Raw genomic sequence first — 57,671 nt, forward strand, 5'->3', positions numbered from 1 at the left:
CGATGTGTAAACCATGTCCCCGAACGGGTGTAAACCATGTCTCCGGTCTGCACACCCCGTGGGAGAGGGGGCCGAACTCCCGGCCGCGCGCGTAAGCATCGGGCGCCGTGCAGGTTGGCCCGCCACCTGATCGGCCAAAGTCCCACGCCCCGCCTGCCAGCGGGGCATAATGTCGGCCCCGGGGCCCATAGCTCAGTTGGAAGAGCGCCTCAATGGCATTGAGGAGGTCGTCGGTTCGAGTCCGACTGGGTCCACCACACTGGACGAAATCAAGAACCTTTCCCTTGAGACGCAAGCTGGCGGTGTTGCCTGGAGGGGTGCGCCGCGAGGTTCAGTCCGCCGCCTCGGCCTCCGAACGGGCCTGATGAGACTCTTGTGAGACTGACGACGATCCGGTTGCTGCTGGTGCTTGCGACGGCGGCTGCGCTCATGGTCGCGGTGGCTTGTGACGGCGCTGATGAAACGAAGGCACCGGAGCCGGTCGCATCGCCCGTCGCGCCGGACGCAACTGCTCCCTCGCCTGATTCGCGCACGCCGACTGCCAGCGAGACCGCAACTGGCGAAGCACCGAGCGAGATCGAGGCCGCGGCGCGGCGGCTCTTGGAGCAAGAGGTGGGCGTGGGAAGCTACACGCTCATCAGTTCCGAGGCCATGGACTGGTCGGACACCAGCCTCGGTTGCCCGCAGGAGGGCTATGCCTACGCCCAGGTCATCACGCCGGGCTACAAGTTGCTCTTCGACCTCGCGGGCGCGCCCCACGCGGTGCATACCAACGCCGACGGCTCCCACATGGTGATCTGCCCGGACACGCCCGCTCGCTAGTGGACGCGCACCGCGCTGGCCGTCTACGAGGCCGCGAACAGGACACACAGATCGATGTCGTGGCCGCGCCGTTGCGGCGGACGCAGGAGTCAGGACTGGGTGGGAGCCGGGATCCAACCGCGCTGGTGGCGCCAGTTGGGGGTGACGTTGGCGAAGCGTCCCAGGCCTAGGCCGCCGATGTCGATGTTGGTCTCGCCGTAGAGGACCAGGTCGCTGACGACCTTGCCCGTGGCTGGGGAGATGCCGAAGCCGTGGGCGGAGGCTGTGACGACGACGTAGTTGCTGGGGGAGTCCAGGATGTCGATGATCGGCATGTAGTCCGGCGCCTGTTCCACCACCCCGGCCCAGCTGCGAATGACCGGCACGTCCACCACTTCCGGCAGCAGCTCCGCGAGCCGCCTGGCGATGCTCCTGATGAGCGGCGTGTTGGGCTTGCCGGGCGTGGTGGTGAGGTCCACGTCGGCCCATTCGTGGGCGCCTCCACCAAAGATCAGGTTTCCCCTCACGGCCTGGTGTCCGTAGAGTCCGTTCCTAACATGGCGAAGGCAAAGTGCGGCTCCAGGGGAGCGGCCGCCAGGATTTCCACCTGCACCGGATCGCCCTTTCCTTGGAGTTCACTCCGCACACTAGAATCCGCGCGATAGCCACGTTGGCAAGGACCTTGTAGACGCTGAGTTTGCCCCAGAACATGTCTCAGGTATCAGCGATGCCCTCGACGCTCAAGCGTGGGCGTCCTCTACCATTCCGCTTCCGGCCTCGCACATTTCGAAAGTGCGCCTGACGATCGGTGCTGCCGTCACCTCATCGACTTATGGTTCTGGATCACTTCTCGACCCCGCCCTCGATCAGGACTCTACCGTAGCCCTCGAGTGCCTTGGTGGCAACCCATAATCAACGGCAGCTCGCCGAATCTAATCACAGCGCTCATCGACTCTCTCTCTCAATCGACTGATTGTATCGTGCACGTCTTTGGATACTTCATCGAGTTCCCGAGCCACCGATGGGCCTTGGCCAAGCTCTCTTTGCAATGCCACTACTATCGGCCTAAGGGGATTAACCGCACCGGCGCTCTCGATCAGGGCCAATGCCTCCTCAGGTTCAATCGTTGCAAAGTGCTGAAGCAAGACATGAACAGTGTGAGTGGGAAGCACCATAAGGCCTCGCGCCCCGATGTCCCCGAGCAACTTCTCAGCATTGGTCTTCTCGATAGTGCGACCCTGTGTAGCCACTAATAGGCCCTTCATCACGATAGCTATTCCACGCAATTGGCGGTCACTATCTTCAGTGCCATTTCCAAGAAGATCCAAGGCGGAATCGATCTCGCAGATTGCCGCCTCAACGTTTCCGTGAATCAGCAAGGCCAAGGCTCGATAAGCGACTCCTACGGGATGCGCCGAGACATCACCAATACCCAGATCCATTCTGACTATTGCGTCCGCCGTATCGAGGTCGATGCGTTGGTCACAATCGAGAAAACTGATTGCAACTGTTTTGACGGCTTCGTCGTTCCGTTCCAGTTTCCTTAGCAAGCTGATTTTACTCAATGTCGCCACGCCTCTAGCGACAGTGAGGCTGTCGCCGCCAACATCGCTCGCCACACGGATAGCATCTTCCCAACAGCCGAGCGACTCCTCAAGACGTTGGTCCGCTTCCAATGCTTTTGCCTTAACGATTAACGCGTATACTATAGGCTCAACAATATCAGGTGATTCCGAGGATCCAAATGCGTTGATGACTGCATCCTGTGTCAATAGGTCCACGATAAGATCGTCTAACTCCGGTAACGCAAGCAAATATCGAAATGCCGTGGACTGGATCTGCATTAGTCGCGGATCATCTCGGTCCAATCCCTTGGCCATACCGACGCCAATTCGTATCATTTCGTCTGGCGAATAGTAGCTCCCCATGAAGCGCACTAGTGCGTCTACCATATGACTCTCGGCTCCGGGACGCCTCAGCAGATAGTAAATGTTGTACATTCTTTCCACGACGCAGTAAATTCGCCGTCGTTTCGCTCTGTCCTCCATCGACACAGCGCCGCGATCGACTAACCGTTTTAGTTGCGCACTGCACTTGTTGACATTCACGCGAGCCTGGGACGCGACCTCCTTGGCCGTCGCTGGTTTCCACAATCTGGCCAACGCCAAGTAGATTCGTCTCTCTTGCGGCGGAAGAGCTTCAATATGACTCTTGAAGTATTCGGTATGCTCATCAACTAGGTTCAGTAGATTGGACATGAGCTCCTTGAACGAGTACGTTTTCTCGAATCCAGCTACCACTGAGATTAGGCGCGGATTCCCTCCAGTAAGGATCTGGAGTGGCCTGATTTGCTGACTTCCTCTGGGTTGTCCTGACAGTGATGACCAGAGCGTGTCACAGTCGTCAGAGTTGAGTGCCGGCAACGCAATCACCCTGAAGAGGTCATAGAGCGCGTGGTCCGGGTGGTCAATCTCGTCAAATCGGCTGGTGGCGCTCCCAATCAATACTATTCGAGGTTCAGTCTGTAGCACGTGGCGCAACTGCCATCCAGCGTCGGGGTCTGCTATGTCGGCGAAGAGCATATTCAGGTTTTCCACCAACAGCAGCAGGCGCTTCGCATGGCGGTCCGCGTAGTCAAGAATGGTTCCCAAACAACGCCCCGCGAGATCCCGATCATCTCCTATAGTGCTCAGGTCCCTGTGGGACAGCCTTAGATTCGCACGCTCACTTTCCGGAGCCTGCTCGGCCAGATGATTCAGGCACTCGAGCCAGAATTCCCCGACCGTCGCAATTTCGTAGCTCTCCTCGGCAAATGTGATCGGGTAGAAATCTGACAGTAGGACATTGCGGCGTGTCTCTGCGGCCACTCGCAACAGAAGGTGAGTCTTCCCGCTGCCCCGGGGACCAATTACAAGAGAATGCACATTGGAATTACCATCGCTGGCGTGCAACGATTCCAGGAGAGACTGGAATTCGGCGTTCCTTACGCAGAACGACGCCACGATCTCACCGTCACTGAGAAAACCGGGATTGTACTTCTTTATGCCGACGACCATAGCGGGCCTCCCGATCTGACCTACCGGTCAACTATCGAAGTGAAACTCTGGCCATGCCTGGCGCGCCACCAGTCCTCAAGCAGACCGGACACGAAAGCGTAGCCGCCTTCGCACTCCTCAAGATACCCGTCATGCTGCAGAACATACAGCACGTTGACCACGTTGTTCTCCTCGGCCGTCTCGGCTGCCTCACTGCGATAGAGTTCGATCACCCTGTGGGTCAACTGTCCGCCGTTTACGACGGCCTCGGACAGAAGGCTCAAAGCCTCGGTATAACCCCCATCTCCTAGCACCATCCGCAGGCGCTCTTCGTAGTGAACTAAACCGGCCTGACCTCGCACGCTCAGTAGATCCCGCTTATATACAAGTTCCACATCGTCCAGTGTGGCCTTGTACCGCTGGTTCCTACTCAGGTGCTCATAGAGGTGGTGGAAGAACAACTGCACATGATGCGGCACGCAACAGCGGAGCCGACGGCACATTTCCCACCGTATTTCATCGGCAAGGCACACTTTGTATCCCCGAGCTAACGCCGCCAGGCATTCCGCTGCAACTTCTTGGGACCAGGGCCTGAGGTCAAGGGTTGTATAGACATTAGCATGGGCGCTTAGTCTGGCTTGACTGAGGACCGGTTCGAGCCCTACGCTGCCCGAGATGATCAAACAGATTTTGCCCTCGTAAGTCTGGCAACATTTCCTCAACCAGCCCATGAAACCGTCCGTAACCGCCAAGCGTTCAGGGGTGATCTCGTACTCGTGTCCCATTAGTAGACGGTTGACCAATATAGGCAACTCGTCGATAGCCAGCACAATTAGTCTGTCGTCGGCCGCCAATGCCTCGAAAACCTGATCCCCGATTTGGTGCCAGTTTCCGGCGTTCAGACCCGCGCGTAACTTCACGTGAAGTTCGGATATACCCAGCTCTTCAATGTTGTCGCGGACGTCGCGAACACTATTCCTCAACCACGACGTTATCCGTCTGCGTACACTCTGAAGCGGGCGTGCCTGGGTGGCTATTTCGGCGACTGCGTCCTCGGCGTCCATGGCCCCTTCCAAGTCCACGAACACTGTCACGATCTCTTGATCGTCATCCAATTGACGTAGCAGCTCTCGCACTAGGCTCGTCTTGCCCATCCGGCGCTGCGCGGTCAGCAGCGTATGTGTACCGTCCTTCACCCGCTCCCGCAGCAACTGTAGTTCCACCTCACGGTCGAAGAACCGATCTCCATCAACCCAGTTGCTGCTCATCCGTAGTGTCGTCATCTCGATTCTAGCTCCTGCAGTTTCCAGCTTGGCTATAGCGTAGCATGCCAACGCATTTGTTGGCAACAAATCTGTTGGCTCGCGTTAGGGGCGGCGAGGGGGTCTGGTTCAAGTTCGGAGGCATGGAGTGTTTGATGCCGCGGACCATAGTCTGCAGGCCACCCAGCCACATTCAAAGGACGGTGCCATCTAACGTTCACGCTGGTCCACCAATTCTGACGACCGTTAACTGCGCCGTCGTGGCGGACGCCGCGGTCAGGATCGGTTGGGAGCCGGAATCCAGCCGCGTTGGTGGCGCCAGTTGGGGGTGACGTTGGCGAAGCGTCCTAGCCCCAGGCCGCCGATGTCGATGTTCGTTTCGCCGTAGAGCACCAGGTCGCTGACGACCTTGCCTGTGGCCGGGGAGATGCCGAAGCCGTGCGCCGAGGCGGTGACGACCACGTAGTTGCTGGGGGAGTCCAGGATGTCGATGATCGGCATGTAGTCCGGGGCCTGTTCCACGACACCGGCCCAACTGCGAATCACCGGCACGTCGGCTACGTCGGGCAGCAGCTCCGCGAGCCGCCTGGCGATGCTCCTGATGAGCGGTGTGTTGGGCTTGCCGGGCGTGGTGGTGAGGTCCACGTCGGCCCATTCGTGGGCGCCGCCGCCAAAGATCAGGTTTCCCCGCACGGCCTGGTGTCCGTAGAGCCCGTTCCCCACCAGGGCGATGCTTGTGAGTGGCTCAATGGGGGCGGTCGCCAGGATCTCCACCCGTGCCGGGGCCACGGGAATGTGCACGCCCACCAGCCCCGCCATCAGCCCAGTCTGCGGCCCGGCGGCGGCGACGACCATGTCGGCGGCGATTGGGCCGGCGGTCGTCTCCACCGCCGTGACCCTGTCGCCAACGACCTGGAAGCCCGTGACGGCGGTGTTCTGGTAGAGCCTGCCGCCCAGGTCTTGAAACGCCCAGGCGAACGCCTGGACTGCCAACTGGGTGTTGGCGTGTCCGCCCTTGGCGAAGAAGAGCCCACCGAGCGTCCGCTCGGTGATGCCGGGAATCATGTCCCGAATCTCCTGGGGATCGACCATTTCCGCGTGCAGGCCGTGGCGCAGCGCGATGTCCCGTTCGCCGTGGAGGGCGCCCATCTCCTCCTCCGTCACGGCGACCTGGAGCCGACCTTCCTGGACGAACTCGGTGGGATAGCCCAGCTCATCGGCCAGCGTCTCCCATAGTCTTGTGGCTTCCACGGCCAGCGGAATCAGCGTCGGCTCGTCGACCCGCTCGCTGACCATGCCGCCGTTGCGCCCGGACGCCTCGCCCCCGACGATCCCCTTGTCGACGACGACGACATCCCGGCCCGCCTTGGCCAGGCGATAGGCCGAGCTCAGGCCCGAAACGCCGGCCCCGATGATGACGACGTCTGCGCTGTCCATGCGCCGCCGCCTATCCCAGCACCCGACTCGTCGGGCTGAACCACTTGGGCCACTCGCTGCGCACCTGCTCCGGCTCATCGTGGGGCCACATGACCCGCAGCGGGAGCGGACGCACCGGCGGCCGGTAGGACATGTAGGGGATGTCGGCGATGTCGGCGCCGGATTCCTCGGCCAGCAGCAGCGACACCTGCTCCCGGCACAGCCGGCCCTGGCAGTGGCCCATGCCGGCCCGTGTCAGGCGCTTGACCTGGTCGGCGTTGACCGGGTTGGCCCTCACCTGGGTCCGCAGGCCGCGGCGACTCGACTTCTCCGACCCTCGCCCCAGATAGCGCGGCGCCTGCAAGCCGATGATCTCGGCGCGCGTGACCTCCTCGCACTGGCACACGAAGACTTCCAGCCCACCGGTATTGACGAGGGATCGATGCCATCGCTGCCAGCCGGATTGCGCGTCGGCGGGCGTTGCGTCGAGCGCCGCCGGCCGGAGGTCATTTCGCTGGGCGAGCGCATCGTCCTTGTCAATCGCGCCGAGCGACTCGGCGGCGGCAAGTCCGGCCAGGCGGCCCTGGGCTTGTGCGATTTCGGTGTCCACAACCATTCCGTCATGGCAGCCGGCGACATCCCCCGCGACGAACACCGAGTCGACGCTGGTCCGCATTCGATCGTCATGGACCGGCGCCCACCCGCCGCGCTCGGACGTAAAGCTGAGGTCGCACCCCAGGAGACCGAGGAGCTCCACGTTGGGAACCAGGCCGATGGCAAGGCAAACGATGTCGGCGGAGACGACCTTCTCGGTGCCGGCAACCGGCTTGCAGTTTTCGTCGATCCCGACCAGCACGACGGACTCGATCTCGTCGGCCCCGCCGACGGCTTTCTTGACGGTGTGGGAGGTGTATAGCTCGACGCCCGTGCCCCGCAACCGCGCCATGAGGGCCTCGTCGCCGCGCACGGAGGCGGAGACGTCCACGACGGCGGCCACCTCAACATCGTGTTCCTGCGCCATCCGGGCGGTGTTGAGGCCCAGGTCGCCGGAGCCCAGGACCACCATGCGCCGCGAGGTCAACGCCCGGTAGCGGCTCATCAGCGCGTGGGCGCCGTTGGCGCCCATGACGCCGGCCAACCCCGACCCGGGAAAGGACAGCGCCAGGTCCCGGGCGCCGGCCGCCACGATGAGCCGGTCGTGCTTGATCATCCACGACCGTTCGTGGTCGGCGAGCCCGAGCTGGGGGCCGTCGAGCACCCGGCTGGTTGCGGAATTGCCAAACGCGCCCCAGACGCAGGTTCCAAGCTGAACCTCGACGCCGGCTTCCTCGGCTTCAGCCAGCGCGTGATTGGCCGAAACTGCCCTCTCCAGCAACACGTCCCTGGCGGGGAGCGGGTCCATGGCCCGTTGGCCGAAGAACTGGGGCACGTCCAGCGCCATCATGGAAGCGCCAATGGGGTTCTCGTCGACGAGCGTGACCCGCACGCCGGCTCGGGCCGCCTCGATGGCGGCGGCCGTGCCCGCCACCCCCGCCCCGACAACCACCAGCGGTTTCGATTCCACCTGAAGTCCCTCCCGTCGATCCGGAGGTCTGCTCTACCTCAGAGGTGCTTGGAAATCTTTGGCCTAGGCGCCGTTTCGCGGCGATGCGATCCGGTCCGGCAGGGCGCCCCGCAACGCCTTGGTGTAATCGGCGCCGAAACCGCAGCAGGTGCCAATGATCTGGGCGCCCATTTCGACCCAGGTGAGCGCTTCCCGCGTCAACTCCGCCACCGTCTGTTCGTTGGCAACGCTGCTGTCCTGCCAGGTCTCGAGATAGTCTTCTCGGCCGGCGTCGGGATAGACGATGACGGGCCCGGACCAATGGTCGAGCATGACCTGAAGGGCCGCCGCGGTTTCGCCAATCCGGCTGTGAAACACGCCAAGCACGTCGGGACCGAGCGCTGCGATCTCTTTGACGCCGTCGGCCAGGCTTTTGTTGTCGTCGACCGTTCGCCACGTCGACGTCCACATGGGCATGCCTAGGCCGGTGCTGTAGGCACGGTCGTCCGCGAAACTCATCCTGACCGCCTGGCCGTCGGCAGCGACCGAGGCCGTAAAGGCCACCCACACGGGCAGGCCCGTGGCCTTTGCCGCTTCCACGGCAATCGCCCTGGACTCATTGTCGGCCCACAGATTCTCGATCAGAAAAAAGTCCACGCCGGACTCTGCGAGGATGTTCGCCTGCTCTCCGGCGTGAGCCCTCAATTCCTCCGCCGAAAGGCTGGCGCCATAGCCGTAGCCCGTGCCGCCCAGAAGGGTTCCGGTCCTTCGGTCCCGGATGGGGATGCGGCACGAGATGGAGCCGGCGATGTAGACAGGCTTGTCGCCGGCGGCCCGGTCGATTGCTTCAAGGGCCGCGTCCACGGCCCGCACGTTGACTTCCCGCACCAACTCGCTGTAGCCGGAAGCCTCCAGCGCGGGGCGCAGGTTGTTGAAGGTATTGGTGGTGATGATGTCGGCCCCCGCCCGGATGTAGCGTTCGTGCATCTGTCGCACGGTCGCCGCGTGCGTGTAGTTGCCCGGGCCGCACCACGCGGCGGGGTCCATGGGCACGCCCATGGCCTGGAGCTCGGTTCCGATGGCGCCGTCCAGGACGATCACTTCACCCTGGTCGATACGGCTCTTCAGGTTCTGGTAGTCGGCCATGACGTCACGCTCCGTTGCGGATCGGCACTCAAATCGTCAAGTCCCATAGTATCCGGCCTGGAGCGGACAAATGCAGAGCACACGGGGCTTTTCGCAGCCTTCTTCCGCCGGAAAAGACTCGACTACAGACCCGCGCGGAGATCGGGATGTTGGCGTCAATGACGGACGCCGGGATCATGGGCCGCCTCCAGATCGCGCGAGAGGGTTGTCGGGTCCGGCGGGTCCTCGACCTCCAGCTTGATCAATCGCTCGACAGCTTGCCGCCGACGCTCCCGCAGGAAGTCTTCGTAGGCGTCGTCGATTAGCCGGCGCACTACGTCGGAGATTCGCGCCTCCCTAGTTTCCGCCAGCTCCTCTAGCCGCCGTCATTGCTTGGCGTCTAGCCGTACATTCAGCTGGGCCATCGCCACACGCCTTTACGGACGTTCGCGTACGGCGACAAGTATCAGGCGCTCCGGGTGCGGTGCCGGCCTAGATCGTCACGGGCGTCAAGTGAGCGTGGCCGATCGAGATCCACGCCGTGACGAGGTCGACTGCCGCGAACGGTCACGAGTTAAAACGGCGGCGCGGGGGTTGGTTCGCGGCGCTTGAGCGCATCGTCCAGGGTCCGCGCGATGAAGGCGCTCACGCTCAAGCCCCGCGCGGCGGCTTCCCGGCCGACGCGTCGGGCCAGCTGGTCGTCGAGCGAAATGGTGGTTCGCATTATGCAGAGCATGCCATTACGGCATTAGTGCATACCCACACGGCTCCGATGTGTAAACCATGTCTCCGGTCTGCACACCCTCCAGGGGAGAGGGGGCCGGACCTGCGCTCCAGGCTCCACGGGGGGATTACGCAAGAATCTCTTGAGGAGGGAGCAGATTTGATCGGATGTTTCCTAGCTCAACCACCGCTCGAAGAGGGCCGCGCCGCCGAGGGCGAGGAAGGCGATGAGGACGTTCTTGATGAGCCGTCCGGCCCAGGAGGCGACGAAGAATCGCTTCCAGCCGAGGCCGGCGGCGCCGGCCACCGCGCCCGCGATGTCGAACACCGGGTTCGGGGTGGCAGCGATGACGAACACCACCAGCAGTCCCCAGCGCTTGATCCAATTCTCAACTCGACGGTAGGCCTGTTGACGCCTGATCCAGGGCGATCCGGTGGCTCCGAGGAGATACGACACCATTTCGCCGATGACCTGTCCCGTGGTGCCCACCAGCGCCGGCAGCCACGGGTCGCCGAACACGATGGTGAAGGCGCCGATGCTGGCGAATCCGAATCCGGGAAGCATGAACAGCGCGCCGGACTGCACCGACAGGATGAACAGCAGCAGGAATCCGGCCACCCCGACCGCGCGGATTTCGCCCGCGAACGGGATGGCGGCGATGCTGCCGCCCATGGCGACGACGAGCAGCGCAATCTGCAGCCACAGCAACCGCCGGCTGGGCGGGCGGGGCGTGTCGTCGGCGGGCGCTTGGGCTTCGGACGGCGCCTCAGAATCCGACGGCGGCGAGGCGCGGTGCGTATCCTCAGCGGTCATTGGGATCGGTTGGGCCCGCCATGCCCGAGTTGCCCGAAGTCGAGACGATTCGACGTGATCTTGCTGCCGCCATCGTGGGTCGCCGCGTGCTGCGGGCCGAGGTTCGCGACGCAAGCCTAGTCCACGCGCCGTCGGTCGAGGGGTTCGGCCGCGGCCTTCGCGGGAAAGCCGTGCAACGCGTCGACCGCCGCGGGAAGTACCTGCTGCTGCGCCTGGACGACGGCGCGTTGGTGCTGCATCTGATGATGAGCGGCCGCATCTTCCTGCGGGCGGCGGACGATCCCGTGGGGCATACACGCCTGGTGGTGGTCTTCGACGAAGGTCCGGCGCTGCACTTCGTGGACATGCGGCGCTTCGGCAGGGCCTGGCTGCTGCCGCCGCCCGGCGTTGACGAGTTGTTGGCGGACCTCGGACCGGAGCCGCTGGAGCCTGGGTTCGACGGTCGCACGCTGCAGGCCGCGGTGGGCAAACGTCGCCGGGCCATCAAGCCCACGTTGCTGGATCAGCAGATCGTGGCCGGCGTGGGGAACATATACGCGGACGAGGCGCTGTGGCTGGCGCGCATCCACCCGGAGACGCCTGCGGGGTCGCTGAGCCGCCGCCGCCTGAACAATCTGGCGCAGGCGATCGTGACCACGCTCCGGGCCGGCATCGAGCACGGCGGCACGAGCTTTCGCACGCACGTTGGGAGCCGCGGCGAGCGCGGCCGGTACCAGGAGCGGCTCAACGTCTTTCAACGCACCGGGGAGCCGTGTCCGCGGTGCGGCCGGGCCATCGAGCGTCTGGTGATCGGGCAGCGGGGCACGCACATTTGCCCCCGGTGCCAGCGGCGGCGCGCTTAGGGCGGTTGCGTCATCCGGGAAAATGGAGGCTTGTCTGTCATTCCGGCTCGTCGCCTGTGGGGACAGGCTCCGGGCGTGACTTCGGCGGCCGGAGTTGGTCGGGGGCCGGAGGTGACGGTCGGGTGGATTCCCGCCTCCGCGGGAATGACGGAGGGGGCGTCAGTCCGCGCGGTCGAGCGGGGCGACGCGGAGCGTCCGGTGGTGGCGGTAGGTGACCTGACCCGGTCCGGCCCCGCGAATGGCGCGCACATGGCGGCGGCGGGTGACGTCGACGTCGACAGCCGTCGCGGCGTGGCCGGCGCTCAAGTGCGCGGCCAGTCGGGCCACGGCGTGAATCAACTCCGGCGCAGGGTCGTCGCCCGAATCGCGCAGCAGCACGTGCGCTCCCGGCATGTTGCGGGCGTGAAACCACAAATCGTCGGGGGCGGACTCCTTGAACGTGAGGCGGTGGTTCTCGGCCGCGGTGCGGCCGGCGAGCACACGATGTCCGCCAATGCGGCGTTCAATTGGCGTCGCCGGTTCGGCTCTTCGCTTGCGACGCGGGCGGCGCAAGTGGCCCGATTCGGCCAGGAGGGCTTCAATCTGGCGCGAGACAGCCGGTGAATCCGACCGTCGCAGGTCGTCCGCGGCTTGCCGCAGGTAGGCCAGCTCCAGCTCCGCGCGTCGCAGCCGCCGCGGAACCAGACGCGCGGCGCGCTTCAAATCCCGATATCGCGCGAAGTAGGTCTGGGCGTTGGCGCCGACGGATTTGGCGGGGTCGAGGTCGAGCCGCTGCCCGTTCACCTCGACCTGCGCGGCGCCGGGCGGAATCACGTGGGCGTGCTCCAGCAAGTCCGTGCCGGCGGCTCGCGCGGCGCTGATCTGGGCGCCGGTCGGGGCTGCCGTGCGCAGCGAAGCGATGCGACGCTCGACCCGTGCAATGGCCGCGTCAAGCGGCTCCAGCACGCGCGCCTTCACCGTATCGACGGACGACCCCGGACCGTCGGCCTCGTAGAAGGCCTCCAGCGCCTCGCTCATCGAGCCCGCCGGTTGGCAGCGGCGGTCCAGGTGGCTGAGCGGGTAGGCGGCGAATGCCTGCCACCCGTCGTCGATCGGCACCAGGCAGGGTTGTGTCGCGCCGGCATCGACGTCCGTCGCAATTTCGCGAAGCGCCCCGAGCGCGTCGGGCCAGGTGGCAACATCGAGACTTGGCGTTGCGGGGTCGACGTCGGCGCGCGCCAGCGCCTCGCGAGCGAGCGTGGGGCTTACGCCCGCGACGGACTGCAGCAGGGCGCGCCAAGCCGGCACGCCGCGAGCGGCCCGCGCCGCGACATCGGCAGGCGAGGCAACGCCTGGGGCGGGCAACGACAGGCGCGCGGGTGGCCGGTACGGCGCCCGCGGCATGATGCGGCGACGCCCTTCGTCGCCCGGGACGCGCCGCAGCGCATCGCGGATGAGCCCCTGGTCGTCAACCAGGATGACGTTCGCCTGGCGGCCGATGATCTCCACGATCAGGCGGTGCTCGGCCACCGGCCCGTCGGGGTCCGGACGCGCGCGCACCTGCAATTCCAGCACGCGCTCCAGGGGGAGTTGCGTCGCCGCGACCAGACGCCCGCCGCGCACCCACTTGCGCAACAACAAGAGCAGCGGACTTGCGGGCGCCTTGCCGGCGGGCAGGCGACCACGGACGAAATGCACCCGCGAATTCACGGGGCCGGCCTGGATCAGGAGGTGATTGGCGGCGCGCTTGGCATAGACCTCGAGCCCGATCTGGTTGGGCTCGGGCGACACGACGCGCTGAATGCGTCCGCCGACGGCGCGGTCCTCGATCTCGCGGCGCACCGCCGCCAGGGTGAGAACGTCGAAGTTCATCGCGGGCCGGGGGTCGGAGGGAACGCGTCCCACCGGCGCTCGACCCAGCGCGTGGCGAGCGCGGCGGCGGTCTCCACGGCCTCGCCAAGCTTGCCCGTGCCCTGGAAGCTCACCAACAGCGCGGTCGCAAACACGTCGCCGGCGCCGGTTGGACTGGCGTCAGGCACCTGGCGGACGGGTATTTCCGAACAGCCGCCGTCGGCGAATACCTGCACCGGCAGCGGACCGCGGGTGAGGACGCCGATCGCGGCCCGCCGCAGATGCTCGATTCCGGACGCGGGATCGGCTGCAATGTCTTCGCTGCTCAGGACAAGCACATCGATGGAATCCAGGAATTCCCGGGCGTCGGGCCAGCCTCGCCCGTGCACGACGCCGTCGGGGGCCACGCGGCGCAGCAACCCCTGAGCCGTGAGGCCGGTGAGATCGGCGCGCGGCAGGTGGCCGAGCAGTTCGGGGCCGATCTCGGCGACCACGGGCGCCAGGTGCATGATCGAAAACTCCCGTGGCAGTCCGTCTAGGTCGGCGACATCGAAGGGTGCGGCGACCGCCGGGGCGTGCTGGGTTCGGCCTTGCGGTCCATAGGTGTTGCGCATCGCGGTTGTCGCTGACGTGGCGCGAGCGATCCACCGCACGTCGGGGAATGCCGCGGCCAGCGCGTGCGCGTCCCCCGCAGCGGCCCGCGTGAGCGCCGTGACGCGCATCCCGAGGCGCTGAGCCGCGAGGCTGCTGTAGTACGCCGTGCCGCCGAACTCCCAACCCGTTAGGTGGAGGTCGCGGGTGACGTGTCCGACCGTCAGGTAGGTCGGGTCGAGACGCGGCGCAGCCATGCTAGAGACGGTCCGAGCAACTGCTCGCGATGGCGGTATCCGTAGCGATTCAGGGCAGTAGCCGATCAGCCCCACGAGGGCGTCAGGCGCTGACCCCCATCCTAGCCTTCCCCCTTCCAGGGGGAAGGGACTTGACTTGAGGTCGACTAGGCCTTCGGGCTGATCACGACCCGGCGCTCATCGCCCTCGCCGATGCTGTAGGTGCGGACGTTTTCGTCGTCGGCCAGGGCCACGTGAATCAGCCGGCGTTCGTTAGCGGGCATGGATTCCAGCGTGACGGGCTCTTGGGTTTCGTCCACCTGGTCGGCCAGGGTCTCGGCCAGCTCGCGCAGGTGGTCCGCGCGGCGTGCCCGATAGCTGTTGACGTCGATGAGCACCCGGCACGGCTGGCCCAGCTGCCGTCCGGCCATGAGGTTGATCAGGTAGCCAAACGAGCGCAGCGTGGAGCCATGGCGGCCGATCAGCTTGGAGAAATCGTCGTCGCCGACGACGTTGTAGGCGAGCGGATCCTCATCGACGAGTTCGATCTCGGCGATGAATCCCATGCGATCCAGCATGCCGACGAGCAGGTCTTCGACGATGTCCTGCAACTCTTCGCCGCTTTCGACCAGCGAGCGAGACGCGCGTGGGCGGGTCGCGGGCTGCTCTGCGACGGGCTCCTCGACAGGTTCGGGCGCCGGCGGGTCGGCAGGAGGCGGATCGGCGGGGGCCTCAATCGGCTCGGCGGCGCGTGCCGGCGGCTCCGGCTCGGGCTCGGCCGACGACTCGGGCTCGACCGGGGGCTCATGCTCCGTCTCATCGATGGTGGCGGAAAAGGGTCGCTCGCGTCGCACCACGCGTACGCGGGCTTCGGCGTCGCGACGCAGCAGGCGCGAGCCGCCGCTGGACAGAATCTCGACATCGACATCATCGATGGTGGCATTGAGCTGCCGCAGGGCCTGGCGCAGCGCGTCCTCAACGGAAGCGCCGGCGGCCTCGACGCTCTCGGGAGCGTCGGAAGAGTCGGTTGGATGGTCAGCCACTGCGCCTCCTTCGGCGTCGTCGCCGCCGCGGGGTCGTCGCCACGCCCTCACCAGGGCTGCGGCTCGCGGCTTCGGTGGTTGCTGCGTCTTCCACGGCCTTGGCCGGCGTCGGGGCGTCCGGGCGGGCCGTCATGTCGCGCGCGATGGGCCAGTGCGCGGGAATCAGCGCGCCGGTTCCGGTGGTGAAGTATTGCTGCACGATGGCAATGATGCTGGAAATCACCCAATAGAGCACCAGGCCCGCCTGAAACGACCAGGCGAAGATGACCACGATGATGGGCATGAACTGCATGACCCGATTCACCGTCGCCTGCTGGCCCTCGGCGGTCTTTGAGGCCATCATGCGGGCCTGCACGAACTGGAAGGCGCCGGCAAGCAGCGCCAGCAGCGAGATATAGAAGCCGCCTTGGCCGAAGACGTCCTGCTGGATGGGGATGCGTGTGAACCCGGCGTTGCCGGCGGCGGTTTGCCCCTGCCGGCTGTCCCACCACTTCTGCACGTAGTTCTCGCCGTCGGACTCACCCGGCGCCCAGTAGACGTAGGCATCGCGGGCCAGGAAGTAGTTCTCGTCGCGCAGCGCGGCCACGTTCGCGGAGAACGCGCGGTCGGCGCCTTCGGCCTCCACGTTGACCATGCGCACGCCGTCATGCACGACCGGCCCGGAGATGCCGAGCGATCCGGGATCGGCAATGAGCTCCGCGATGTAGTCCTCGACCGTCGCGTGCAGCTGGATGATCCGCGGCGGTATGGGCTCGCCGTCGAGCAGCATTTCCGAGAGCAGATTCCGGGTGCCGATATCGTTCCCGAGCCCAAAGATATTGATCGGGCCGGCGGGCAGGCCGAGCTGCGACCAATCGGTGATGTCGCCACGCAGGACCCCGGCCGCTTCGGCCTTGGTGAGCCGCGTGAGCGGGCGATCGCGCTCGACCACGAATGCGGCCGCCTGCACGAGCCGGGCCTCCGAGGTGCCCGGCGGATAGTCGGTGAGCGCCTGTCGCTCTTCGACGAACGCCGCACTCGCGCGTCCGCCGCTGACCGCGGCCGCCGACTCGGCGGGGTCGACGGTATCGATGGTGAAGCGGAAATTGGCGTTCTGGCCGGCAAACTCGGCGGCAAGCTGCGACTCCAGCGGCGTGATCGGAAACGTCGTCGCCAGGTGCACGTCGGTGGGGGCCGTCGGGCTGGATTCGCCGAGGATCGGGATTGTGGAGTCCTCGCGCGCCAGGTTGAACCAGAGGAATTGCTCGTTGAGAAGCCCCTGGCCGCTCAGCGTGAGAATGCCGCCGTAGAGCGCCAGCAGGATCGGCAACTGCACGAAGATGGGCAGACACCCCGAGAGCGGACTGACGCCGTGCTCCTTGTAGAGCTTCATGGTGGCCTGCGACTGCGCCTGGCGATCGTTTCTGAACTTGCGGCGAATCTCCGCCATTTCGGGCTGCAGGACCTGCATGCGTCGCTGCGAGCGAATCTGCTTGACGGTGAGCGGGATCATGATCGTGCGAATCCCGATCGTGAACAGGATGATCGCGATGGCGTAGCTGCCAACCCCATCGCGAATGAGATTGAGGACTTCGCTCAGCGGGTTGACGGCCCAGGTCTGCCAGGTTTCGCCGATGCTGGAAAAGAGTTCCATGGCTGAGATCCGCGGCTAGGGCACCGGGTCGAAGCCGCCGGCGGCGAAGGGATGGCAGCGCGCAATGCGTCGCAGCGCGAGCCAGAGCCCGCGAGCCACGCCGTAGCGCTCGACAGCGACGGCGGCGAATTCGGAACAGGTCGGCTCATAGATGCAGTGGGCGCCAAGCCCCCCGGAGAGCCACCGCTGGTAGCCGCGAATCAGGGCGAGCACCGGGCGCTTCACGCCAGGCTCGGGACTTGTGCGGCGCGTGCCTGCGCCAGGGATTTGGCCACCGCCCCGGTGAGGCAGTCCCAGGGCGCGTCGGCCACCGGCCGGCGCGCCTGCGCCACCATGTCGACGACCGGTTGCGGCGTTGCCAGGTGCGGCCGAAACGCCGCCCGCAAGCGGCGACGCATGCGGTTTCGGGCGACCGCGGCGCCAAGCCGGCGCGGCGTCGTGATGGCCAAACGGGTCGTCTCGGAGTCGCCCGGCGCCACAAACAGCACGAAATAGGGGCAGGCCACGCGCATGCCGCGGCGCCGCACGCGCGAGATGTCGGCGGCGCCTCGCAGCCGATGGCGATTGCTCATGGCATGCCCGCGGCGACGGAGCCGCTGTCCATCCCGAGCGCCAGGAGCCTAGACCGTGAGCCGCTTGCGACCCTTACGCCGCCGGCGGCGAAGAATCGCGCGCCCGGACCGGCTAGACATGCGGGCACGAAAACCGTGCTCACGCTTGCGTTTGCGAACCTTGGGCTGGTACGTGCGTTTCATCGGAGGGGAAGAGCGCGGCGACAAGACATGCCGCGGGGCTGAAGTGTAGCACCGGTCCCGCTTCCCACTGACACGGAGCGCAGCGCACGGGCGGTTCGCGAACCGCCCCTACCTCCCGCCATCGCCACCGGATGCCTCACGGACGCGCGGCGTTGGGCACGGGCACGTTGGACTCTCGGCGCTAGCCGCGCTCCGCCATGGGGGTGTAGGCCCGATCCGTGTGCCCGATGTACTCGGCGCGGGGTCGGATCAGCCGGTTGTCGCCGAGCTGTTCCAGCACATGGGCGGTCCAGCCGCTGGTGCGGCTCATGGCGAAGATCGGCGTGAACAGATTCACCGGCAGCCCGAGCGCGGCGTAGACCGTGGCGGAGAAGAAGTCCACGTTGGAGTCGATCCCCTTCTCGTCCATCATCACGCGCTCGATCACCTGGGAAATCTCGAACCACTCGGGGTGGCCGGAGGTGCGGCTGAGCTCGCGGGACATGCCGCGCAGGATGGTGGCGCGCGGGTCGGCGGTCTTGTAGACGCGGTGCCCGAAGCCCATGATCAACTCGCGCCGGGCCAGGCGCTCGCGCACCCAGTCCTCGGCCGCGTCGGGCGACCCGATTTCGATCAGCATCTCCATCACGCCCTGGTTGGCGCCGCCGTGCAGCGGACCGCGCAGGGCGCCGATGGCGCCGGTGACGGCCGAGTGCATGTCGGAAAGGGTGGCGGCGATCACACGGCCCGCGAAGGTGCTGGCGTTGAGCTCGTGGTCGGCCTGCAAGACCAGGAGCACGTCCAGGGCGCGGGCGGCGGTCTCGTCGGGCCGCTCGCCGGTGTACATCTGAAGGAACGCGTCGGCGACCGGGCCTTCGGCCGAGGTGATCGGCTCATTGCCGGCTGCAAGTCGGGCGAAGGTGGCGACGACCGCCGACACTTGCGCGAGCAGGCGCACCGACTTTCGGGCGTTGGCTTCCAGGGAGTTGTCGCCCAGATCGGGGTCAAACGCGCCCAACATGGAGACGCCGCTGCGCAAGGCGTCCATCGGCGGCGTTGACTGCGGGACGAGGCGTAGAGCGTCGACCACCGGCGGCGGCAACGCGTAGGCCGCGGACAGCTCGTTGAGCAAGCTGTCGAGCTGGCTCTGCGTCGGCAGCTCGTCATGCCAGAGCAGATGCGCCACTTCTTCAAACGTGGCGTCACTCGCCAGATCGAAGATATCGATCCCGCGATAGGTGAGCTTGCCGGCCAGACCGTCGATCGAGCTGATCGCCGAGGTACCGGCCACGACCCCTTCGAGACCACCGGAACGACTGGTCATCGCCTGTCCTTCATTAACCGGGCGCGCCCGGCGCGCCGCCACCCGCCGATGCGGAGCACACGGAAGGCGGGGCTAGCCCGGCTACGACCTTTTTCGGGGTCATGGTAGCCGATGGCGTGCTACGCCTCCGGGTCCGGCGGCTGCATGTGCGCCGCGGGCCAGTGGGCGTCAAATGCCGCGGCGAAGCGCAGCACGTCGGCGTCGGCATGTCGGGCGCCGACGATCTGCAGCCCGACGGGGAGACCGTCGCGCGTGACCCCGGCGGGCACGGTGGCCGCCGGCTGGCCGGTCATGTTGAAGGGGTAGACGTGGCGGAACCAGCGTTGGGCCCAGACGTTGGGGTCGGCGGGCCTGCCGTCCGGTTCGTCGATCGGCAGCGGGGGCATCAGGAGCGTGGGAGTCACCACCACGTCGTGCCGCGCGAAGAGGTCGGCCATCTCGTCCCAGAGTCGACGCCGCGCCGACCCGGCCGCCATCATTTCCATGCCCGACACTGCAAGCCCGGCTTCAGCCGCCGCGAGCAGGCTGGGCTCGCTGACGGCCCGCACCTCGTCCATGCGATGCCCCACCTGGGCGGCGAGGAGCGTGGTGAACAGGGTGGCCCATTCGCGGGTCGCGTCGCTGAGCATCGGAGGAACGGTGGCAAGCTCGCATCCAGCCGCGCGGAAGGCGTCGAGCGCGGCCGCGCAGATGTCCACCACTTCGGCGTCGACCACATCGGCGCCCAGCTGCGGCGCCCATGCCACCCGGGCGCCGTCGACGCCGGCGAGCGCCGCCTCACGGTAGTCGGCCTCGTCGGGCGGCAGCGTGATCAAGTCGTCCTCGTGCGGACCGGCAATGATCGCCAGCCCGAGCGCCATGTCCACCGCCGAGCGCGCCATGGGCCCCAGGTGGGAAACCGCGTCGCGGCCGCCGACGATGGGCACATAGGGCACGCGGCCCAACGAGGGCTTGTGGCCGAATACGCCGCAACAGCTGGCGGGAATGCGAATGGACCCGCCGCCGTCGGAGCCGAGTACCAGCGGCACGTAGCCGGCGGCGAGAGCCACGGCGGAGCCGCTGCTCGACCCGCCGCAGGTGTGCGAGGGGCTCCAGGGATTTCGCGTCGTCGGTCCCATGGGGTTGTGGGCGAAGGCCAGGTGCCCGAACTCCGGCATCGCGGTCATGCCCACCACGATGGCGCCGGCACGCTTGAGGCGCTCGACGGCCGGCGCGTCGCGCTGGCCCACGTCATCGGCGAAAAGCCGCGAGCCGCGGTGGAACGCCATTCCCCGCACCTGCATCTGCACTTTGATCGCCACCGGCACGCCGTGCAGCGGCCCCAGCGAATCGCCGCGGTCCACGGCGGCGTCGGCCGCGGCGGCCGCGGCCAGGGCCAGCTCCGGCGCGAGGTCCACAAACGCGTGCAGGCGCGCGTCGGCGGCTTCGATCCGGTCCAGGCTGGCCGTCACCGCCGAGCGCGAGGTCAGCTCGCCGCCGCGAATCCAGCGCGCGATGTCAACGGCGCGCGCGTAGGCCAGGTCGTCCGGTGACACGGCGGTGGCTCCGAAGGGTTATTCGGCCGAGCGGAGGCGAGTGTAGGAGCCGGCACACCGCGCCGCGAGCCGGGGAGATACGCTCGCTGACGTTGTGTCGAGAGGTTTGCCATCGCATGGCGCGTTTCCAATCTCCCGCGGGCGGTTAGCGATAGGACGCATGCGGCACGCTGAGCCGCGCGCGTTGTGCGCCGGCGCGCGCTGGGTATCGTTGAAGTCGCGGCCACTGCGTCGACGCCTGGCGTGGACCGCGGCGCTGGCGCTCATTCTGGCGGCCACGTGGGCATGCGACCCGTCCGACGACGCGAGATCCGAGGTCGAAGCGCCCGCGACGGTGGCGGCGATTCTCGCCACGCCGCCCCCGGCTCCGACCCAGTCCCAACCGGCCCCTGCGACGGCAGTCCCGACCGCCGTTCGCGCGGAGGCTTCACCCACGGTCGCGGCTGAACCGGTAGCCGCCACGCCGACACCTCCGCCAACGCCGACACCCGTCCCAACGCCGACGCCCAGGGTGTTCACGCCCACGCCGTCGGCTACGCCGACTCCCACGATCAGGCCACAGCCGGCGCGCCCCGTGGCGCCAGAGCTCGCGGCGCTGCTGGCGGAGATGGGCCCGAGGCTTGCGGCCTGGCGCGGCCTCGAACCGTGGGATGTTCCGGCGTCGCTGATGACGCCGGAAGAGTTTGCGGTGTGGCTAGTCGCCGCGCTCGAGGAGGAGTATCCGGCGGATGAGGCCGCAGCCGATCAGCTGGAATGGGACCTGCTCGGTCTGATTCGCCCTGACCAAGATCTCTACGAGCTGCAACTGGCGCTCTACACCGAGCAGGTTGCCGGGTTCTACGACTCGGATACCGAGGAAATCGTCGTCATCGGGGACCACGATGCGGCGGCCCCGATGATCATCGTGACTCTGGCGCACGAATACGTGCATGCGCTGCAGGACCGTGCGTTCGACCTGGATGCGCTGGAAGACAGCGTCGAAGGCAACCAGGATGCACTGGCGGCACTCCTGGCGCTTATCGAGGGCGACGCGACGGTTGCCGGGTTGCAGTACGCCATGCAGCAACTGCGGCAGGCGGAGCTCGCCGAGCTTGGATCGTCCGCGCAGCCGCCGGACGATGCGTTCTCAAAGTCGCCGCCGGCGTTGCAGGCCGTGCTGCTCTTTCCCTATGTGTCGGGCTACACCTTTGTGACGGCTCTGCTGGATGGCGGTTGGCGTGCGGTGGACGCCGCCTATGCGCGATTGCCGGCGTCAACCGAGCAGATATTGCATCCGGCCAAATATGCGGCGGGAGAGGCGCCGCTGGACGTCAACCTGCCATCAATGATCGGCCAACTGCCGCCGGGCTGGAGCGAGGTACGGCGCGATGTCTTTGGCGAATTCATGGTGAGCGTGTGGCTTGGAGGAACACAGGCTGTCCCGACGGCGGCAGGAGCGGCTGCGGGCTGGGGCGGCGACGCCTACGCGCTCTATCGGAACGAGCAGGGCCACGGGCTGCTGACGATGAAGTTTCGCTGGGACTCGGAAGACGACCTGGACGAATTCTGGGCGGCCCTGGTCGCTCACATGCTGGCAGACGGCCTTGGCGCTGGGCTTTCGAGCGACGACGGCACGACGGCCCAATGGCTGGGAGACGGACGTGCCGCCCACGCCGAGCGATCGGAGGATTCGGTGGTGTTGATCATCGGGCACACCACCATCCTGGTTCGCCTTGCGGCTGCTGTTCTCTCGCCGGGCTAGGCGGTCCGGACGGAGCAGCGCCGGCCCGGCGAAGGATTCGACAGACGCTCCGCGACGGCGCGGAGGACGGCAGCCGCTTGACGGATTCGGACCCATGTCGCGGCGAGCCGGGGATATCATTCGCGCGACCACTGTTTCAGGGGCGTGAAATGGACCATGTCGAGTCGGTGCGACCGGACACGCATCCACCGCGGAGGTTGACCGCCGACGAATTGGCGATGGTCGACAACGTGATGCGCCAGTGCCTGGCGGTCACCGCCGACGACCGGGTGGTGATCGTGACCGATCCCCCCAAGCAGGCCATCGGCGAGCTGTTCCATGTCGGCGCGCTGCGGCACGCGCGCGACGCGACGCTGCTGGTGATGCCGGTGGCCGAGCGCCACGGCAGCGAGCCGCCGACGGACGTCGCCGAGGCCATGGGCACCGCGACGGTTTGCGTGCTGCCCACGTCGAAGTCGCTCACGCACACTCGCGCGCGTACGGCGGCGACCGATGCCGGCGCCCGGGTGGCAAGCATGCCGTCGATCACCTACGAGATGGCCATGCGGACGCTGGCGGCGGACTACTCCGCCATTGCGCGCGAGTCGGAAGAGCTGGCGACCATCTTGAGCGCCGGCGCGGAGGTCACGCTCACCTCACCGGGCGGCTGCAATCTGACGTTTAGCGCCGTGGGGAGGGACGGCCTGGCCGACACCGGACACTTCACGACGCCAGGCGACATGGGGAACCTCCCGGCGGGCGAGGCGTTCATCGCTCCCGTGGAGGGCACCGCGACTGGAACCGTGGTGATCGACGCGGCCTCGATGATCGAGGACGTAATGCCGGACCCGCCGATGCGAATCCGAATTCAGGAGGGTCTGGCCGTAGGCGTGGAAGGCGCCGGCGCGGTGCAGCTCGAGGCGGTGTTCGCGGAGGTGGGCGACGGGGCGCGCAACCTCGCCGAGCTTGGGATCGGTACGAATCCCAATGCCCGGCTCAGCGGCAACATCTTGGAAGCCGAGAAGGTGGCGGGCACGGCGCACGTGGCGCTGGGCGCGAGCCTTCACATTGGTGGCACCGTTGACGTGCCGTTTCATCAGGACGGCGTGATCGCGCGTCCGACCGTTCACGTCGACGGCCGACTGATCATGCAGGACGGTCAGCGGGTGCCGCTCGCCGGATAGGCACACGGTTTCCGCCAACGCCACTAGAATCGCGGGCCTGCCATGAAAGGGCCGTCAGCCACGCCACACGACCGCGCCGCGCCGGTTGCGCGCATCTCGATCCGAGCCGTGGCGGTCATCGCGATCCTTGGCGCGATGCTGGGAGCCTGTGACCTGCCGGGCGTGCCAGCCACGACGGCCCGCCCTCCGGCCACGGTCACGCCGGATCCGACCCCCACCTGGACGCCGATTCCGTTTGCCACCGCCACGCCGACCCCCACGCCGTCCGTAACCGCCACACCAACTCCTGCAGAGGCGCCGGTGCCGCCGACGACGCCGGTGGCTTCGCCGGCGGTCGAGCCGTCACCGGCGCCGACAACATCGCCGACCATTCCGCCGACGCCGACGGGTCCGGTGCCGCCCACCGATGCCGAGCTGCTGGCACTGCTCCCGGGTCCGGGCGACCTGCCGGACGACCCCGCGTTGACGGTCCTCCAGCCCGGCGCCGGCGAAATCACGGCCGATGTGGTGGGCTTGGCCGACCAGTTTCTCGACCCATTGGTCGTGCGGCGCGGCGATCCGTTCCTGCTTGCGCTCGTGCTGGTGGGGAGCGCCGTCGAGCCCGTGGACGTGCAGGTGGTCGCCGGCATCATCGAGCGACCGGATACGTTTCTCGAAAGCCTGGCGCTCGGCCTGGTGCAAGGACTCCAGGCGGCAGCGCGGGCGGCGAATGTCACCGAGCTTGAGCCTCTATCATCGCCCGGAATCGGAACTGCCTCGGGCGCCGCTCGCACGCGCGTGGCCAGCGGCGGCGACATCTACGAGGCTCGCCTGGCCGTCGCCGTCCGCGACGGTGTCGCCGGGATGGTGATTCAGATCGCGCGAATCGATGACACGGCTGAGTTGCTCGACGCGGTGAGCATCCTGCGGCGCGTGGTGGAAACGGACCTCGTGCGCGGATGAGGCCCGGATCACTACACTGAAACGAGGCAGTCAGATGCAGAGTGGCATGGCGCCAGGGCCGAGGCACGGTGACGTCGGGCGGCGCGCCGGCCCTGCCGTGTCTCCGTCGCGATAGGTTGGCGGCAGGTGGCGCGCAGCGACGTTGAGCCCACTCCCCGGATCCTGGCGGTTGATGACGATCCGGCGATCCTGGATATGCTGCGACGCGGCCTGGGCATCGAGGGGTTCGACGTGCGCGTGGCCTCCGATGGCGCGCAGGCGCTCGAGGCCATCAACGCCGGGGCGGCCGACGTGGTGATCCTGGACGTGATGATGCCGGGACTCGACGGCTTCGACGTGCTCCACCAGGTTCGGGCGAAGAATGACGTTCCGGTCCTGTTCCTCACGGCGCGGGATCGCGTGGCGGACCGCATCCGCGGCCTGGACGCCGGGGCCGACGACTACCTGCCGAAGCCCTTCGCTTTCGGCGAGCTGGTGGCCCGCGTGCGAGCCCTGCTGCGCCGGCACGGGCCGGCCGAGCGCCGGGTGCTGTCCTTCGACGGCGTGCAGATGGACCTCGGGTCGCGGCAGGTCACCGCGATGGGCGAGCCCCTGAGCCTGACGCAGACCGAGTTCGAGCTCTTGCGCGCGTTGATGGAGCAGCCGGGCCGCGTGCTCACACGGTCGGAGTTGCTCGACCGGATGTGGGGCTACGAGCCGAGGGCCGTGTCCAACGTGGTGGACGTGTACGTCGGCTACCTCAGACGCAAGCTCGAAACGGCTGACCACCCACGCCTGATTCACACGGTGCGGGGCGTCGGCTACGTGCTGCGAAAGGCGACCGCGTGAGTATCCGGCTCAAGCTGGCGCTGTGGTACGTGGGCTTTGTGGTGGCCACGGTGCTCGGGTTTGGGCTGCTGCTGCACTTTCTCCTGGCGGCGCGGGTGCGAAGCGAAGTGGACGTGGCGCTGCAAGGCCGCGCGGGTCACGTGCTGGAGCTCGGTGAGGCCGGCCAGCCGGTCGCGGGCGTGCAAGCGACGCTTCCCCTCCTGCCGGACGCGATCACGACGGAGCTGGCGCAACCCGACATCTACCACCAATTCGTGAGCCCGTCCGGCATGCCCGAAATGACGTCGGCGAATCTGCGAGGACGGCAGCTCCCCGTGACTCCGGGGGTGTACGAGGCGCTGCGCACGGGAGAAGAGCAGTTCGAGGACGTGCGCTTGCAGGACGGCACCCGCATGCGCGTCCTGATTGCTCCGATCGTGTGGCAGGGCGAAATCGAGGGGGTGCTGCAGGTCGCGAGCTCGGTCGACGTCGCCGAGGGCGCCATTCTGCCGTTCCATGGCTATCTGCTCGGCGGGATGGCCGGCGTGGTTGCCGTGGCCCTGGTGAGCGGCTTATACCTCACGCGCAAGTCCATGAACCCGGTCAAGGCCCTGACGCGCACCGCGGAGGCGATCTACCAGGTCGGGGACCTCAGCCGACGGATCGAGGTTGGGAAGGGCGGGGACGAAATCAAGACGCTGGGCCGGACGTTCAATCGAATGCTCGACTCGATCGAGCAGCTGGTGACCTCGCAGCACCGCTTTCTGGCCGACGCATCACACGAGCTGAAGACACCGCTGACGGTGATTCGCGGCAATGCCGAGATCCTGTGCCGCGGCGCGGCACCCGGTGCTGACGACGAGGCCGCGGACGCGATCCTGCGCGAAGCCACGCGCATGCAGCGGATCGTGGACGACCTGTTGGCCATCGCCGAGCTGGACGCGGCGACGGAAATGCGGTTCGAGCCGGTGGAGGTGCGCGCGCTGGCCGAGCGAGCCGTCCACGACCTCGAACCGCTGGCGGGGAGCCGCGAGCTGTGGGTGCAGGGGGACGGCGAGGTGCTGATCTCCGGGGACGTGGACAGGCTCGAACGCGTGGTGCGAAACCTGGTGCAGAACGCCATTGCGGCGACGGAACCCGCGGGCCGGATCGAGGTCGACGTGCGACGGCACAACGGCATGGCGCGGCTGGTGGTGGCGGACGACGGCCGCGGGATCGATCCCGAGCATGTGCCCCACATCTTCGAACGGTTCTATCGGGTGGATCCCTCGCGGTCGCGCGCGACCGGCGGCACCGGGCTGGGCCTGACGATCGTCAAGCGCGTGGCCGAAGCGCACGGCGGCAGCGTGGAGGCCGGACGCAGCGAGCTTGGCGGGGCGGTTTTTGAGGTGCGACTCCCCGCGGACGGTCACGCCAGCCCGGCGGACGACCGCGCGAACGTGAGATATCACATCTGATCCACGGGCCTCGCTGGGGCCCGCGGCACGTCCTCACCTGATTTTCATGATTCGGTCCGGTTGTCGGCCTATGCTCCAGCTGACGCGGCGGACGTCGCCCGTGCTAAACGGAGGAGTGGTCGACAATGACGTCGAACACTGGCGGAGACCGGACCGTGGGCGCGAAGCTCATGGCTAACCTGCGCGCGGAAGGCGCGCACCCGGCGAACTATCGCGCCGGCGACCTCGTGATGGATCCGGCCGTGGACCGTCCGCGGGTCGGCATCGTGTGCGATGGGGCAATCACCGTCTGGCGCCTGAGCCCGAAGGGCAAGCAGCTTGCCACGGCCTCGCTGCGGCAGGGGGATTGGTTCGAGAACCTCTTCCCCAGCGAGACCTACGAGCGCACCTTCATCGAGGCCGATGCGCCGGCGCACGTAGCCTGGCTCGACGGGGCCGCCTTTCAGCGTTTGCTGCGCAAGTACCCGAGCTTCAGCGTCGAGCTCGTCCGATCGCAGATTCGGCGCTTGGCCGCGGTCGAGACTCGGGCGAGCCACACCGCCCTGGCCAGCGTGGCCGATTCGGTGGCGCTGGCCCTGCTGCAAATGGCCGAGCGCGAGGGCACCACGGACCTGGAAGTGACGCACGAGGAGCTGGCGCAGCGGCTCGGCACGGTGCGGGAAAGCGTGAGCCTGGCCATCAGCACGCTGCGGCGGGCGGGCGCCCTGGCGCCGGCGCAAGGACGCAAGCGGCTGATCTCCATTCTGAGCCTCTCGAAACTTCAGCAGCTGCTGGGCTACTACCCCTCGGGCACGTAGCCCACGCCCGTTCGGCCGCCGGCCGAACGGGAAGCCTTAGGCGCCCAGGCGGTCTCCCGCCTGGGCGCTTAGCTCGTTTTCGGCGGCAAGGCGGCGTCTGACGGCAACTCCGCGGCGGAGCGCGGCACGAACCTGATTCGCAGCTGACCCTCCTCGAGCCGCGCCCGCTGATGCTCCATGCGGGCCAGGGCGCGCGGGAGGACGATGTTGCGCCGAGCCGCGCCCATGCGCACGACCAGCTCGTCCCCGCGGCGGATCAGCGCCGCGTCTCGGCGGTCGATGAAAGGGGCCGGGATCTGAAACTCAAACTCGCCGTCGATCTGGGCGATGTGGTAGGGGCGCTCGCGCACCAGGACGGCCGCCGGATCCTCATCGCCGTGCATCAGCTCCCCCATGGCCCGCAGCCGGTCGAGCCCGACCACTTCCTCCGGAAACTGCGGGATCTCCAGGACGGGCACGGGATCGAACATGGAGTGGATTTCACGCATATAGCGCTGCTGCATGCGGCGCCAGCTGGCGGCAAAGTCTCCCGTGGCCTCCGCGGGGACGAGACGGTTCACCACCAGCGCGTCGGTGATGTGGTCGTACAGCGTCAGGTAGGTGAAGCTCCGCTGGGCCTCGCGGATGACCATCTTTTCCGGATTCACCACGATCCTGACCGTCGATTGGCCCGGCCGCGTGAGCAACACCCGCAGCTTCTCCAGCTCTTCGACCAGCTCGCCCATGGCGACGAAGACGGAATCCTCGGGCAGTGGCAGATCGGTGACCCGCCGCGCCATCGGGCGAACCATGCGCGCGAGCTGGCGATTGATCGGCAGCAGCTTGTCCATCCACCAGCGCCCGACCTCGGGAAACGCCAGCAGACGCAGCGTCTCGCCGGTGGGCGCGCAGTCCACGATCACCACGTCGAAGTCACCCGAGTCGACGTGACGGGTGATCCAGAGCAAGTTGGCCAGCTCTTCCATGCCCGGGAGCACGGCGATCTCTTCGGCCAGGAGGTCGTTGACGCCCCGCCACGTCAGCAGCGCTTCAAACCAGGACTGGACCGTTCCCCAATAGGTTTCGAGGTTGTAGTAGATGTCGCATTCCTGCGCCCACAGTCGCTCGGCCACCTTGATGGGCTCGGGGCCGAGCGGCTGGTCCAGGGAGTCGCCGAGGCTGTGCGCGGCGTCGGTGCTGAGGACGATGGTTCGCGCGCCGCGCTCCGCGCAGCGCAGGGCGGTCGCGGCGGCGACGCTGGTTTTGCCCACCCCGCCCTTGCCGGTGTAGAGGATGACGCGGGCGTCGCTAGCGCGTGACAAGGTCGGGCTCCAGGTGCGAAAGAGTGACGTGCAGCGGCGCTGCGCGTGCGGCGACCACCCGTCCGACGGTGGCCGCGGTCACCACGCCCGCCCCCATCAGCGCCTCGCGAAACGCGTGCTCATCCTCCGGTGGAATGGCGATCAGCAGCCCGCCGCTCGTCTGGGCGTCGGCCAGGAGCAACCGCTCGGCGGCGGGAAGCTCGGCGACCCACGTTACCTGGTCGTCCAGCGCGGCCAGGTTGCGCTCGGTGCCGCCCGGCACCTCGTCCGCGGCAATGAGCTCGCGCACCCCGGGGAATACGGGCACGTGGTCGGCAAACACCGTGGCCGAGCAGCCGCTGGCCTGCATCATTTCGCGCAGATGCCCCAAGAGCCCGTAGCCCGTGACATCCGTCATGGCATGGGCGCCGAACGTGCCGGCCACTTCCGCCGCCGCGCGATTCAGCGTCCGCATGCTGGCAACGGCGGCCTCCAATGCCTCGGGCGGCGCGGCGTCATGCTTGAGCGCGGTGCTGATGATGCCCGTCCCGATGGATTTGGTGAGCACCAGCAGATCGCCCGGACGCGCCCCCGCGTTGGTGATGAGCGCATCGGGATGCGCGGTGCCGATCACCGCCATGCCGAACTTGGGCACCGGATCGTCCACGGAATGCCCGCCGGCGACCACGGCGCCCGCCTCGATCACCGTGTCGGCGCCGCCGCGCTGGATCTCCGCAAGCACGTCGAGTGACAGAGTGTCGCGCGGAAACCCGGCAAGGTTGAGTGCAAACAGCGGTGTGGCCGCCATGGCGTAGACATCGCTAAGCGCGTTGGCCGCCGCGATGGCGCCGAAGTCGTAGGGGTCGTCGACGATGGGCGTAAACACGTCGATGGTCGCCACGATGGCAAGGTCGTCGCGCACCCGATAGACGGCGGCGTCGTCCATCGTGGCGGCGTCCACCAGCAGGTCGACGTGCGCCATCTGCGGCATGCGGCGCATCACGTGCGCCAACTCGGTCGGGCTGAGCTTGCAGGCTCAGCCGGCGCCGGGCGAATACCGCGTGAGCTTCGGTCGCGTCACATCCGAGGTCATTCTGGCAATCTACAGTACGCGGGAGGCGCCGCAGGGCTCCAGATGCATCAGGCCGTGCCGCGGAAACTGACGACGTCGGCGGGGCGCCGCCGGCTGCGGCGGATTTGGGCCGTCGCACTCGGCATGGGGATGATCGCCGCGGTGTCGGCCTCAAGCGCCACCGCTCGAGAGCCCGACGTCGACGCGGCCAAGCGCGACGCGCCGGTGGCGATTGCCGTGTCCTCGGGACGGTTCTACCCGGGACTCGGTGAGGACGGCACCGGATTCGGCGTGCGCAACTTTGCCGATGGGCCGCGGTTCTTTGACGCCTTCACGCGCTATGGCGGGCTCGACGTGATGGGATATCCAACGTCGCGCCCGTGGATCGGTCCGGGCGGGTTCATCTACCAGCTCACCCAGCGCGCCCTGATGCAATGGTCGCCGGATGATGACAAGGTCCAGCTGGCCAATGTCTACGAGATCCTGCGCGAGGCCGGATACGACGACGCGCTCTATGCGCGCTCGATTCCCCGCACCGAGCCCGACGAGTCGACGACGCTGGACGACGCGCGGGCCGTGCGGATGAGTTGGATGACCGATTCGGCGATCACGCAGGCGTTCCTGGCCAATCCCATCGAGCCCGACAGCGTGGATGCCGCCATCGAGCTCCACGGTTTGCCCATGTCCTATCCGGAGACTTTCGGTCCGTTCGTGGTACAGCGCTTCCAGCGGACGGCGCTGCAGCATTGGGTGGAAGCGGTCGATGGGGGCGAGCCGGTTGGCACGGTGGTGCTCGTCAACAGCGGCGACCACTACAAGGACCTGATGCTCGGGGGGGCGACGGTCACCACGCCCCATGCGCATGACGACACGCGAATGCTGGATCTGCGCGACGGGGCGGAGGTTTACGTGGACGCCGTCCTCGCCTGGACGACGCAGCGGAACTACAACGTCATCGACGACGCGCTCGCCGAGGCGCTGCGCCTGTTGGAGGGGGTGCCGTCGGCTACGCCGGGCCTCGAGGCCGCCGCCGAGGTTTCCGCCCCGATCCGCTATCGGTCACTCCCGATCGATGTCCACGCGACGTTCAATCCGCCGTCGCGAATCGCCGTCAACCGCGACCTCCAGCACGAGCGACTCGAAGCCGTGGCGGCAGTGCTCGCGCACGAGTTGCAGCATCTGGCGGACTTCCACGATGAGCGGTACGTCCCGTCAGACGCGGCATGTCTCGAGGCGGAGATCCGCGCCGTGACCGCGGCGGCGAACGCCTGGAGCTCATTGATGGGACCCGCCGGCGCGGAGAACCCGCAATCGCCCCTGGAGCGTATGCAGAATGCCGGGCTGCAGGCGTTGCAGGCGGGGAGCGAGACCATCCGCGCGTTGGTCGAGGACGGGTGGGCCGATCAGTGCTCCCAGCACCACTGAGCATTGACGGTGCGGGCAGCCGCCGCCTAGCATCGTCCATGGCCGTTTGGAACGCCCCGGAGCCCCGCATGCGTTGGGCATATAGACGGCCGGCGGTGGACGCCTAGCGAGACGCCGCCGGCTTCGCGTGACCACGATGGTGGCACGCCACGCGACGCATGCCGGCGCCAATGCCAGGCGCCTTCCTCAACGAGCTTCACCCATGCCTGCCAATGCCTTTGACGTTCTTGACGCGCGCGGCCTGATCTCGGCCGCCAGCGACGCCGCCGCGCTGCGCCGCGCCCTCGACCAGCCACTGACCTTTTACGTGGGGTTCGATCCCACCGCGACCAGCCTGACGGCCGGCCACCTGGTGACGCTGATGATGGCGCACCACCTGGAACAGGCGGGCAACCGGCCCATCCTGATCGCGGGCGGCGGCACGGGGATGATCGGCGACCCGTCGGACCGGCTGGACACGCGGGCGCTGCTGACGCAAGCGGACGTGGCGGCGAACGTGGCCGCGATCCGCACGCAATTGGAGCGGTTCGTCGATCTCAGCCAGGGCGACGCCCTGGTGCTCAACAACGCCGACTGGCTGGCGGAGCTGGGGTACCTGGAGTTTCTGCGGGACATTGGCCGCCACTTCAGCGTGAACGAAATGCTCGCCACCGACACCTACCGCAACCGGCTGGAGGCCGGCGAGAACCTGAACTTCATCGAGCTGAACTACCGCCTGCTGCAGGCCTACGACTTCCTGCATCTCTACCGGGAATACGGCTGCACCCTGCAGATCGCCGGCAGCGACCAGTGGTCCAACATCCTGGCCGGCGTCGACCTCATTCGCCGCGTGGAGCGCACGCAGGCCTTTGGGCTGGTGGCCCCGCTGCTGACGACGGCGGAAGGCGAGAAGATGGGGAAGACCGCGGCGGGCGCCGTGTGGCTGGATCCCGAGCGCACGCCGCCGTTCGACTTCTACCAGTTCTGGATCAACCTGGCGGACGGTCTGGTAGCGCAGGCGTTGGGCATGCTGACGACGCTGCCGATGTCGGAGGTTGCCGCGTTGCGCGACCTGCGCGGACCGGATATCCGGCGGGCCAAGCAGGCGTTGGCGCACAACGTGACGACGACCGTCCACGGCCGCGAGGCGGCCGACGCCGCGCGCGAAACGGCCCGGTCGCTGTTCGCCGACGCGACAGGCGACGCGGAGGCGGTGCCAATGACCCTGTTTGCCGCGGCCGAGCTGGAAGCGGGCATCCCGATCGTCGAGCTGCTGGTGCGCACCGGCCTCGCGACGTCGCGGGGAGCCGCGCGCCGGCTCATCGCTCAAGGCGGGGCTTACGTCGGGGACACCCGCGCCGAGGACCCGGAGGCCATCGTCGAGCGCTCGCACGTACCCGACGACGGCCTGCTGCTGCGGGCCGGACGCAAGCGGTATCACCGCGTGGTCGTGTCGGACTAGCCTTGTCTCCCGCGACTTTGTCGTTTGCCGCACCCCTGCGAGAACCGCCTCCGTTCGTGGTGAGCCTGTCGAACCACGCCCTTCGACAAGCTCGGCGCGAACGGATTGGGGCAACAATTGGGCAAAAGCTAGTTGCTTTTTTCGAGTCCCGTGAGGTGGCCGGGGATCGACGCAGGCCGCTACCCTCGAAGCTGAAGCATTCGACCGCCAAGGAGGCTGTATGGCATCCCGACGCCAGCCGGACGAGGTAGTGCCGCCGCGCCGCGTCAAGCTGCGCAAGTCCGCCACCCCGGAGGACATGGCGGACGCGGGGCTGCGCCGCGCGGCGGGGCAGACGATGCGCTGCGAGTGGGCCCAGCGCAATCCCGACCTGACCGTCTACCACGATGACTTCTGGGGCGAGCCGCCGGCCGACGACCGCGAGTATTTCGAGCGCATGATGCTGGAGATCTTCCACGCCGGTCTGAGCTGGACGCTGATCTGGAACAAGCGCGAGAGCCTGCGCCGGGCGTACGACGCCTTCGACATCGACGCCGTCGCTTCCTACGGACCCGCCGAGGTGACGCGGCTGATGAACGACCCCACCGTGGTCCGCAGCGCGAAGAAGATCGACGCAGCCATCGCCAACGCGCGCACGGTGCTCGAGCTCCAGGCCGAACACGGCGACCTGGCGACCTTTCTGCGACAGCTTCCCGACGACGCCGAGGACAAGATCAAGGTGCTGCGAAAGACCTTCGCCTTCATGGGGCCGGGCGTGGCGCGCGGCTTCCTAGAAGCCACGGGGCTGATTCCGGTGCCCCACCACCCCTACTGCTTCAAGGCCGTGAATGTCGGCTGATCCGGAAGCGCTGGCCATGAGGCTGCTCATTGGGACTCGCGAGGGCCTGCGCGACGGCGAGGGCGCGACGCTGGGATTGGGCGGACGGGCCATCCGCGCGCTGGCCGGTCGCCCCGATGATGCGTGGATGGTTGTCGACGGGCGGGAAGTCTGGCGGGTACAGGGCCGACGGTTGACCCCGGCGACGGCCGCGGGGGCGCTGGGCGATCCCGCGCTGACGTGTGTCCTCCCCACGCGCTCAGGTGTCTTCGTCGGAACGGAAGGCGCGTATCTCCGACGATTCAGCGGCCAGACGCGGTTGGGCAACGAGGCTCTCGCGCCGGTGGCCGGCTTCGACGAAGCCGAGGGTCGCGAGGACTGGTTCACGCCCTGGGGCGGGCCGCCGGCGACTCGGTCTTTGGCCATCGACCAACAGGGCGCGCTCTACGTCAACGTGCACGTGGGCGGGGTGCTCCGGTCCGACGACGACGGCGAAACCTGGCGGGCCACGGCCCTGAACATCCGCGCGGACGCGCACCAGGTCATCGCGCCCGGGGGCCATGAGGGTCTGCTCCTGGCGGCCACGGCGCGCGGGCTGGCCATTTCGCGTGACCGGGGCGACTCGTGGGAGTTGGACGTCCGCGGCCTGCACGCGACCTATGCCCGGGCGGTCGCTCTCAGCGGCTCTACGATCCTGCTCTCGGTCGCGCGTGGACCAGGCGGACAGGACGCGGCGGTGTATTGGCGTTCGCTCGGCGGCGGCGAGCCCTTCGTGCGCTGCCAGGACGGACTCCCGGACCGCTTCAACGGCAACATCGACACCCACACCCTCGTAGCCGACGGGCCCAATGCGGCATTCGCCGGTCCCGACGGGGCGGTCTATTGCTCGGCCGACGGCGGGCGCAGCTGGCAAGAGTCGTTCACGGGGCTGTCGACCGTGTATGCGCTGCTGATCGGTCCAGGTCCCGGCTAGACCTCGTTCCCGCGAGTGAGCGGCACGCGGCCACACCCCAAATGCCTGCGCGACAGGCGGGTCTGAGACCCGCCCCTACGCCAGGCATGCAAGTGCCGCCAGGATCGACAGGACTGGATTCCCGCCTCCGTGGGAATGACGGAGGGGTGACGGAGCGTCTGCCGCTACCCGCGGAAGCGGGTGATGACGGTGGCGGCGGCGGGTAGGGCGTAGCGACCGCCGGGGCCCAGGTCGGCGGGTGATTGGGGGCGGCCGGCGCGGCGCGCCGAGACGCCGGCGAAGATGCGCAGCTCGGTGCGCCGTCGCGTGTGCCTGGCGGCGACGTGGGCCATGCCGATCTGACGCCCGCTGGACGCACGGGTGGCGCTGGTGACCGTGCCAATCCAGGCGCCGCGTGGATCCGTGACGGGATCGCCCTGCCGCGCCATGGGCGTGCGCTCGTCGGCAATCGAGAAGCGCACGATGGACGACTTGCGCTCGGCCTCGCGCCGCACGTAGGGATCGCGCCCGACGAAGAACGGCTTGTAGGCCTTGACGAAGCGTCCGAATCCCGCGTCGCCCGGCGTGAGGTCCAGCGGCCCGGCGAGCTCGTGTCCGTAGAGCGGGAAACCGGCTTCCGTGCGCGTGGAGTCGCGCGCTCCGAGGCCAACCGGCACGACGCCGTCGTCCGCGCCCGCCTCGAGGATCGCGTCCCACACGGTGCGCGCGGCGTCCGGGTGGACGAAGATCTCGAATCCGGTCGCTTCACCCGTATAGCCGGTGTGGGAGATTTCAACGTCGGCGCCAGCGAGCGTAAAGGCGCGGACGTGGTTCATGCGCATGGCGTCCAGCGCGCGCCGCTCGTCGTCCGTGGCGACGATTCGCTGGAGGACTTGACGCGACTTCGGTCCCTGGAACGCCAGGTCCAGCCGCGCGGCGTCGCCCGCGGCCGGGCTCTTGAGGTCCAGGAGATCGGCGCGCACGGGCAATCGCGCCGCGCCGTCGCCCGCGACGACCTGATAGGCGCCGTCGTTCACACCCGTCAGCCAGGCCCAGTCCTTCGGCGCGTTTGCGGCGTTGACCACCGCCATGAATCGGTCTCGGGCCAGGCGGTAGATGATGAGGTCGTCCAGGCAGTCGCCGTTGGCGTCGAGCAGGTAGGTGTAGGCCGACCGGCCCACGCGAAGGCGGCTGGCGCTTCCGGTGACGACGAGGTCCAGGAACTCGGCGGCATTCGGCCCGGAGACGGCCAAGACGCCCATGTGCCCCACGTCAAACAGCCCGGCCGACTTGCGCACGGCCTGGTGCTCGTCCGCGATGCTCGTGTACCAGACCGGCATGTCCCAGCCCGCGAAGGGGATCAGCTTCTTCGCGTGCTCGGCGTGGAACGCGTGCAGGGGCGTGTGTTGCAGCTCCTCGGACTCGGGCTCGCGCCACTCGAACGGCTGGGGGCCGTCGCTGCCGGCGGCGACCGGGCGCCGGCCCACGAACCAGGGGCGGGACGCATCGTCGGGAGGCGCGTCCGGCAACGGCCCGCCGCTCACGCCGAGGCTCGCCGGAGCGTCGCCGTCGGCCACGGTCACGGAGACCGGGCCGCTGAGCTTTCGGCTCGGCTCGTCGGCGTCGACGATCACATAGCCGTCCGACGCTGCTTGAAGCCAGCCGGCGAGCGCATCCGTGTGGTCGGGATCGACGGCGATCAGGGCGGAGGTTTCGGCTGCCTCGGCAGGTCGGGCCACGATCGCGCTGATTGCATCGCCGCCGGGCGGACCGGCCAGGGCCACGTGACGCGTTTGCCCGGGCTCGAGATCGCGCACCCGCCGGTTGGCGACCTCGTCCAGGAACGGCATCGTGCGAGCGCCGCGAACGAGCAGCAGGCCTGATGTGCTCGCGGGCGGGTCGGCGGGCGGCGGTCCCTCGGCGTGCCCGCGACGGGCGAAGTCGAGCACCTCGGCGCGCAACGACCGCATGGCGTCGTAGGCCATGCGCCCGCGGTAGCGCGGAGTCCGGCGGCCGCTGTAGGTCACGCCGTGCATGGCGCGAAACGCGCGCGCCAGCATGCCGGCCAGCGTCTTCATGTCGTCCGGGCCATAGCCGCGTTGGGTCAGCCAGGGCGTCCCCATGCGAATGCCGGTGGGCGCGGCGAAGCCGCGGTCGCCGGGCACCGAGTTGCGATTGGCCACTATGCCCAGGGCCTCCAGCATGCGCACGGCCGGCTCGCCGCGCAGATCGCCCTGGGCTCCGACCCGGCGCAGATTCACCACGAAAAGATGGGTGTCGGTGCCGCCGTAGGCCACGCCGACGCCTTCCGATTCCAGGGCGTCGACCAGCGCCCTGGCGTTGGCAATGATCTTGTGCTGCGTGCGGTGAAACGCCTCCGTGGCCGCCATCTTGAACATGACCGCCATGGCCGCAATCTTGTTGAGGTGCGGGCCGCCCTGCTCGCCGGGAAACACGGAGCGATCGATCGCGCGCATCAGGTCGCGCCGGTGCGACAGGATCACCGCGCCGCGGGGGCCGAACAGCGTCTTGTGCGTGGTGAAGGTGACGACGTCGGCGACGCCCACCGGCGAGGGATAGGCGCCGGCGACGACGAGCCCAGCCGGATGTGAGATGTCGGCCATCAGCAGCGCGCCCACGTCATCGGCAATGGCGCGGAAGCGCTCCCAATCGGGCGCCCAGGGATACGAGGTGTAGCCGGCGATGATCAGCCGGGGGCGGGCGGCCTTGGCGCGCGCGGCGATGTCGTCGTAGTCGAGCTGCGCGTCGGGCCCCGGAATGCGGTAGCTGGTCGACTTGAAGCGACGCCCCGAGCGGTTCACGGACGCGCCGTGGCTCAGGTGCCCGCCGTGGGCCAGGGCCAGCCCCATGATGGTGTCCTCGGGCTCGAGCAGGGCTTCCTCGACGGCGTTGTTGGCCGCGGCGCCGGAGAGCGGCTGCACGTTGACCCACAGTTGGTCCGCGGCCACGCGGTCGTTGGCGAAGAGGTCCGCGCAGCGGCGCTGCGCCAGCGCTTCCACCAAATTGCTGAACTCATTGCCCTGGTAGTAGCGGCGATCGCCGTAACGCCGGGTGCGGGCGAGTTGCCGGTCGAGGTCGGCCAGGGCCGCCTCCTGGTCGCGAATCATCGCGGCCGCCGCATAGCCCTCGGCGTAGATGCTGGTGAAGGGCGACGCCAGCGCGTCCCGCACCGGCTTGGGCGTGAGGCTTTCGGACGGGATCAGGATGAGCTTGTCGCGCTGGCGCGCGTGCTCGCGCTCGATGAGGTCGCCCACCAGCGGATCGACGTCCGAAACGGAGCGATCGAGCGCGAGGTCGGCGTAGGTGGGGTCGAGGGACATCACGGCATCCTTGAGGTCAGCGCCATAAGCGTACGGCGGCTTCGCGAGCGCGACGAACGCCGCCGGCTATTCGACGACCCGGCGGCCTTCGCGGAGGGCTTTGGACCGAGCCTCCTGCATGGTCATGCGCACGCGGCCGCCGAAGCGTTCATTCAGCCAGGGGTCGCCGCGGACGTGATAGCCGCCCTTCTCCCAGAAGCCGGCCTCCTCGTGATCCATGAACTCCAGGCCGCGCACCCACTTGGCGCTCTTCCAGAAATACAGGCTCGGCAGCACCAGGCGCAGGGGTCCGCCGTGCTGTTGCGGCAGCGGGCCGCCGTCGTGGTTGATGGCGAACAGCACGTCGTCCTGGTCGAGCTCGGCCAGGGTGACATTGGTGGTGTAGCCGGGGTCGGCGTGAATCATCACGTAGTCCGCGCCGGGCAGCGGCTTGATGCGCTTGAGCACCTCGCGCACGTGCACGCCTTCCCAGAGGTTGTCGTAGCGGCTCCAGTGAGTGACGCAGTGGATATCCGAGGTGATCTCGGTGCGCGGCAGCGAGGTGAACTCGTCCCAACTCCAGCGCGCCTCTTCCTCCACCAGCCCGGTCACGCGGAAGTCCCAGCGGGTCATGTCGTAGGCGGCCGGCTCCTGGTAGTGCAGCACCGGCCACTTGGAGGTGAGGGTCTGGCCGGGCGGAAGGCGCGGCTCGCGCAACTCGGGCGGGCGCGGGCTGACGTCGGGCGTGTCCGGCGCCACGGCGGCGCGGGAGCCAAAGAGCCGGTCGAACATGGTCCGCTCCATGAGCAACGCGTATCTGTTGCCCGATGGTACTTCCCGAGTCTCCCGGTGGTGCGTGGTATCACCCACACAAGCCTGCCGGAGCGTCGGTGCCTTTTGGCCGGCCGGGGTTCGGCTAGCGGTCCGCCTTGATGGCCAGCGCCCCCTTATGGAGGTGGGAGCATGGAACACACCCCGGATTCCAAACGAGGCGGCGCCCAACCCTAACGTCGCAGTCATCTCATATTCGCCCGCCATCCGCAGGCGGGGTTCATGACCCGCGACCGGCCCTCATCCCCAATCCGGAGGCCTGTGAAATGAGCCGCGATGGTCGGAAAGCTCTTGCGGGAACTGACACTCCGCCAAAAGCTCATGATCAAGCGGTGCGTACGAAGTCGCGGCCTGCTGCAACCGACGTCCCTTGCCGCCGTGCGGGTTGATCACGTGAACCGGGCGTCTGAATTCCTGGGTCACAATGCGGATGGCCTCGACCAAGTCGGTGTCACCAGATAGAACGTACGCGCTCTGAAAGTCACGGCGGGCGGCGTCGAGGACCAGATGGACTGCCAGGTTGACATCGGAGCCCTTCTCTTCAGTCCGAGAGACGTAGGCGTGCTGTGGGCCTCCAGTCGGTGGGTTGACCAGTGGCATCCATCGCGGATGCCGCGAGAATCGCCCCTTGTAGATGGTGAGATTGTCAATAGTGCTAAGGGCTCGTTGGTACAGCTGCTGGCGTATCACCTTCGCCTGATCGCCACGGATATCTGCCGTGAAGTAGCGAATGCGATTCAGGTCATCACCCGGACGAATGCTGCGCCGGCAAAGCTCACGCAGGTCGAGCCAACGATTCGGGGTGCCTCTCAACGCCCCGTAGTAGAGGTTAAAGCCGTCGATGTAGACGTTGGCGCGCATGCCCAAAAAATAAGGGGCCGACCGAAGGCGGCCCCTCCCGGCCGTCGAAGACAGCCGGGGCGATTGCTCTATTTTCGCGGATCGACCCGCCGACCGTCAACCGGGGAGTAGTTCACATTGCTCACCCACGAACACGCGACCGCGCTGGACGTTCGTCCGTGCTTTCAGCCGGCCGGCGAGGAACTCGACACGGTCTGAGGGTCATACGCGCCGACGACCATGGAGGCGATCTCGGCCGCCGTCGCCTCGGCGCGCCCATGCCCCGGAACGTCGTGCGCCAGGATCACGATGGTGAGGGGGCCGGTCGAGAGGTAGACGACGCCGGCGTCGTTCGAGATGCCGGCGAGGTCGCCGGTCTTGTGGGCCACGGCGGCGCCCTCGGGCAGCTGGGCGGGGATGCGGTTGTTGCGCGTCTCGCCGAGCAGCAGGGTGCGCATACCCTGCACGTCCGCCAGCGTCCGCGGCCAGTGCGCCGGCCGCATGCCGAGCGCAACCTCCAGCAGCCTGGCCGCCTCGCGCGCGGTCGTCACCGGATGCGTGGTGAACACGTCGGTGGCGGTGAGACCGAGCTGACCGAGCGTCCACTGGATATTGGCGTAGCCAATGTGATCGCCGAGCAACACCGCCGCCGAGTTGTCGCTAAAGGTCATGGTCCGCTCCAACGCGCGTTCGATCGTGAGGCGCTGGCCGGGCGCGAGCGTCGCCGGGGGGGCGACCCGTTCGAGCACGCTCTCGTTCATCTCGAGCATGGAGTTGAAGTCAAGACCGATCACCGTGCGCTGGCGGTAGGCCTCGACGAGCAGGGGGAGCTTCCACAAGCTCGCCGCCCGCACCACGGTGTCGGCGTTGATGGCGACCTCGGCATCCGAGCCGGAGGGCGCCGCGTAGACCGACCAGTTGCCCGGCTCGGCGGCCAGGCGGCCGTTGATGGCGGCTTCCAGTTGATCGCCGACGGTATTCCCAGCGGCCAGGGACACCGCCTCCGCCGAGTCGACCGAAGCGAGCGCCGATTCCGGCATCACGCCAACCTCTTGCAGCACTTCATCCAGCAGCACCGTCGTCACGCTGCCGGGTGCCGGGAGTCCCTCCACCTCGTCGATCCAGTGCTGCAAGACGCCGCGCTGGAATCGCTGCGCCACGAACGGGCCGTGCCGCTCGGGGCGGGACATCGGCAGCCCCCATCGGTCGCGGGCGTGGTCGGCCGTCCAGACGAGTCGACCGATGGGATCGGGATTGGATTCGAATACCCCGCGGATCGCGTCGTCGGTGAGCCAGCCGGTGCGAATCTCGACGGCATGCTGGAACGACGTCGAGCCGTCGTGCTCGATGGGGCGGGGCACCTGACGTGCGGCGTAGAGCCAATCGGTGTGCCCGGCGCGGTCCATGATCTCCAGCGCGTTCGCCAGCACGACGCGACCTTCGCCCGCTTTCGATTGCAACAGGCCGTAGCGCAGGGCCTGATATTCGAACCCACCGGCCGCGAAAACCGCGCTGCGCGGCGGACCCAGCACCGGCAGGCCGCCCAGGCCGCGGTAGCTATCCCACCAGGTGACATCGCCGACGTTGCGGATCTCATAGCCGTGCCCGGCCTCGTCGCTGGCTTGCGGGTAGTGACGGCCGTTTTCGATGGGAAAGTCGTGCTCCGGCGCGGTGGTTGTGGTGTCCGCGGCCGCCGGCATGGTTGTCGCGGACCCCGCGAGCACGGGGAGCAGCGCGGACGCGGCGCCCAACGCCAGCACGCGACGCCGGCCGATGGGGCGAGGGATCAGCGGCGTGCCTCCCCTGGAGCGCTGCCAGCGAACCTTACGCCACGCGCGGCGGGTGAGCACTTCGAACCACGAGACGGCCGGCGGACGGGAACGGGACCGGACTACCCGAGCGGATCGGTGCCCGGGCCGAAGGTTTGCAGCGGCTGATCGAGCGGCGGGAAGACGTCGGCCATGGAGGGCTCGACCGTGCCGCTCGGATCGTCGGGCTCATGCACGAAGGTCATCACGCGGAAGCGCAGGTCGGCGTTCGCGCGCTCCAGCTCGGACTCCGGGATCAGCAACAGCACGCGCCGTCCGTCGATGAAGGCGATGGCGTTCGACGGCAGCGCCTGCGACGGCGCCAGCGCGACGCGGCGCTGGATGCGCCACACGGGATCGAGGGTCGGCAAATAGATCAGCTCATACCAGTGATCGGTGCCCTGATAGAGGTCGAAGTCCCGCACGCGGGGGCTCCAGTTGTCCGCCGGGTCGTCATTGGCTTCCAGCGCCAGCGACACGCGCCAGCCAAGCGCGGAATCGGCCAGCGGGATCGGGTCGACCATGTCGATGATGGCGGCCACATAGTCGCCCTCCACCGCTCCGCTCAGACCACCCACGGTGAAATACGTCCGGCGCAGGATGTCGAGCCCGACGCCGTCGATGGCGGCCGAGCCCAGGGCGACTCGTTGAATGTCGGCGAAGCCGAATCCTTCCGTCGGCGACAGGTTGGTGATGTCGAAGTAGTCCTCCTGTGCGTCGCGATCGAAGGTGCGCACGGCTGGATCGGCCGGGCCGGCGCTGAAGGCGGTTCGGTGAGGCGTAATGCCGAGCACCACGACGCCCGAATCGACCTGCCCGGCCAGCGACACCGTGATTGGGCGCACCCGCCAGAGGGTTTCCGCATCGGTGCGCACGAGCACGAACGTGGCAGTCCGCGTGGCGCCGGCGTGCAGGGTCTCGCTGGCGACCGTCCCGGGGATGAGCGTGACCGAGCCCGAACTGCGCACCACGCGCGCCGTGAAGTCGCCCTCCTCGCCGATATTGGTGACCGCGCAGGCGGTCTCCCGCACGACCACCGCCTCGACCCACTCGAGCTGGCCGGGACACTCCACCACCGCGAGTGCCGGACGGGAGCCGTCCGGGCGCGAAATCTCCGGAAGCGCCAGCTGATAGTCCTCGACCTCGCCGAACTCCCAACTCCCGCTGCCGTCCCACGGCTCTCCGGCGAGGCTTTCACGGGTGAGCAATACGCGCATCCACGCCCCTTCGGGCAACACCTGGCCGTCCAGCATGAAGAAGCCCGGGCTGACGAAGGTTTCGGACGCCCCCGGCTCCAGGTTCACTTCCCAGTCCTGCAAGACCCATTCCGCCGGGCTCGTCCAGCGGCCATCGCGATCGATGTCGATCAAGACATTGATGCGACGCGGTCCGGCGGGAGCGGCGGGACCCAAGGTGACCGCGACGGTGAGCTGCGCCAGCGCCCGCGGCGGCGCGAGGCTCACCGAGAGACCAAGCACGCCGTCGTCGCCTGCGTCCTGGTTGACCAGGTTGGGCACGCCGTCGGGATCGGCCTGATCGTCGGCGTCCGACTCGGTCGTCACGCTGGAGCCGAGCCGGTCGAGCCCGGGTCGGCGGACGTGGGCGCCCGGGCCTTCGGCCGTGAGCGACGAAAGCCGGGTGGGAAAGCGCCCGATCACCCGCGGATTGGGATAGCCGGCGGAGACGCCGTCGGGCGCGTCGCCAAAGTCGGCCAGGGGGCGCGGCGTCGGGGTATCGGAGGGCGGCGGCGTGGGTTCGGGGACTGGCGGAGGCGTGGGCGTGGCCGCGGGTGTTGACGCGATCGCGGCGGGCGATGGCGCGGCGGTCGGAGCCACCTCATCGGGCGTCGTCTCGCAGCCGCCCAGCGCAAGGAGTGCCAGCAGACCCGGCAGGCAGAGGGCCGCGCGCCAGCCGGTGAACGCGTCGCGCGTTCCGCCCAACCACTGCCGGACCGGCCGATGAGCCCGGACACGCGCCCGCGCGGCCATGCGCCTCAGCGAGCTAGGTGGAGGTCACCGAAGCGCGTGTCGCGCCGTTTGGCCGCGCCGCGCGCGCCGGCTCGGGCGCATAGGTGGCGTAGGAGTCCGGCGTTTCCCAAAGCGTCACCGCCACTACCGGCAAGCCGAGCTCCCGCACCTGCTGGAACAACATGCGGGCCATGTTCTCGGTGGTGGGGTTTTCGTCCATCACGTAGGCGCGCTGGCCAAGACCCTCGATAGCATCGATCAACGGGTCGCCGCGCTGCAGGATCATGCGATGGTCGAGATTGGCGTTGATCCACGATTCAACGGTGCGCCGCACGTCTCGGAAATCGGCGACCATCCCCAGGTCGTCCAGCGAATCCGCCCGAAGGCGTATCTCGGCACGGCCGTTGTGACCGTGAGGCTGGTTGCACTTCCCCTCGTAGTCCATCAAGCGGTGGCCGAAGCAGAAGTCGATGTGCTTGACGATTTCATACATGACGGGCCTCCGTTAGCTCACGAGACGGTGCGGCCGCCATCGACCGGGACCACGGCGCCCGTCACGAAGTCGGTGCCCTCGACGAGATAGAGAATCGTTTGGGCAATGTCTTCGGGGTGTCCGATGCGTCCCAGGGGCGTGGCTTGTTCCACCGCGCGAATGGTCTCCTCGTCGAAGTCTGCCGGCATCAGGATAGGCCCCGGAGCCACGGCGTTCACCTGGACGGCGGGCGCGAGCTCCTTGGCCATGACGCGGGTGAGCGCCACGACGCCGCCCTTGGCGACGAAATAGGGCGCGTAGTTCACGTAGGGACGCTCCACCGCCCAGTCGGCGACGTTGACGATCTTGCCCCGCCCCTGCGCCTGCATGTGGCGGCCGAACAGCCAGCACCCCAGGTAGGGCCCCTTGAGGTTGACGGCGATGTTTCGATCGAAGTCCGCCTCGTCCAGCTCGGCGAAGGGCGTCGGGTCGTAGATGGACGCGTTGTTGATGAGCACCTCGACCGACCCGAACCGATCCACCGCCGCGTCGAGGATGGCCTGCACGCCGGCGTGGGTCGAAACATCGGCCTGGACCGCCAGGCTGCCAACGCCGCGCCCCTGAAACTCCGCGACCGCCGCCTCGGCTTCGCGCGCCGAGGTGCGGTAGTTCACCACGATGTTGGCGCCACGCTCGGCCAGGCGCCCGGCGACGTGACGTCCCACCCGAATCGCGCCGCCGGTGACGACGACTGTGGCGCCTTGAAGATCCATGGGTGACTCGTTGGGGCGCAACCGCCGTGGTCGCGCCAAGAGGCAGTGCGGTCGCCTCTAACCTAGCATGGGTTCCGCGCGGGGCGACGTACGTTCCCGCACACGCCGGGAGCACACCGAATGCCGCAGCCGCGCACCGTGGCCGCGCTCGTGAGCGGCCTGGACAGCGCGATCATGGCGGGCCTGCTCACTGAGGAGTTCGACCGGGTGGCGCCGCTCTTCGTGCGGGCCGGTCTCAAGTGGGAAGAGGCCGAGCGAGACGCCCTGGAGCGATACTTCGAGGCCCTGGGCGACGCTTCCGTGCAGCCGCTGGTGGAGCTGGACCTCGGCGCGCGCTCGCTCTACGGCCGGCATTGGAGCACCGGCGGCGAGGACGTGCCCGACGCCAGCCGACCGGATGAGGAGTGGTATCTGCCGGGCCGCAACCTGCTGCTGCTGAGCACGGCGGCGACCTACGGCGCGATCCACGGAATCGAACACGTGGCCATCGGCAGCCTCGCCAGCAACCCGTTTCCGGACGCCCGGCCCGAATTCTTTCGCAGCCTGGAGCAGTCGGCGGGCCTGGCGCTGGACGCGCCGGTGCACATCCTCACGCCGCTGGCTGGCATGCATAAGGCGGAAGTGATTCGCGCCGGCGCCCATTTGCCCGTGCAACACGCGCTGTCATGCGCCGATCCGGTGGACGGCGGCCACTGCGGCGTGTGCGGCAAGTGCGGCGAACGCCGCCGCGGGTTCATCGACGCCGGCGTGAACGACCCCACCGGCTACGCGCGGCTCGGTCCGCTTTAGCCGTCGCCTCCGGGGCGGGTGGCCGACCAGAGCTGCTTGATGCCGGGACGGTCGACCTCCGGGAATGGGTTGAACGGCGTGCAGTCCGCAAGCACCAAACCCGCGTGCGTCAACGCCGTCCGCACCTCTCGGTCCTCGAACCACCGCGCCTGCAGAACCGACCGGCCGCGCTCGACGGATTCGCCGGACCGGCGCTCGATGGTCAGGTGCATGGCGACCCACGGTTCGTCGTGGTCCCAGGCGTAGCGCCGGTCGACCGTGAGCCCAGGTCCACGGTCGGTGCCCGGTTCTCGCCACAGCGCCTCGAATCCGTCCCGCGTGTTGAGGTCGAACACGAAGGCGCCGCCGGGACGCAGGTGCGCGGCGACGCGCGCGAAGGTCAGCGCCAAATCGCTTGGACCGCCGAGATGGTTGAGCGACGCGTAGAGGCACGTCACGGCATCGACGGGCTTGGGCAGATCGAACGAGCGCATGTCGGCGTGGACGAGCGCCACGGGATACCCGGCAGCCTCGGCCTTGGCCCGCGCGACGCCGAGCATGGCTTCCGACAGGTCGAGGCCGGTGACGGCGACGCCGCGCGATGCATGCAGCAGCGCGTGCGTGCCGGTGCCGCAGGCGACGTCGATCAAGTTTCGGGGCGGCCCACCCAGCAACTGCGCCAGGCGCTCGTCCACCCGCGGCGCGACGAGATGCGCGTACTCGGCCCCGTAGGTCTGCTGCCACTGGTCGTAGACCGAGGCGAACAGGATGTAGCCGTCGGCATCGGACGCGGCGTCCGCCTCCATCAAGGGAGTCAGCTGTCGCGCAGCCACTCCGGCACGAGGCCTTGCGCCAGGGCGTCGTCCCAGGCGACGTGCGACTCGGCGGCATTCTCGCCGCTGACGTTCGCGGCGATGAGCTGCGGCGCACGAATCGCGCCGTCGCGCACGGTCACGTTGCGGGCGACGATGGCCTCCGCAGCCCGCGTGGACACGCCGGCGTCGATGTCCTGGGCCTCGATCCGGGCGCCGCGAACGATGCGCGCCTGCACCGACTTGACGCGCAGCAGACCGATGACCTCGACCTCCTTGGGCGTGGTCAGCGTCGTGTTGGGGGCCTCGAGTCCTTCGGCGGCGAGCGCCGCATCCACGATGGTCGGTCCGTCCACGGTCAGCTCGTCGCCCTCGATGACGATGGTGAACCCGGGAAAGACGATGGGCGTCTCGACATGCGTCACGTCCGCCGGAATGCGGAGCTCCTGGCGGCCATCAACGGTCTCGACGTGGCACCCCGGCGGGACGATGGATCCCCGAGGGGAGCGCGCCGGCTTGACCTCCTGGTAGAAGACATCCCCGGTCATGAGCGTTGCCTCCTGCTCGTGGCGCGCGGCGCCGACATGGAACGCGTGACGCGCATTGAGCATAGACCGGGCGTGCGCCGCGCTCCACTCAACGCGCTAGGCACGGTCGAGCCATTCGTCCACCATGCGGGTCTGCTCCTCGGCGGACAGCCGGTAATCGCGGCCCGTCGCGGCGCGCTGGCGCGTGGTCTCGTGGAGACAGATGGCCGCGGCCACGGACAGGTTGAGGCTGCGCACCATGCCGACAATCGCGATGCTCATGACCTGATCGGCAGCGGCCAGCGCCTCCTCGGAGAGCCCGCGGTGCTCGTTGCCGAACAGCAGCGCGAGCCGAGGCGCCGTGAGGTCGGTTGCCGCGAGGTCGCACCCCTGCGGCGGCGGGGCGGCGGCGGCCAGCACGTGATCCGACGCCCGCAGCGCGTTTAGGCACTCGCCGGTCGAGTGGTGCACGGTGAAGCTGAGCCACTTGTTGGCCGAGGCGGACGAGGCCTTGCCGACGCGGCGCGGCTTGAAGGGCGCCTCGTGCTCGAACACGAGGTGGATCTGCTGCACGCCGAATGCGTCGCAACTTCGGAATACGGCTTCCGCGTTGTGCGGATCGTGAATGTCCTCGAGCACGACCGTCAGGCCGGCCTGGCGGGCCGCCGCCACGGACCGCAAGCGATCGATGCGGCGTGCGGTCGCCATGACGATCCTCCTCCGGCTACCGGGTCGATTCTGCCCTAGGCCGACGCCTCCAGCGCCGCGGGATTGATGCACCAGCGCGGCGGCTCGCCCGCCAGGACCCGCTGAATCTCCGCCGCCGCGTGCAGCGCCATTCGCCGGTTGGACTCCACCGTGAGTCCGGCAAAGTGGGGCGTCAGCAAGACGTTGGGCGCTTCGAGCAATGGACTCGAAACCGGCGGCTCGTCGGCGAAGACGTCGATCGCCGCCCCGGCGATGCGTTCGTCCCAGAGCGCCTCAGCCAACGCGGCCTCGTCCACCACCGGCCCGCGGCAGGTGTTGACCAGCACGGCGGTCGGCCGCATCGCGGACAGCGCCTCGGCGTCGATCAGGTGCCGCGTGGCCGGCGTCAGCGGTACGTGCAGCGACACCAGGTCGGCGCGTTGCAGCAGCTCGGGCAGCGTGGCCGTGAGCTCGATCCCCTCGTCCGCCACGTCCGCCGGCGTGAGATACGGATCGAAGATCAGCCCCCGCATGCCGAACCCGTGGACGAGCGCGTGAACCACCTTGCGCCCGATCCGCCCACCCCCCACAACGCCCGCCGTGCGTCCGTCCAGCTCGTGCACCGGGAGGATCATCGCCGGCCGCCACTTGCCCGCGCTCACGATGGCGTCCTGGACCGCCAGCCGCTTGAACGCGGCCAGCGCCGCCGTCACCGCGTGTTCGGCCACCGCCGTGGCGTTGGCCTCGGGCGTGAAGCTGACCGGAATGCCGCGCGCCGTCGCGTGATCCACGTCGATGGCGTCCACTCCCACCCCGTGTTTCTGGATGTGGCGCAGGCGCGGCGCCGCGTCGATGACCCGCGCCGTGATCGGCGCTACCCGCACCAGCATGGCGTCCACGCGCCTTGCCTTGCGCATGATGGCGCCTTCGTCGGGGGCGGCGGGCGTAACGACCCGGGCGAACCGATGTAAGTATTCGATTCCCGCCGGGTCGATCGACTCGGTCACCATCACCGTCGGGCGATCGGCGTCGGTCATGCTGCCGACCCGCCGGTCGCATGCATGAGTTCCGTGTATTTCAGGGCGTTGCCCGTGTTGAGCAGCACAACCGTTGCGTCGCGTGCAAGGTCGCCGCGATCGAGCAGCCGCCGCAGCGCCGGCAGCAGCGCGGCGCCCTCGGGACAGGCGAACACGCCTTCGCTCTCGGCCAGCTCCGACATGGCCGCCATCAGCTCGTCGTCGCTCACCGCGACCGCCGTTCCACCGGTCTCGCGGATGGCCCGCAGCACCAGCGCATGCGCGAAGGGCAGGGGCACCCGCAGCCCGGGCGCCACCGTGTGCGCATCGGCCACGCGCTCCGCCGTCGCGGCGTCCGCCTCCCACGCCTCCACGATGGAGGCGCATCCGGCCGCCTGCACGGCGATCAGCCGCGGCGGCGGACCCCTGAGCCAGCCCATCTCGTCGAGCTCGCGCATGGCCTTCCAGATGCCGATGAGTCCCACGCCGCCGCCGGTGGGGTAGAGCACGGCGTCCGGCGGCTTCCAGTCGAACGCTTCGGCGATCTCGAGCCCCATGGTCTTCTTGCCCTCGACGCGGTAGGGCTCGCGCATGGTGGAGGCGTCGAACCAGCCATGGCGCGCGGCGCGCTCGTTGACGATCCGCGCGGCGTCGCTGATGAGGCCGACGACCTCGGTGACGTCGGCGCCGTAGGCGGCGCACTCGGCCTTGATGGGCGGCGGCGTGTCAACCGGCATCACCACGTGGATCGGCAGGCCGGCAGCGGCGCTGTAGGCGGCCCAGGCGCTGCCGGCGTTGCCCGCGGTGGGGATGGCCAGCTCACGCACGCCCAGGGCCGCGGCGGCGGCGACCCCGACGGCGGCCCCGCGGGCTTTGAACGTTCCCGTCGGATTCGCGCCCTCGTCTTTCAGCCATAGATGGGGCATGGCGAGCCGCTTGCCAAGCCGCCGCAACGGCAAAAGGGGCGTGTCACCCGCGCCAAGGTCCGGTCCTCCACCCGCAGCCAGCGGTGGCAAAAGCTCGCGGAAGCGCCAGATGCCACGCGCCCGGCGGGTTACGTCATCCGGCGTGATGGCGCGCGAAACCTGGCGCAGGTCGTAGCGCGCGAGGAGCGAGTGCCCGCATTTCCCGCAGACCGTGTGGATCCGACGCGGGTCGTGCTCGCGATCGCACGCGCTGCACGATAGCGTCTCCAAGTAGTCATGCACTTGCGGTCTGCTCGACACCGGTCCCGAGGTCAGTTGCATCCAGCAGGCCGCGAGCGTATCGCACCACCATGACCCCGATCCGGATCGACTCCGGTCCAAGTCGCCGCGGGCCTACTAAACTTGGGGACGCGCGAGTGGATGTGCCGGCTCCAGCCGGCGTGAGGAGCATGACCCCTGAGCACGCTATCCGTGGTGGGCACGGGCTATGTGGGGCTGACCGTGGGCGCGTGCTTCGCGGACCTCGGACACGAGGTGACCTGCCTGGACATCGACGAGGCGAAGATCGAGTCGCTGCGCGCGGGACACGTGCCGATCTACGAGCCGGGCCTGGAAACGTTGATCGATCGCGGCGTGCGCGCGGGCCGGCTGCGATTCTCCACCGACTACGACGAGGCGATTCCCGGTCGCGAGTTCATCTTCATCGCCGTCGATACGCCGACCGGCGCGGCCGGGGAGGCCAGCCTGGCGGGTGTCGACGCGGCCGTTTCGTCGCTCGCGTCCCGCATGACGGCCGGCGCGACGGTCGTCACCAAGAGCACCGTGCCCCTGGGCACGGGCGACCTGATCTCGCGCATCCTGCGCGAGCATGGGGCCGACGACTTTCCGGTGGTATCGAACCCGGAATTCCAGCGCGAGGGGTCGGCGATCCAGGACTTTCTCAAGCCGGATCGGGTCGTGATCGGCTCGGGCGACGAAGCCGCCGCGCGGCGCGTGGCGGAGCTGTACCGGACGTTCGACTGCCCCATTATCATCACCGACCTGCGCACCGCCGAGATGATCAAATACGCCTCCAACGCCTTCCTGGCCACGCGCATCTCGTTCATCAATGAAATGGGCGCCATCTGCGAGGCCCTGGGCGCAGACGTCGAGGTCGTCGGGCACGGCATGGAACTCGATCGTCGGGTCGGCCGCGGGTATCTGAACGCCGGCATCGGCTGGGGCGGAAGCTGTTTCCCCAAGGACGTGCGCGCGCTCGAGCACATGGCCCTGGTGCACGGCTGCCACCCGCAGCTGCTGCGCGCGGTGATGGAGATCAACCGGGACGCGCGGCATTCGGCGGTGCGCAAGCTGCGCGATGGGCTGGAAGATCTGCGCGGCCGCACGGTGGCCGTGCTCGGCCTTTCGTTCAAGCCGAACACCGACGACGTGCGCGACGCCCCGGCGGTGGACATCATCCATCTGCTCACGGGCGAAGGGGCCGAGGTGCGCGCCTACGACCCGGTCGCCGGACCGCGAGCGCTGGAGGAGCTGGGCGACCGCATGACGCTGACGGCGTCACCGCTCGAGGCGGCGCAGGGCGCCGACGCGGTGCTGATCACCACCGAGTGGAACGAGTTCCGGGAACTCGACTGGGCCGCGATGCGGGCGGCGATGCGCGGCAATGTGCTGGTGGACGGCCGCAACATGCACGACCCCGCGCGCATGGCCCAGCTTGGGTTCGCCTACTACGCCATGGGTCGCTCGCCGCGTGCGGCGGCCCACGAGACGATGGCCTCCGTGGCCGGCGGCGCGTAGGCGGCGATGCGGCGACTGCCGCGGCTGACAGCCACGCGCCCAAACCCGCCCCACGCGGCGGCTCGCTAGGCCAAGCGGCGCATGCAGGACTCGGACCGAACGGTTGGACGCGGCAGCGAGCTGTTCGTCGGCATGCTGGTGGTGGCGTTTCTGGTGTTCCTGCTGTGGTTTCTGCTGCTCCGGCCGGAAGATCCCAGTACGGCCGAGCCCGTGCCGACGCAGTCGCCGGTGGTGAGCCCGACGGCGATCAACGACGACGTCAACCGGGCGTACGAAGAGGTCATCGCGACGCCGACGCCCAACCCCACTCCGACGGCGACGCCGGTGGCGCGCCCCACGCCGACCCCCACGCCAGCCGTCTACACGGTGCAGGCCGGCGACACGCTCTCGGCCATCGCGGGGCGATTTGGATTGACGGTGGAAGAGCTCGTGCAAGCCAACCGGCTGGTAGATCCCGACAGCCTGCAGATCGGTCAGCAGATCACCATTCCGTCGGAATAGCCGCGCCCGCGGCGCCCACCGAGTGATGCGCGCACCCGCTCGCACGCACCGCGCCCTCGCCATCGCCGCCCACGTGCTGTTTTGGATGTCGCTCTACGTCTACGTGCCCGTGCTGCCGACGTATGCCCGCGACCTGGGGGCTTCGCTGGGGATGGTTGGGCTGATCGTCGGCGCCTATGGCCTGACGCAGCTCCTCTTGCGCATTCCGATTGGGGTGTGGTCGGACCGCGTGGCGCTCCGCAAGCCGTTTCTGATTGGCGGCATGCTGGCCAACGCGGCGGGGGCGGCGGCGCTGGCCGTATCGCCCATGGCCTGGCTGCTGGTCGTCGGGCGGGCGGTCACCGGCCTGGGCGCGTCGACGTTCGTGATCGCCTCGGTGCACCTGGCCGAGTTCTTTCCCAGTCGCATGGTGGCGCGGGCGACCGGCATCGCCGTGGGGCTGAGCGCCGCCAGCCAGGTCGTGATCATGTTGATCGGCGGCGCAGTGGCCGAGGCCAGCACGGTTGGCGCGACGTTCTGGGTCGCCGTCGGGCTTGGCTTGGCCGGGGTCGTCGTGCTGCTGCCGCTGCCGGACCACGCGCGCGCGCCGCAGGAACAACCGCCGCAGGTCCAGGCGCTGGCACGCGCGGGCACGCGGCGCAGCACACTGGTGGCCGCGACGCTTGCCGCCCTGCTGCAATACGCGCAGTTTGGCCTCACGTTTGCCTTCGTGCCGCTTTGGGCGGATTCGCTCGGCGCGAGCAACTTCGACCTCGGGCTGCTCGGGACCGTCGCCGTCACGGCCAACGGTCTCGGCGCGCTGGTCCTGGTGGTGGCCGGGGCGCGGCTGAACGGCCGCCTGGCCGCCGTGTTCGGGTTTCTCCTCACGGCGATTTCGAGTCTGCTGATCCCGGTTCTGCCGAACCTGGCGGTGCTCACCCTGGTGCAGGGGATCGGGGGGTTCGGCCGCGGGCTGGTGTTCCCGGCGCTGATGGCGCACAGCATCGAGCGCGCGGCTCCCGCCGAACGCGCCACGGCGATGGGTGTGTTTCAGGGCGTCTACGCGCTGGGCATGTTCCTCGGCCCCGTGAGCGCGGGCGTGCTGGGCGAGTGGCTGGGGCTTGACCGCGTCTTCCTGCTGATCGGTGCGCTGATGGTCCTGGGGGCGCTGGCGGCGGCCCGATACGTGGCGCACGGAGACGACCGGTTGTAGCAACAAATATGAAGCAATGTGGGATGCCGCAGAAGGACCGCGAGGATTTTGTTCCCAAATCCCATAGACGATGAATGTGGGGCGTGCTAGCATTCCGCCCCCGCGAACGGCGGGACTTCTGCGAGGTGCGTGGTGCGGCGCAAGCTGCAAAAGCGAGCGTTTCGCGATATCGACCGTGGCGCCCTGGGCGCGATGCTATTCAGCGCCCGCAAGCGCAAGCGCCTGACGCAAGCTGAGCTGGCCAGCCGCATCGACCGCGACCGTCCGTGGGTGAGCGACGTCGAGACGGGCAAGATCCTGCACGTGCCGGACAACGACCTGGACGCGGTGGCGGAGATTCTTGGCCTGGAAGTGGCGATGCTCCGCCGGGCCCGCGCCCAGTCTGCCCCGCGCGGGGCGGGCGCCTCGCCGGCGGCGAGCGGGACCGTCGATCGCGGCTGCGGCATGTGCGGTGCGTCCAATCCCTGGGACGCCCGGTTTTGCGTGAACTGCGGCGAGCGCCTGCCGCTGGAGGCGGTCTGCGAGACCTGCGGCCGCATCATTCGCGCCGACTCGCGCTTTTGCGCCTACTGCGGCGAGGCGGTGGCCAGCGCCATGCCGGCGACGCAGGCGTAGTCGCATTCATCCACGCGAAGCCGCCAAACTGCGGGCGAGTCATATACTGCGAAACGGGACGCACGCAAACGAAGGGGCACGCGACCATGACTGAAGGTGCGACGAACGGGGCCCAGCGGCACAATGCGCCCCTTCGCATCACGATCGAAATCGACCGACCGCAGGTCGGGCTGGGCAAGGCGAGCGGCCACATGCGCGGCGCCGTCCGCGAGGTGCTGCTGAGCCTGCGCGAAGTGCTGGACGCCGGCATCCAGACGCTCGATCCGTCGGAGCGCAAGGCCTCCGCCGCCGAGCAAATCAAGATCGAGTAGCTCAGCACAGTCCAGCCGAATGCCGGCCGGCGATCCGGCACCGCGACCTAGTGTGAAGTCGCCTGAATACCGTCGGCTTTTGTGACGATTCCAACCGACGCGGCCGCCGGCCGGGCCTAAGGTTGGGGTGCTTGGATATCTCACCTCCCCTCAGGGGCGAGCAATGGTGGCCGACACGGCCGACAATCTGACGCACGCAACCGACGCCGACTTCCAACAGGAAGTCCTCGAGGCGGACGGCCTCGTGATCGTCGACTTCTGGGCCGAATGGTGCGCGCCGTGTCGTATGCTCGCGCCGATATTCGAGAAGCTGGCCGGCGAGTTCGCCGGACGCCTGAAGTTCGTGAAGGTGGACGTTGACGCAAGCCCCGACGCGCCGAACGACCACGGCGTTCGCGGCATCCCGACGCTGATCATCTTCCGAAACGGCCAGGAAGTCGATCGAGTCGTGGGCGTCCTGCCGGAAAGTCGCCTGCGGGCACAGCTGGAGGGTCACCTCCAGCCCGCCTAGGCGCCTTCCCGGACTTCATCCGGGTGCAAGGCCTCCGCCCGGCCTTGCACCCGGATTTCTTTAACTCCGGTCCGGGATGCGCCACGCGGCGCGCGCGGTGCGGCTGAAGATCCATTCGCGGTCGCTGTCGGTCAGCCACGGCAACTCCCAGGCGGACGTGAAAGCCTGCCCATACGTCGCGTGGGCCAAACAAACCGGCCAGTCGCTGCCCCACATCACCCGCGAGGCGCCGAAGGCGTCGAGCATGCACTGGATGAACGGTCGGGCCCGCAGGTAGGGAAAGGCGTCGCCGGTGTTGTGGGGATAGCCCGAGAGCTTGACGTAGACGTTGGGCAAGCGGGTCAGGTCCAGCAGATTCTCCAGCGAGTCGGGATCGTCGTAGTCCGGAAACCCCAGGTGATCGATGACCACGGTGACGTCCGGATGCCGGGTCGCCATGACCGCCGCCTGGGGAAGCTGGCGCCACTGGATGAGCAGCCCGATGGTGGCGCGCGTCTCGGCGGCGGCCTCCCAGAGCGGGTCCTGCGAGCGGTCGTCCAGCCAGCGCGTCGCGGGATCCTCGGTCGCCGCCAGGCGAATTCCCCGGTAGCCGGGCCGCTGCATAAGCTCCCGCAGTTGCCGGGGCGCCTCGCCGTCCATCGGATTCACGCGCCCGGCAACGACGAAGCGATCCGGATGAGCCTCGGCGGCCTGCGCCAGGTAGGCGTTGTCCCACAGATAGAGACGCGGCTGAATCAGCACCGTCCAGGCCACGCCGCCGACCTCGTCCTGCGCCGCGAAGAGATCCGCCGGCGACGCCTCCTGTTCCGTGTCGAAGTTGGAGTCCGGGTGCTTCGGAAAGCGCGGATCGCGGACGGTCCAAACGTGGACGTGCGACTCAACCAGATGCATGATCTCAGTCCTTCAGCCGGGTTGGCGCATGATGGCAGGCTGGAGACTGGCCTGCCGCCACGAGTCACCTACGATAGCGACAGTTGTCAGTAGCCGGTGGCCCAGGCAGGCTGCGCGCAGCCTGGGAAAGCGATGACCAAGCTTCCGAAACAACCCAAACAACTGCCCCAAAGGCCCGCGCGGGCCCGGTCGCGCCCACCTCACGCTGCACGCAGCGCGGGCCACCAACGTACTCCCGACCCTGCTGCACAGTCCCCGCTCGTTGTTGCAGGCGTTGTCTTGGACCTCACCGCCGAGGAGATCGTCGACCTCGTGCGTGAGGGGCGCGAACGCCGCGGCTGATCCGCTCGCACTGAGGATCCGCGCTGCACGCAGCGTGGGCCACCGAACCAAGCTTCATGGGCCCTGGATTCTCGCTCCGTATCACGTACGGGGCAGGCTCTTCGCGGGAATGACGAGACGTCTGCCGTGTGGCCCAGCGGCCAACGGCTACAACAGCAGGTACGGCTGCTCGATGAGCTCCCGGATACGGGCGAGGAAGCGGGCGGCGGGGGCGCCGTCGATGACGCGGTGGTCGAAGGTGAGGCTGAGGGTGACCGAGAGCTGCGCGACGACCTCGCCGTCGCGGGCCACGGCCTTCTCGCGCAGCGCGCCGACGCCCAGGATGGCGGACTCCGGCGGATTGAGCACCGGGGTGAAGGCGTCGATGCCGTAGAGCCCCAGGTTGGTGATTGTGAAGGTGCCGCCGGTGATGTCGTCCAACTGGAGCTGGTTGGCCCGAGCGCGGTCGACCACGCCGCGCACGTCCGAGGCAATCTCGACCAGCGACTTGCGGTCCGCCTGCTTGACGTTGGCCACCACCAGGTCGCCGCCGGCCTCGATGGCGAGACCCACGTTCACCGAATCGTGCAACTGGATAGCGTCGCCTACCAGGCTGGCGTTGGCGCGGGTGTGCTCGCGCAGCGCGTGGGCGCAGACGCGGATGAGCAGGTCGTTGTAGCTGATCTTGAAGCCCAGGGTCGGCTCGTGGCGGGCGGCCAGCTCGGTGCGCAGCTCGTGGAAGCGGCGGCCGTCGGCCTCGGTGATCAGCGTGACCTGTGCGGTCTGCTGCAGGCTCTGGAGCATGCGCTCGGCAATGACCTTGCGCACGCCGGTGACCGGGATGGTCGAGCCGGCGGCGGGTTCGCCGGTCGCGGCGGCCACGGCGGGCATCGGCGCGGCGGGCGCCGGGGCAATTGCCGGCGCCACGGCGACGGCCGGTGCGACCACCGGCGCGGCGGCCGCAGCCTCCCGCACGTCACGTTCGATGACCCGTCCGCCGGGCCCGCTGCCGACCAGGCCGGCCAGCGCTACGCCTAGTTCACGAGCAATGCGCCGGGCCAGGGGTGAGGACTTCACACGTCCGTCGGCGGCCGCGGGAGCCACTGCAACCGCAGGGGCCGGGACGGGCGCCGGGGCGGGCGGTGGCGCCGCCGGAGCCGGAGGCGGCGCGGCGGGCGCTGGGGCTGGAGCGGGCGCCGGGGCCGGCTCAGGCGCGGCGGCTGGCGGCGCCGCCTCAGGTGCGGGCGGCTCCTCGCCGGGTTCCAGGATGTAGGCCAGGGTGCCCTGCACGGGCACGGCGTCGCCGGGCTGCGCGGCAATTCCGCCGAGCACGCCGTCCTCCGGCGCCTCGACGGTAGCGTTGATCTTGTCGGTCTCGAACTCGAGGATCGGCTGACCCTTGGTCACCGTGGCCCCGTCCTCCACAAGCCAACTGCTGACGATGCCTTCTTCCATCGTCATGCCCATCAAGGGCATGAGGACCGGGGTGGCCACGGATGGGTCCTTTCGTTGAGGCTGGGGCTAGCGGGAGCCTTGCAGCGACTCTCGAACGGCCGCGGCGATCCGCTCCGGGTCCGGGATGGCGCCCTTTTCGAGCGGCTCCGAGAACGGAATGGGCGAGTGCGACCCGGCCACCCGCAGCACGGGCGCATCGAGATCGTCGAAGCCATGCTCCTGGATCTGGGAAGCGATCTCGGCGCCAAATCCGCCGAAGCGCGCCGCCTCGTAGACCACGACGGCGTGATTCGTCTTGTGCACGGAGGCCAGGATGGTGTCCACGTCGAGCGGATAGAGCGTGCGGACATCGACGACTTCGACATCGATGCCCTCGCCGGCCAGCTGCTCGGCAGCCTCCAGCGCGTAGTGCACCTGGCGCGCGTAGGTCACGACGCTGACATCGCTGCCCTCGCGCTTCACGTCGGCCATACCCAGCGGGATGGTGTATTCATCCTCGGGCACGGGGCCGCGCATGGAATAGATGGCCTTGTGCTCGAAGAATATGACCACGTTGTCCTCGCGGATGGACGACTTCAGCAGGCCCTTCGCGTCGTGTGGCGACGAGCAGGTGACCACTTTGAGCCCGGGCACGTGCGCGAACCAGGCTTCGAGGCTCTGCGTGTGCTGCGCCGCGTTGCCGGTGCCGGCGCCGAAGGGCGCGCGGTAGGTGATGGGCAGCTTGGCGGCGCCACCGAACATATAGCGGTTCTTGGCGGCCTGATTGACGATCTGGTCCATGGCGATGCCCATGAAGTCCGAGTACATGAACTCGGCCACGGGCCGGCAGCCGGTGACAGCGGCGCCAACCGCCGCGCCGCCGATGGCCGCCTCGGAGATTGGCGTGTCGATGATGCGCGCCTCGCCCCACTTCTCCAGCAGGCCGGCGGTGACGTTGTAGGCCCCGCCC

52 protein-coding genes, 1 tRNA gene and 2 pseudogenes (1 of these 55 running past the window's edge) are annotated in these 57,671 nt (G+C 68.3%); 20 read left to right on the top strand and 35 right to left on the bottom strand.

Annotated features, from left to right (window positions below; all coding sequences use genetic code 11):
- Positions 1-181 precede the first annotated feature (181 nt).
- Positions 182-257 (top strand) — tRNA-Ala (locus OXG79_00005).
- 118 nt (positions 258-375) lie between these two features.
- The gene (locus tag OXG79_00010) at positions 376-822 is read left to right on the top strand and encodes a hypothetical protein (protein MCY3782156.1); all 447 of its coding nucleotides are present in this window, start codon (positions 376-378) and stop codon (positions 820-822) included.
- An 89-nt stretch (positions 823-911) separates the two neighbouring features.
- On the opposite strand, the pseudogene OXG79_00015 reads toward OXG79_00010, so the two are convergent.
- From OXG79_00015 to OXG79_00055, 9 genes and pseudogenes are all read right to left on the bottom strand, one after another.
- Positions 912-1,343: pseudogene (locus OXG79_00015) on the bottom strand (FAD-binding oxidoreductase).
- A 390-nt stretch (positions 1,344-1,733) separates the two neighbouring features.
- Positions 1,734-3,857 (bottom strand): hypothetical protein, encoded by a 2,124-nt coding sequence (locus OXG79_00020; GenBank protein MCY3782157.1) that lies wholly within the window; start codon positions 3,855-3,857, stop codon positions 1,734-1,736.
- A 20-nt stretch (positions 3,858-3,877) separates the two neighbouring features.
- A complete protein-coding gene (locus tag OXG79_00025) occupies positions 3,878-5,104 on the bottom strand; it encodes an ATP-binding protein (protein MCY3782158.1) in 1,227 nt (408 codons plus the stop codon).
- A 270-nt stretch (positions 5,105-5,374) separates the two neighbouring features.
- A complete protein-coding gene (locus OXG79_00030) occupies positions 5,375-6,535 on the bottom strand; it encodes an FAD-binding oxidoreductase (protein ID MCY3782159.1) in 1,161 nt (386 codons plus the stop codon).
- A gap of 10 nt (positions 6,536-6,545) precedes the next feature.
- Complete coding sequence (locus tag OXG79_00035; GenBank protein MCY3782160.1) at positions 6,546-8,078, bottom strand: NAD(P)/FAD-dependent oxidoreductase; 1,533 nt, start codon at positions 8,076-8,078, stop codon at positions 6,546-6,548.
- Between the two features lie 63 nt (positions 8,079-8,141).
- Positions 8,142-9,203, bottom strand: a complete 1,062-nt coding sequence (locus tag OXG79_00040) for a homocysteine S-methyltransferase family protein (GenBank protein ID MCY3782161.1) — start codon at positions 9,201-9,203, stop codon at positions 8,142-8,144.
- A 155-nt stretch (positions 9,204-9,358) separates the two neighbouring features.
- On the bottom strand, positions 9,359-9,517 hold the full coding sequence (locus tag OXG79_00045) for a hypothetical protein (protein ID MCY3782162.1): 159 nt from the start codon (positions 9,515-9,517) through the stop codon (positions 9,359-9,361).
- 239 nt (positions 9,518-9,756) lie between these two features.
- On the bottom strand, positions 9,757-9,906 hold the full coding sequence (locus OXG79_00050) for a ribbon-helix-helix domain-containing protein (GenBank protein ID MCY3782163.1): 150 nt from the start codon (positions 9,904-9,906) through the stop codon (positions 9,757-9,759).
- 174 nt (positions 9,907-10,080) lie between these two features.
- Entirely contained in the window at positions 10,081-10,719 is a 639-nt protein-coding gene (locus OXG79_00055) for a VTT domain-containing protein (GenBank protein ID MCY3782164.1), read from the bottom strand.
- A 20-nt stretch (positions 10,720-10,739) separates the two neighbouring features.
- On the opposite strand from OXG79_00055, the gene mutM reads away from it, so the two are divergent.
- A complete protein-coding gene (gene mutM / locus OXG79_00060) occupies positions 10,740-11,561 on the top strand; it encodes a bifunctional DNA-formamidopyrimidine glycosylase/DNA-(apurinic or apyrimidinic site) lyase (GenBank protein MCY3782165.1) in 822 nt (273 codons plus the stop codon).
- A 159-nt stretch (positions 11,562-11,720) separates the two neighbouring features.
- On the opposite strand, the gene OXG79_00065 is transcribed toward mutM, so the two are convergent.
- The 9 genes from OXG79_00065 to OXG79_00105 all read right to left on the bottom strand — a co-directional run bounded on the left by OXG79_00065 (position 11,721) and on the right by OXG79_00105 (position 20,487).
- Positions 11,721-13,412, bottom strand: coding sequence for an NFACT RNA binding domain-containing protein (locus OXG79_00065; protein ID MCY3782166.1), 1,692 nt, complete (start codon positions 13,410-13,412; stop codon positions 11,721-11,723).
- Positions 13,409-14,239, bottom strand: a complete 831-nt coding sequence (locus tag OXG79_00070) for a hypothetical protein (GenBank protein MCY3782167.1) — start codon at positions 14,237-14,239, stop codon at positions 13,409-13,411. The genes OXG79_00065 and OXG79_00070 overlap by 4 nt, the downstream gene beginning before the upstream one ends.
- A 146-nt stretch (positions 14,240-14,385) precedes the next feature.
- Positions 14,386-15,261, bottom strand: coding sequence for a Jag N-terminal domain-containing protein (locus OXG79_00075; protein ID MCY3782168.1), 876 nt, complete (start codon positions 15,259-15,261; stop codon positions 14,386-14,388).
- Positions 15,254-16,894: a membrane protein insertase YidC gene (gene yidC, locus OXG79_00080; protein ID MCY3782169.1), complete on the bottom strand. Its 1,641-nt coding sequence runs from the start codon at positions 16,892-16,894 to the stop codon at positions 15,254-15,256. The genes OXG79_00075 and yidC overlap by 8 nt, the downstream gene beginning before the upstream one ends.
- A gap of 15 nt (positions 16,895-16,909) precedes the next feature.
- A complete protein-coding gene (yidD, locus tag OXG79_00085) occupies positions 16,910-17,119 on the bottom strand; it encodes a membrane protein insertion efficiency factor YidD (protein ID MCY3782170.1) in 210 nt (69 codons plus the stop codon).
- Positions 17,116-17,466 (bottom strand): ribonuclease P protein component, encoded by a 351-nt coding sequence (rnpA, locus tag OXG79_00090; GenBank protein ID MCY3782171.1) that lies wholly within the window; start codon positions 17,464-17,466, stop codon positions 17,116-17,118. Before rnpA ends, yidD begins: the two co-directional genes overlap by 4 nt.
- A 48-nt stretch (positions 17,467-17,514) precedes the next feature.
- Complete coding sequence (gene rpmH, locus OXG79_00095; protein ID MCY3782172.1) at positions 17,515-17,649, bottom strand: 50S ribosomal protein L34; 135 nt, start codon at positions 17,647-17,649, stop codon at positions 17,515-17,517.
- A 181-nt stretch (positions 17,650-17,830) separates the two neighbouring features.
- Positions 17,831-18,952, bottom strand: coding sequence for a citrate synthase (locus tag OXG79_00100; protein MCY3782173.1), 1,122 nt, complete (start codon positions 18,950-18,952; stop codon positions 17,831-17,833).
- A gap of 119 nt (positions 18,953-19,071) precedes the next feature.
- Positions 19,072-20,487: an amidase family protein gene (locus OXG79_00105; GenBank protein MCY3782174.1), complete on the bottom strand. Its 1,416-nt coding sequence runs from the start codon at positions 20,485-20,487 to the stop codon at positions 19,072-19,074.
- Between the two features lie 574 nt (positions 20,488-21,061).
- Here OXG79_00105 and OXG79_00110 point away from each other — a divergent pair.
- The 6 genes from OXG79_00110 to OXG79_00135 all read left to right on the top strand — a co-directional run bounded on the left by OXG79_00110 (position 21,062) and on the right by OXG79_00135 (position 27,394).
- Positions 21,062-22,228 carry a hypothetical protein gene (locus OXG79_00110; protein MCY3782175.1) on the top strand — a complete coding sequence of 389 codons (1,167 nt, stop codon included), beginning with the start codon at positions 21,062-21,064 and terminating at the stop codon, positions 22,226-22,228.
- Positions 22,229-22,425: 197 nt separating this feature from the next.
- Complete coding sequence (locus OXG79_00115) at positions 22,426-23,391, top strand: aminopeptidase (GenBank protein MCY3782176.1); 966 nt, start codon at positions 22,426-22,428, stop codon at positions 23,389-23,391.
- Positions 23,392-23,433: 42 nt separating this feature from the next.
- A complete protein-coding gene (locus OXG79_00120; GenBank protein ID MCY3782177.1) occupies positions 23,434-24,333 on the top strand; it encodes a hypothetical protein in 900 nt (299 codons plus the stop codon).
- Between the two features lie 126 nt (positions 24,334-24,459).
- Complete coding sequence (locus tag OXG79_00125; GenBank protein ID MCY3782178.1) at positions 24,460-25,161, top strand: response regulator transcription factor; 702 nt, start codon at positions 24,460-24,462, stop codon at positions 25,159-25,161.
- A complete protein-coding gene (locus OXG79_00130) occupies positions 25,158-26,597 on the top strand; it encodes an ATP-binding protein (GenBank protein ID MCY3782179.1) in 1,440 nt (479 codons plus the stop codon). Before OXG79_00125 ends, OXG79_00130 begins: the two co-directional genes overlap by 4 nt.
- Before the next feature lie 170 nt (positions 26,598-26,767).
- A complete protein-coding gene (locus tag OXG79_00135; protein MCY3782180.1) occupies positions 26,768-27,394 on the top strand; it encodes a Crp/Fnr family transcriptional regulator in 627 nt (208 codons plus the stop codon).
- 68 nt (positions 27,395-27,462) lie between these two features.
- Here the strand turns inward: OXG79_00135 and OXG79_00140 are convergent, their stop codons facing one another.
- Positions 27,463-28,695 (bottom strand): TRC40/GET3/ArsA family transport-energizing ATPase, encoded by a 1,233-nt coding sequence (locus tag OXG79_00140; GenBank protein MCY3782181.1) that lies wholly within the window; start codon positions 28,693-28,695, stop codon positions 27,463-27,465.
- Positions 28,682-29,695: pseudogene (gene selD / locus OXG79_00145) on the bottom strand (selenide, water dikinase SelD). The gene OXG79_00140 and the pseudogene selD overlap by 14 nt, the downstream one beginning before the upstream one ends.
- A 114-nt stretch (positions 29,696-29,809) precedes the next feature.
- On the opposite strand from selD, the gene OXG79_00150 reads away from it, so the two are divergent.
- From OXG79_00150 to OXG79_00165, 4 genes are all read left to right on the top strand, one after another.
- Positions 29,810-31,171: a hypothetical protein gene (locus OXG79_00150; protein ID MCY3782182.1), complete on the top strand. Its 1,362-nt coding sequence runs from the start codon at positions 29,810-29,812 to the stop codon at positions 31,169-31,171.
- A 202-nt stretch (positions 31,172-31,373) separates the two neighbouring features.
- A complete protein-coding gene (tyrS, locus tag OXG79_00155; protein ID MCY3782183.1) occupies positions 31,374-32,612 on the top strand; it encodes a tyrosine--tRNA ligase in 1,239 nt (412 codons plus the stop codon).
- Positions 32,613-32,832: 220 nt separating this feature from the next.
- Positions 32,833-33,450 carry a DNA-3-methyladenine glycosylase I gene (locus OXG79_00160; GenBank protein ID MCY3782184.1) on the top strand — a complete coding sequence of 206 codons (618 nt, stop codon included), beginning with the start codon at positions 32,833-32,835 and terminating at the stop codon, positions 33,448-33,450.
- Between the two features lie 16 nt (positions 33,451-33,466).
- Positions 33,467-34,402, top strand: coding sequence for a hypothetical protein (locus OXG79_00165; protein ID MCY3782185.1), 936 nt, complete (start codon positions 33,467-33,469; stop codon positions 34,400-34,402).
- A gap of 164 nt (positions 34,403-34,566) precedes the next feature.
- On the opposite strand, the gene OXG79_00170 is transcribed toward OXG79_00165, so the two are convergent.
- From OXG79_00170 to OXG79_00200, 7 genes are all read right to left on the bottom strand, one after another.
- On the bottom strand, positions 34,567-37,722 hold the full coding sequence (locus OXG79_00170; protein ID MCY3782186.1) for a serine hydroxymethyltransferase: 3,156 nt from the start codon (positions 37,720-37,722) through the stop codon (positions 34,567-34,569).
- Positions 37,723-37,788: 66 nt separating this feature from the next.
- Positions 37,789-38,493: a sulfite oxidase-like oxidoreductase gene (locus OXG79_00175; GenBank protein MCY3782187.1), complete on the bottom strand. Its 705-nt coding sequence runs from the start codon at positions 38,491-38,493 to the stop codon at positions 37,789-37,791.
- A 279-nt stretch (positions 38,494-38,772) separates the two neighbouring features.
- Positions 38,773-39,393, bottom strand: a complete 621-nt coding sequence (locus OXG79_00180) for an NYN domain-containing protein (GenBank protein MCY3782188.1) — start codon at positions 39,391-39,393, stop codon at positions 38,773-38,775.
- A gap of 164 nt (positions 39,394-39,557) precedes the next feature.
- Entirely contained in the window at positions 39,558-41,222 is a 1,665-nt protein-coding gene (locus OXG79_00185; protein ID MCY3782189.1) for a class A beta-lactamase-related serine hydrolase, read from the bottom strand.
- Positions 41,223-41,263: 41 nt separating this feature from the next.
- On the bottom strand, positions 41,264-43,120 hold the full coding sequence (locus OXG79_00190; protein ID MCY3782190.1) for a GEVED domain-containing protein: 1,857 nt from the start codon (positions 43,118-43,120) through the stop codon (positions 41,264-41,266).
- Between the two features lie 61 nt (positions 43,121-43,181).
- Positions 43,182-43,640: a 6-carboxytetrahydropterin synthase gene (locus OXG79_00195; GenBank protein MCY3782191.1), complete on the bottom strand. Its 459-nt coding sequence runs from the start codon at positions 43,638-43,640 to the stop codon at positions 43,182-43,184.
- 17 nt (positions 43,641-43,657) lie between these two features.
- Complete coding sequence (locus OXG79_00200) at positions 43,658-44,392, bottom strand: SDR family oxidoreductase (protein MCY3782192.1); 735 nt, start codon at positions 44,390-44,392, stop codon at positions 43,658-43,660.
- Positions 44,393-44,512: 120 nt separating this feature from the next.
- On the opposite strand from OXG79_00200, the gene OXG79_00205 reads away from it, so the two are divergent.
- Positions 44,513-45,181: a 7-cyano-7-deazaguanine synthase gene (locus OXG79_00205; GenBank protein MCY3782193.1), complete on the top strand. Its 669-nt coding sequence runs from the start codon at positions 44,513-44,515 to the stop codon at positions 45,179-45,181.
- Here the strand turns inward: OXG79_00205 and OXG79_00210 are convergent.
- The 5 genes from OXG79_00210 to OXG79_00230 form a co-directional block, all read right to left on the bottom strand.
- Positions 45,178-45,993, bottom strand: coding sequence for a class I SAM-dependent methyltransferase (locus OXG79_00210; GenBank protein ID MCY3782194.1), 816 nt, complete (start codon positions 45,991-45,993; stop codon positions 45,178-45,180). The genes OXG79_00205 and OXG79_00210 overlap by 4 nt on opposite strands.
- Entirely contained in the window at positions 45,975-46,520 is a 546-nt protein-coding gene (locus OXG79_00215; protein ID MCY3782195.1) for a hypothetical protein, read from the bottom strand. The genes OXG79_00210 and OXG79_00215 overlap by 19 nt, the downstream gene beginning before the upstream one ends.
- 96 nt (positions 46,521-46,616) lie before the next feature.
- Positions 46,617-47,207, bottom strand: a complete 591-nt coding sequence (locus OXG79_00220) for an RNA methyltransferase (protein MCY3782196.1) — start codon at positions 47,205-47,207, stop codon at positions 46,617-46,619.
- A gap of 35 nt (positions 47,208-47,242) precedes the next feature.
- Positions 47,243-48,223 (bottom strand): hypothetical protein, encoded by a 981-nt coding sequence (locus OXG79_00225; GenBank protein MCY3782197.1) that lies wholly within the window; start codon positions 48,221-48,223, stop codon positions 47,243-47,245.
- Positions 48,220-49,410 (bottom strand): threonine synthase, encoded by a 1,191-nt coding sequence (locus OXG79_00230; GenBank protein ID MCY3782198.1) that lies wholly within the window; start codon positions 49,408-49,410, stop codon positions 48,220-48,222. The genes OXG79_00225 and OXG79_00230 overlap by 4 nt, the downstream gene beginning before the upstream one ends.
- Before the next feature lie 174 nt (positions 49,411-49,584).
- Between OXG79_00230 and OXG79_00235 the strand changes: the two genes are divergently transcribed.
- The 6 genes from OXG79_00235 to trxA all read left to right on the top strand — a co-directional run bounded on the left by OXG79_00235 (position 49,585) and on the right by trxA (position 54,055).
- Positions 49,585-50,925 carry a UDP-glucose/GDP-mannose dehydrogenase family protein gene (locus tag OXG79_00235; protein ID MCY3782199.1) on the top strand — a complete coding sequence of 447 codons (1,341 nt, stop codon included), beginning with the start codon at positions 49,585-49,587 and terminating at the stop codon, positions 50,923-50,925.
- A gap of 81 nt (positions 50,926-51,006) precedes the next feature.
- A complete protein-coding gene (locus tag OXG79_00240) occupies positions 51,007-51,426 on the top strand; it encodes a LysM peptidoglycan-binding domain-containing protein (protein ID MCY3782200.1) in 420 nt (139 codons plus the stop codon).
- Positions 51,427-51,451: 25 nt separating this feature from the next.
- Positions 51,452-52,618 carry an MFS transporter gene (locus tag OXG79_00245; GenBank protein MCY3782201.1) on the top strand — a complete coding sequence of 389 codons (1,167 nt, stop codon included), beginning with the start codon at positions 51,452-51,454 and terminating at the stop codon, positions 52,616-52,618.
- Between the two features lie 132 nt (positions 52,619-52,750).
- Entirely contained in the window at positions 52,751-53,233 is a 483-nt protein-coding gene (locus OXG79_00250; GenBank protein ID MCY3782202.1) for a helix-turn-helix domain-containing protein, read from the top strand.
- A gap of 86 nt (positions 53,234-53,319) precedes the next feature.
- The gene (locus tag OXG79_00255) at positions 53,320-53,544 is read left to right on the top strand and encodes a hypothetical protein (protein MCY3782203.1); all 225 of its coding nucleotides are present in this window, start codon (positions 53,320-53,322) and stop codon (positions 53,542-53,544) included.
- Positions 53,545-53,710: 166 nt separating this feature from the next.
- Positions 53,711-54,055, top strand: coding sequence for a thioredoxin (gene trxA, locus OXG79_00260; protein ID MCY3782204.1), 345 nt, complete (start codon positions 53,711-53,713; stop codon positions 54,053-54,055).
- A gap of 60 nt (positions 54,056-54,115) precedes the next feature.
- Here the strand turns inward: trxA and OXG79_00265 are convergent, their stop codons facing one another.
- From OXG79_00265 to OXG79_00275, 3 genes are all read right to left on the bottom strand, one after another.
- The gene (locus tag OXG79_00265; GenBank protein ID MCY3782205.1) at positions 54,116-54,946 is read right to left on the bottom strand and encodes an amidohydrolase family protein; all 831 of its coding nucleotides are present in this window, start codon (positions 54,944-54,946) and stop codon (positions 54,116-54,118) included.
- Positions 54,947-55,435: 489 nt separating this feature from the next.
- Entirely contained in the window at positions 55,436-56,761 is a 1,326-nt protein-coding gene (locus OXG79_00270) for a dihydrolipoamide acetyltransferase family protein (GenBank protein MCY3782206.1), read from the bottom strand.
- Positions 56,762-56,788: 27 nt separating this feature from the next.
- On the bottom strand, positions 56,789-57,671 hold the 3' portion of the coding sequence (locus tag OXG79_00275; protein MCY3782207.1) for an alpha-ketoacid dehydrogenase subunit beta. It continues 143 nt past the right edge of the window; only the last 883 of its 1,026 coding nucleotides appear in the window; the start codon falls outside the window, past its right edge; it ends in the stop codon at positions 56,789-56,791.

The organism is Chloroflexota bacterium (genome assembly GCA_026706485.1).
Lineage (GTDB): Bacteria > Chloroflexota > UBA11872 > UBA11872 > UBA11872 > JAJECS01.

Coding starts and splice junctions, on each gene's coding strand:
- OXG79_00165 (MCY3782185.1), top strand. CDS start 33,467: ATGAGGCTGCTCATTGGGACTCGCGAGGGCCTGCGCGACGGCGAGGGC.
- OXG79_00070 (MCY3782167.1), bottom strand. CDS start 14,239: ATGGCTGCGCCGCGTCTCGACCCGACCTACCTGACGGTCGGACACGTC.
- OXG79_00135 (MCY3782180.1), top strand. CDS start 26,768: ATGGCTAACCTGCGCGCGGAAGGCGCGCACCCGGCGAACTATCGCGCC.
- mutM (MCY3782165.1), top strand. CDS start 10,740: ATGCCCGAGTTGCCCGAAGTCGAGACGATTCGACGTGATCTTGCTGCC.
- OXG79_00215 (MCY3782195.1), bottom strand. CDS start 46,520: ATGACCGGGGATGTCTTCTACCAGGAGGTCAAGCCGGCGCGCTCCCCT.
- OXG79_00055 (MCY3782164.1), bottom strand. CDS start 10,719: ATGACCGCTGAGGATACGCACCGCGCCTCGCCGCCGTCGGATTCTGAG.
- OXG79_00255 (MCY3782203.1), top strand. CDS start 53,320: ATGACTGAAGGTGCGACGAACGGGGCCCAGCGGCACAATGCGCCCCTT.
- OXG79_00120 (MCY3782177.1), top strand. CDS start 23,434: ATGAAAGGGCCGTCAGCCACGCCACACGACCGCGCCGCGCCGGTTGCG.
- OXG79_00150 (MCY3782182.1), top strand. CDS start 29,810: ATGCATCAGGCCGTGCCGCGGAAACTGACGACGTCGGCGGGGCGCCGC.
- OXG79_00030 (MCY3782159.1), bottom strand. CDS start 6,535: ATGGACAGCGCAGACGTCGTCATCATCGGGGCCGGCGTTTCGGGCCTG.
- rpmH (MCY3782172.1), bottom strand. CDS start 17,649: ATGAAACGCACGTACCAGCCCAAGGTTCGCAAACGCAAGCGTGAGCAC.
- OXG79_00225 (MCY3782197.1), bottom strand. CDS start 48,223: ATGACCGACGCCGATCGCCCGACGGTGATGGTGACCGAGTCGATCGAC.
- OXG79_00240 (MCY3782200.1), top strand. CDS start 51,007: ATGCAGGACTCGGACCGAACGGTTGGACGCGGCAGCGAGCTGTTCGTC.
- OXG79_00180 (MCY3782188.1), bottom strand. CDS start 39,393: ATGCGCGCCAACGTCTACATCGACGGCTTTAACCTCTACTACGGGGCG.
- OXG79_00265 (MCY3782205.1), bottom strand. CDS start 54,946: ATGCATCTGGTTGAGTCGCACGTCCACGTTTGGACCGTCCGCGATCCG.
- OXG79_00065 (MCY3782166.1), bottom strand. CDS start 13,412: ATGAACTTCGACGTTCTCACCCTGGCGGCGGTGCGCCGCGAGATCGAG.
- rnpA (MCY3782171.1), bottom strand. CDS start 17,466: ATGAGCAATCGCCATCGGCTGCGAGGCGCCGCCGACATCTCGCGCGTG.
- OXG79_00100 (MCY3782173.1), bottom strand. CDS start 18,952: ATGACCAGTCGTTCCGGTGGTCTCGAAGGGGTCGTGGCCGGTACCTCG.
- OXG79_00020 (MCY3782157.1), bottom strand. CDS start 3,857: ATGGTCGTCGGCATAAAGAAGTACAATCCCGGTTTTCTCAGTGACGGT.
- OXG79_00160 (MCY3782184.1), top strand. CDS start 32,833: ATGGCATCCCGACGCCAGCCGGACGAGGTAGTGCCGCCGCGCCGCGTC.
- yidC (MCY3782169.1), bottom strand. CDS start 16,894: ATGGAACTCTTTTCCAGCATCGGCGAAACCTGGCAGACCTGGGCCGTC.
- OXG79_00025 (MCY3782158.1), bottom strand. CDS start 5,104: ATGAGCAGCAACTGGGTTGATGGAGATCGGTTCTTCGACCGTGAGGTG.
- OXG79_00195 (MCY3782191.1), bottom strand. CDS start 43,640: ATGTATGAAATCGTCAAGCACATCGACTTCTGCTTCGGCCACCGCTTG.
- OXG79_00175 (MCY3782187.1), bottom strand. CDS start 38,493: ATGTTCGACCGGCTCTTTGGCTCCCGCGCCGCCGTGGCGCCGGACACG.
- OXG79_00220 (MCY3782196.1), bottom strand. CDS start 47,207: ATGGCGACCGCACGCCGCATCGATCGCTTGCGGTCCGTGGCGGCGGCC.
- OXG79_00245 (MCY3782201.1), top strand. CDS start 51,452: ATGCGCGCACCCGCTCGCACGCACCGCGCCCTCGCCATCGCCGCCCAC.
- tyrS (MCY3782183.1), top strand. CDS start 31,374: ATGCCTGCCAATGCCTTTGACGTTCTTGACGCGCGCGGCCTGATCTCG.
- OXG79_00040 (MCY3782161.1), bottom strand. CDS start 9,203: ATGGCCGACTACCAGAACCTGAAGAGCCGTATCGACCAGGGTGAAGTG.
- OXG79_00205 (MCY3782193.1), top strand. CDS start 44,513: ATGCCGCAGCCGCGCACCGTGGCCGCGCTCGTGAGCGGCCTGGACAGC.
- OXG79_00170 (MCY3782186.1), bottom strand. CDS start 37,722: ATGTCCCTCGACCCCACCTACGCCGACCTCGCGCTCGATCGCTCCGTT.
- OXG79_00050 (MCY3782163.1), bottom strand. CDS start 9,906: ATGCGAACCACCATTTCGCTCGACGACCAGCTGGCCCGACGCGTCGGC.
- OXG79_00200 (MCY3782192.1), bottom strand. CDS start 44,392: ATGGATCTTCAAGGCGCCACAGTCGTCGTCACCGGCGGCGCGATTCGG.